Origin of the sequence: Salipiger marinus (assembly GCF_035481585.1) — a bacterium.
In the GTDB taxonomy this organism is placed as follows: Bacteria; Pseudomonadota; Alphaproteobacteria; order Rhodobacterales; family Rhodobacteraceae; genus Salipiger; species Salipiger marinus.
Genome location: NZ_JAYKSL010000003.1, coordinates 165129 through 221158, shown reverse-complemented (window position 1 = coordinate 221158; position 56030 = coordinate 165129). Strand labels below are relative to the sequence as shown.

The following is a 56030-nucleotide window of genomic DNA, read 5'->3' as shown; positions in this document are numbered from 1 at the left end:
GGCTTCCATCAGGCCACCGGCGCCGATTGCGTGGCGGTGGATGACAGCGTGACGCCGGACTGGGCCGCCGAGCATGTGCAGGTGTCGGGCTGCGTGCAGGGCAATCTTGCCTCCTCGCACATGGTCACCGGGGGCGAGGCGCTGGTGCGCGAGACCCGCCGCGTGGTCGAGGCCTTCCGCAACGGGCCGCATATCTTCAACCTTGGTCATGGCATCACCCCGGATGCCGATCCGGAGAACGTGCAGCTGATGATCGACACGGTGCGCGGCGGCTGACCCCTCCCGGCAGGGCGCCCTGTGCAGGGGCGCACATTGCATCCGGCGCGGGGAGGTCTAGGTTGGCGGCAAGCCACGAAGGAGGGACATCCCATGGCAATGGTCGAGGTCGAAGGGCTCCGCAAGGTCTATGACGGCGGGTTCGAGGCTCTGAAAGGGGTGGACCTGTCCATCGAGAAGGGCGAGATCCTCGCCCTGCTCGGGCCGAACGGCGCGGGCAAGACGACGCTGATTTCCACCATCTGCGGGCTGGTGCAGCCCACATCGGGCGCGGTCCGGGTCGGCGGGCATGACGTGGTGCGCGACTATCGCGCCGCGCGCAGCCTGATCGGGCTGGTCCCGCAGGAGATCAACCTTGAACCCTTTTCCAAGGTGCTGCCCGCGGTGCGCTTCACCCGCGGCCTCTTCGGCAAGCCCCGCAACGAGGCGCTGCTGGAGGATATCCTGCGCCGCCTGTCGCTGTGGGACAAGCGCGACACCCAGACCCGCGCGCTGTCGGGGGGCATGAAACGCCGGGTGCTGATCGCCAAGGCGCTGTCGCATGAACCGGAGGTGCTGTTTCTGGACGAACCCACCGCCGGGGTCGATGTGGAACTGCGCCGCGACATGTGGGCCATCGTCGAGGAACTGCGCGGGCGCGGCACCACCATCATCCTGACCACGCATTACATCGAAGAGGCGGAGGCCATCGCCGACCGCGTCGGCGTCATCAATGGCGGCCGCATCCTGCTGCTGGAGGACAAGAAGCGCCTGCTGTCCCGGCTGGGGCGCAAGGAGCTTCGGGTGGAACTGGACACCTCTCTGGCCACGCTGCCGCCCGCGCTGCAGAATCGCGGGCTGGCGCTGGAAGACGGCGGGCGGGTGCTGGTGCACACCTATGACACCGCCGCCGACCGCAGCGGCATCGCGCATCTGATGGCGGATCTGCGCAGCGAGGGCATCGCGGTGCGCGACGTGTCGACCCGGCAGAGCACGCTGGAGGACATCTTCGTCAGCATGGTGGCGAAACAGGAGGAACCGGCATGAACCTGCGCGGCATCTGGGCCATCTATCACTACGAGATGACCCGCTTTTTCCGGACGTTGCTGCAAAGCTTCATCTCTCCGGTCATCTCCACCTCGCTTTACTTCGTGGTGTTCGGCGCCGCCATCGGCTCCCGCATCCAGGAGGTGGAGGGGGTCAGCTACGGCGCCTTCATCGTGCCGGGGCTGGTCATGCTGTCGGTGATCAGCCAGTCGATCTCCAACGCCAGCTTCGCCATCTATTTTCCGAAATTCACCGGCACGATCTATGAACCGCTGTCGGCCCCGGTCAGCTTTCTGGAAATCGTCATCGGCTTTGTCGGCGCGGCGGCGACCAAATCGCTGTTCATCGGTGCGGTCATCCTTGCCACGGCGGCGCTGTTCATCGACATGCAGGTGATGCACCCCGCAGCCATGCTGGCCTTTCTGGTGCTGACCTGCATCAGCTTCTCGCTGCTGGGGTTCATCCTCGGGCTCTGGGCCGGGAATTTCGAACAGCTGCAGCTGGTGCCGCTGCTGATCGTCACGCCGCTGATCTTTCTGGGCGGATCGTTCTATTCGATCTCGATGCTGCCGCCGCTCTGGCAGACCATCACGCTGTTCAACCCGGTGGTCTATCTGATCTCCGGCTTCCGCTGGGCATTTTTCGGCATGGCCGACGTGCCGGTGGGGCTGAGCCTGCTGGCCATCGCGGGCTTTACCGGCATCTGCCTTGCGGTGATCTGGATCATCTTCCGCACCGGCTGGCGCATCCGCGCCTGAGGACGGGGGGCGCCCTGCCCCCCTGCCGCTTTTACAGCCAGTCCTGCCGCGCGGTGCCCACGGCCTCCGCCACCGAGCCGAAGCCGTCGCGCGCCAGAAGCGCATCCAGCCCCTCGACGATGCGGGGCACCAGCGCCAGCCCGCCATAGACCAGCGCGGTGTAAAGCTGCACCGCCGAGGCGCCCGCGCGGATCTTGGCATAGGCCTGCTCTGCCGAGCCCACGCCGCCCACGCCGATCAGCGGCAGCCGCCCCTCGGTCAGCTGCGACAGATGCGCCAGCACCCGGGTGGAGCGGTCAAACAGCGGCTGGCCCGACACCCCGCCCGCCTCGCCCGCATGGGCCGAGCGCAGCCCGTCGCGCGCAAGCGTGGTGTTGGTGGCGATCACCCCCGCCACGCCCGAGGCCAGCGCCACCTCCGCCACGTCGCGCAGCCCCTCCTCGTCCAGATCGGGGGAAATCTTCAGGAAGACCGGGATCGGGCCTGACAGCCCGTCCCGCGCGGCCATCACCCCGGCCAGAAGCGCCGCAAGCGCCTCCTTGCCCTGCAGGTCGCGCAGCCTTTCGGTGTTGGGCGAGCTGACATTGACCGTGGCAAAATCCAGATCGCCGCCGCAGCGCGCCAGAACCTGCGCAAAATCCGCCGCCCGGTCGGCGCTGTCCTTGTTCGCCCCCAGATTGAGCCCCAGCACCATGCCGCGCGGGCGCGACGCGAGCCGCGCGGCCATCGCCTCCATGCCCTCGTTGTTGAAGCCGAAGCGGTTGATGGCGGCGCGGTCCTCGGTCAGGCGGAACAGCCGGGGCTGCGGGTTGCCCGGCTGCGGGCGCGGCGTGGTGGCCCCCACCTCGACAAAACCGAAACCCGCCCGCGCGAGCCCCGCCAGCGCCGTGGCGTTCTTGTCGAACCCCGCTGCAAGCCCCAGCGGATTCGGCAGATCAAGCCCCGCCACGCGGCAGCGCAGCCGGTCCGAGGTTAGCCGCCCCGGCGCCGCCCCCAGCCCTGCGCGCAGCGCTGCCAGCGCCAGACCATGCGCGCGTTCGGGATCAACCCGGCGCAGCAGCGCCAGCCCTGCCCGTTCCAGCGCGCTCATGCCAGATCCCCGGGGAACACATGCGTGCCCGCCCCGTCCAGCGGCAGCGGCGCCGACCAGACCAGCCCGGCCAGCGGCAGCGGGGCATAAAGATGCGGGAACAGCGCGCCGCCGCGCGCCTCCTCCCAGCGCAGGGCGGGGCCCAGATCCTCCGCCTCGTAGCAGAGCAGCATCAGCCCCGCCTCGCCCGCAAAATGTTTGGCCGCCGTCCCGCGCAGCTGCGCGGCGGTGGAAAAATGGATGTAGCCATCGGCCACATCCACCGGCGCGCCAGCACTGCTGCCCGCCGCCTGCAATTCGGCCCATTCCCCGGCCCGGAGGATCTTGTAAATCAGCATGCCGTCCAGATGCCGCCGAAAGCCGCGCCGGTCAATCCCCGCCGCCTTCACGGCGCTTTGACAGCGCGCGCCGCACAGGGCACCATCGCCGCAGTCAGCCCCCCAGAGAGAGGATTTCCGATGCCCCTTCGCCTTTTGACCAGCGCGGCGCTGCTGGCGCTTTGCGCCGGTGCCGCCCATGCCGACTTCACGCTGACCCTGCTGCACACCAATGACGTGCACGACCGTTTCGAGCCGATCAGCAAATACGATTCGGGCTGCAGCGCCGAGGACAATGCCGCAGGCGACTGTTTCGGCGGGGCGGCGCGCATGGCCACCGCCATCGCCGAGGCGCGGGCGCGGCATGACACCAGCCTGCTGCTGGATGCGGGCGACCAGTTTCAGGGCGCGCTGTTCTACACCTATTACCGCGGGGCGCTGGCCGCCGAGATGATGAATGCCATGGGCTACGAGGCCATGGCGGTGGGCAACCACGAATTCGACAACGGCCCGCAGGTGCTGGCGGATTTTGCCGATGCGCTGGACGCGCCGCTGCTGATGGCCAATGCCGACCTCTCCTCCGAGCCGCTGCTGAAGGACCGTGTCCTGAAATCCACGGTGATCGACAAGGGCGGCGACCGGATCGGCCTGATCGGCCTCACCCCGGTGGACAATCCCGAACTGGCCTCGCCCGGGCCCAACATCACCTTCACCGATCCGGTGGATGCGGTGCAGGCCGAGGTGGACCGCCTGACCGCCGAAGGCATCACCAAGATCGTGCTGCTCAGCCATTCCGGCTACGCGACCGACCAGCGCATCGCCGAGGCAACAAGCGGCGTGGACGTAATCGTGGGCGGCCACAGCCACACCCTGCTCGGCGACATGGACGGCGCCAGCGGCCCCTATCCGACCATGGTGGGCGACACCGCCATCGTCTCCGCCTATGCCTATGGCAAATATATGGGCGAACTGACCGTGACCTTTGACGACGCGGGCACCCTGACCGGGGCCAGCGGCGCGCCGCTGCTGCTTGACGCTTCCGTGGCCGAGGATGAGACGGTCAAGGCCCGCATCACCGAAGCCGCAGAGCCGCTGGAGGAGATCCGCAGCACCGTCGTCGCCGAAACCGCGGCAGAGATCGACGGCAGCCGCGAAACCTGCCGGATCGGCGAATGCGCCATGGGCAATCTGGTGGCCGGGGCCATGCTCGAGCGGGTGCGCGATCAGGGCATCGAGATCGCGCTGACCAATGGCGGCGGGCTGCGCGCCTCCATCGACGCGGGGCCGGTGACCATGGGCGAGGTGCTGACCGTGCTGCCCTTCCAGAACACGCTTTCGACCTTTCAGGTGACCGGCGCTACCCTCGTCGACGCCCTCGAAAGCGGCACCAGCCAGATCGAAGAGGGCGCAGGCCGCTTCCCGCAGGTGGCCGGGCTCAGCTTCACCGTCGATCCCGCCGCCGAACCGGGCAGCCGCATCTCCGACGTCATGGTGGGCGACACGCCGATCGAGCCGGAAAAGCTCTATGGCGTGGTCTCCAACAACTACGTCCGTAATGGCGGCGACGGCTACGCGATGTTCCGCGACGCGCAGAACGCCTATGATTTCGGCCCCGATCTGGCTGATGTCATGGCGGAATACCTCGCCGCGAACACCCCCTACCAGCCCGCCACCGATGGCCGCATCACGGTCAAGAACTGACTCCTCCCTGCGGGCGCGTGCCCCTGCGCCGCGCCCGCCCCTTCATCTTGCCCGATAAACTCCGGGGGAGTCCGCCCTTGGCGGACGGGGGCAGAGCCCCCTCTTCCACGACTGTCCGCCCTTGGCGGACGGGGGCAGAGCCCCTCTTCGCAAACTGTCCGCCTGTGGCGGACGGGGTGCATCGCCCCCTTTCTCTCCCTCCCACCCGGCAGGCGCCATGGACCATCCGCTCATCGACCTCATCAATGCCCGCATCGCCGCCGCCGAAGCGCGGGGTGAATTCGACAACCTGCCCGGCGCGGGCAGGCCGCTGCCGCCCTGCGATGATCCGGAGAACGCCGTGCTGCACCGGCTGCTGCGCGACAATGGCGCGGTGCCCGAGGCGGTGGCGCTGACCCGCGATCTGGCCCGCCTGCGCGAGACGCTGCGCGACACCTCCTGCCGCAGCCGCCGGGCCGAGATCCTGCGCGAGATTGCCCTGCTCGACACGAAGCTCGATCTGGCGCGGCGGCGCCCCTGAGCTTCCCCTCCGCCCGCGCCCATGGCACAAGACTCCGGTCAGAGAGGTGCGCATGGTCACGGTTCGCGAACATTACGAGGTTTTCCCCTATCCCGCCCGCGACCCGGCGGAGGAACGGCACCGCCTGATCACCGGCTCGCCCTCGCATCCGCTGGAGATGGACCATATCCTCTGGGGCGGGCAGCGCGACTGGAACAGGCCGCTGCGCATCCTTGTGGCGGGGGGCGGCACCGGCGACGGGCTGATCCAGCTGGCGCAGACCCTGACCGATGCGGGCCGCGCCTATGACATCACCTATCTCGATCTGTCCACCGCCTCGCGCGCGTTGGCCGAGGCGCGGGCGCAGATGCGCGGGCTGGGCAACATCACCTTCCACACCGCCAGCCTGCTGGAGGCCGCCGAGTTTGGCCGCTTCGACTATATCGACTGCTGCGGCGTGCTGCATCACCTGCCCGACCCGCCTGCGGGCTTTCGCGCCCTGCGCGCGGCGCTGGCACCGGGGGGTGGTCTGGGCTTCATGGTCTATGCGCCTTATGGCCGCTCGGGGGTCTATCCGCTGCAGGAGGCCTTTGCCGCGCTGTTTCAGGGCCTGCCGCCGGGAGAGCGGCTGATCCGCGCCCGGCAGATCGTGGCCGACCTGCCCGAAGGCCACCCGTTCCGCGCCAACCGCAATCTCAACGATCACCTGACCTCGGAGGCCGGGTTCTATGACCTGCTGCTGCATGCGCAGGACCGCGCCTATGACGTGCCGCAGCTGCTGGACGTGCTGGCCGAAACCGGCTGGCAGCTGGCGGGCTTCGCCACGCCCGCGCTTTACGACCTGTCCCGCCTGACCGAAGTCCCCGAGGGCATGGATCCGGTCACGCGCATGACGCTGGCGGAAAAGCTGCGCGGCACGATCCGGGTCCATACCGGCTATGCCGTGGCGCAGGGCAGCCCCGCCGCCAAGGCCAGCCCCGCCACCCGCGCGCTGATCCCGCATCTGCGCGGCGCCCCCGCCGCCCGTCTGGCGCAGCTTGTGGCGCAGGGCCATGCCATCCCGGTGACGCTGGGCGGGCGCCCCGAACCCGTCACCCTGCCCCGGGCCGCCGCGCCGCTGCTGGCCGCCATCGACGGGCGCCGCAGCCTTGGCCAGATCGCGCAGGCCAGCGGGCGCGATCCCATCGCCTTCGGCACGCTCTGGGCCTCGGTCCATGCCGCGCTGGAACCCTGCGGGCTGCTGGTCTATTCGGCGCTGCTGACCGCCGCTGCCGTATCGTAACGGCGCTGATCCTCGATCACCTGCCCGTCGCGCGGCAGCCCGCCGGGGGCGACCCGTTCCAGCCGCCCGCGCAGCTTCAGCAGATCCGCCACGCTGTCGGCAAAGCCCTGCACATCCTCGTGCGCGGTTTCCAGCCGCACGGTCATCACATCCATGTCGTCCTCGCGGCTGACCACGACGCGGGCGCGGGCGATTTCGGGGTGGCGCGCCACCAGCGCCGCCACCTGTTCGGGGCGCACGAACATGCCCTTGATCTTGGTGGTCTGGTCGGCGCGGCCCATCCAGCCCCGGATGCGCAGGTTGCTGCGCCCGCAGGGGGAGCCGCCCGGCAGCACCGCCGACAGATCGCCGGTGGCGAACCGGATCAGCGGATAATCGGGGTTGAGCGTGGTCACCACCACCTCGCCCACCTCGCCCTCGGGCACCGGATCGCCGGTGCCGGGGGTGACGATCTCCACCAGCACCTGTTCGTCGACCACCATGCCCTCCTGCGCGGGGGTCTCGTAGGCGATCAGCCCCAGATCGGCGGTGGCGTAACATTGCAGGCAGGTGATGCCCCGGTCGGCATACCAGCCGCGCAGCGACGGAAACAGCGCGCCCCCCGACACCACGGCGCGGGACAGCGCCAGCGTCACGCCCAAGCTCTCGGCCTTCTCAAGGATCACCTTCAGGTAATCCGGCGTGCCCGCATAGGCGGTGACCCCCAGATCCGCCGCCGCGCGCACCTGCAGTTCGGTCTGCCCGGTGCCTGCGGGCAGCACCGCCGCCCCCACCGCCCGCGCGCCGCTTTCAAAGATCATGCCCGCAGGCGTCAGGTGATAGCCAAAGCAGTTCTGCACGATGTCGCCCGGCCCGATCCCCGCCGCATGCAGGAAGCGCCCCAGCCGCCACCAGTCCCCCGTGACCTCGCCCGGCTCATAGATCGGCCCCGGCGACTGGAACACATGCGCAAACCCCGAGGCGGGCCGGGTGGTGAAGCCGCCAAAGGGCGGCTGCGCGCGCTGCGCTGCCACCAGCCCCGCCTTGCGCAGCACCGGCAGCGCGGCCAGCGCCGCAGGCCCGGTCACGGCGGCGGCATCCACCCCCGCCAGCGTCTGCGCATAGCCGGGCAGCGCCTGCGCGCGGGCGATCTGCGCGGGCAGCGCCTTGGCCCAGAACGCGGCCCTGTCCTGCGCGCTGCGCGTTTCCAGCGCGTCGTAATAGCTGCTCATGGCATTTTCCTTCCCCAGATCCCCGCGCGTCCGCCCGTTCAGGCCAGCCAGCGCTTGCGCCGCCGGTAGCTGCGCACGTCGCGGAAGCTGCGCCGCCCCTCGTCGGACATGCCCAGATAAAACTCCTTCACATCCGGGTTCTCCCGCAGCGCCGCCGCGGGCCCGTCCATCACCACACGTCCGTTTTCAAGGATGTAGCCCTCATGCGCATAGCGCAGCGCCACATTGGTGTTCTGTTCGGCCAAGAGGAACGACACGCCCTCGCCCTCGTTCACCGCCCGCACGATCTCGAAGATCTGCTCTACCAGCTGCGGCGCCAGCCCCATGCTGGGCTCGTCGAGCAGGATCATGCGCGGGCGGCTCATCAGCGCGCGGCCAATGGCGCACATCTGCTGCTCGCCGCCCGAGGTATAGCCCGCCTGACTTTTCCGCCGCTCCTTCAGGCGCGGGAAATAGGCATAGACCATCTCCAGATCGGACTGGATCGCCGCCTTGCCGTCGCGCCGGGTATAGGCGCCGGTCAGCAGGTTTTCCTCGACCGTCAGATGCTCGAAACAGTGCCGCCCCTCCATCACCTGAATGACGCCGCGGCGCACCAGCGCCGCCGGCTCCAGATCCTGAATGCGCTCGCCCGCATAGCGGATCGTGCCCTTGGTCACCTCGCCGCGCTCGGAACGCAGCAGGTTCGATATGGCCTTGAGCGTGGTGGTCTTGCCCGCGCCATTGCCGCCCAGAAGCGCGGTGATGCCGCCCTTGGGCACGCTCAGCGACACGCCTTTCAGCACAAGGATGACGTGGTTGTAGATCACCTCCACGTTGTTGACCTCCAGCAGCGCATCACGCGCGGGGGCGGGGGCAGCGTCCAGCATGGCATCTCTCCGAAAGGGGGATCCGGCGGCGGCACGACACCGCCGCCGGACGGGGCGTCACATCTGGCAGGCGTCGTTTGCGGGCCAGGGCGCGTTGGCCTCGGCATAGTCCTTGGCCGCCTGCGCCTCCAGCGGGGCGATCGCCTCGGCATCGGGCATGATGAGATCGGTCGCCTTCACGAATTTTGCGCCGTCCCATTCAAGGATCCAGCCGCCGGAATGGCCGGTATGGTTGGCGCAGCTGGTCTTGAACGGCGGCACCATGCCGGTCATGCCAAGCTCTTCCAGACGCGCCTCGGTGATGTCGAGGTTTTCCAGCCCCCAGCGCAGATCGGCGGGGGTGATTTCGGGCGTGCCCGCATGTTCCTGCGCGACGCGGATGCCCTCGCCAAGGATCATCGAGATCACCAGCCCGCGGCTGTAGAACACGCCCGACATTTCCTCGGCGTCGGACTGGGTCTTGCCGGGATTGACCACATGCGTTTTCAGGTCGGCCATGATCGGCGCATCGGGGTTCGGAAAGGACCAGCTGACGGATTTGTAGCCGCGCCCGTCCTCGCCCACCAGCTTAAGGTCGGCATCATGCCCGGCCCACCAGACGCCCAGCATGTTTTCCATCGGGAACTTGGTCTTGACCGCCTCGGTGATGGCGCCTGCATTCATCGCGCCCCAGCCCCACATGATGACGTAATCGGGCCGCTCGCGCCGGATCTGCAGCCATTGCGCCGACTGGTTCTGCATCTCCTTGAGCCCGACCGGAATCGGCAGCAGCTCGAAGCCCTTCTTTTCGGCCTCCTGCTCCATGAAGGGCAGCGGCTCCTTGCCGAAGGGGTGGTCCAGATGCAGGAAGGCGATCTTCTTGCCCGACAGATCCCCCTGCTCTTCCAGATATTTCAGCAGGATCGACGCGCCGTCCCAGTAGCTGAGCGGGATGTTGAACGCCCACTGGAACACCTTGCCATCCGCCATAGGCGAAAACCCGTAACCGGGGGCAAGGATCGGGATCTGGTCCACATTGGTCTTGGGCAGCACCTGCAGCGTGATGCCGGTGGACCATGGCTGCGTGACGATCGCCTGCCCCTTGGTCTTTTCGTAACATTCCACGCCCTTCTCGGTGGAATAGCCCGTCTCGCATTCGTCGAAGTCGATGAGGATCCCGCCGATGCCGCCATCTCGGGCGTTGAGCAGTTCCATGTAGTCCTTCTGCCCGTTCATCAGCGGAATGCCGGTCGCGGCAAAGGGACCGGTGCGATAGGCAAGGTTGGGGGCATAAAGCCCCTCGGCCAGCGCGCCGGTGGCCAGCAGCGCCGTCATCGCCACCGCCGTGCCCAGTCGTTTCAGCGTGATCATCCGTGTCTCCTCCCTGAGATCGTGTGATGATGTCCGTCCCCCCCGCGCCTCCTCAATGCGGGAAGGGCCAGATGATAAGCTTTTCGCGGATCAGCGCCCAAAGCCGGGCCAGCCCGTGCGGTTCGATGATCAGGAAGAACACGATCAGCGCGCCCACGATCATCACGTTCAGATGTTCCACCGTGGCGGAACTGATCGGCAGCCCCAGCGCCTGCGGCAGCGTGTTCAGCACCACCGGCAGCCCCACGATCAGGATCGCCCCCAGATAATTGCCAAGGATCGATCCCAGCCCGCCGATGATGGCGATGAACAGCACCCGGAAGCTGAGCGGGATGTCGAACAGGTTCGGCTCCGCCGCCCCCCGCCACATGAAGACGAAGAGCGCCCCCGCCACCCCGACCACATAGGAGGACACCGCAAAGGCCATCAGCTTGGACCGCAGCAGGTTGATGCCGATCAGTTCGGCGGCGATGTCCATGTCGCGCGTGGCCTTCCACGTCCGCCCCAGATTGCCCCGCGTCAGGTTGATGCAGAGCAGGGTCATCAGCGTGACCACCGCCAGCACCACGTAATACTGCACCAGCGACGAGGCCTGGGGCCCCGCGACATAGATCCCGAACATGTCCAGATTGGGCACCTGAATCGCCCCGGAGGCGTTGTCATTGTAAAGCCAGCCCCATTTCTCGAAGAGCCAGACCAGAAAGAACTGCGCGGCCAGCGTGGCGATGGCGAGGTAGAAGCCCTTGATCCGCAGCGACGGGATGCCGAACATCACCCCCACCCCGGCGCTGAACAGCCCCGACAGCAGGATCGCCACCACCGGGTTCATCCACGGAAACAGCGTGACCATCTTGTAGCAGGCATAGGCGCCGACCCCCATGAAGGCGCCGGTGCCCAGCGACAGCTGCCCGGCATAGCCCGTCAGGATGTTCAGCCCCAGCGCCGCCAGCGCATAGATCAGGATGGGGATCAGCAGCGTCTGGAAGGCGAATTCGCTGGCCAGCAGCGGAAACACCCCCCAGACCAGCGCAAGGATCACCGCCAGCAGCACCGCGTCCTGCCGCACCGGGAACAGCGCCATATCCGCCTTGTAACTCGTCTTGAACTGCCCCGCCGTGCGATAGAACATGCCGCCCTCCCTTGTGCCCAGTGCCCTGCCCGATGCCGTCAGACCCGTTCGATGATGCGCTCGCCGAACAGCCCCTGCGGGCGGAACAGCAGCACCACCAGCGCCAGCACGAAGGCGAACCATGTCTCGGTATTGCCGCCCAGCAGCGGCTGGCCCCAGTAGATTTCAAACAGCTTTTCCAGCATCCCGATCATCAGCCCGCCGATGATCGCCCCGGTGATGGATTCAAGCCCGCCCAGCATCAGCACCGGCAGCGCCTTGTAGGCGATCACCTCCAGCGCAAAGCTGACCCCCGCCCGCGCGCCCCATGCGATGCCGGTGACCAGCGCGATGATCCCCGCGATGAACCAGACCAGCACCCAGACCGTCTGCAGCGAAATCCCCACCGACAGCGCCGCCTGATGATCGTCGCCCAGCGCCCGGATCGCCCGGCCCATCCGCGTCCTGTTCAGGAACACCAGCAGCGCCACCACCAGCGCCGCCGCCACCAGCACGGCGGTGATGTCCTTCTGTTCAAGGATCAGCAGCCCGCCCCATGGCTCCAGCAGCACCGACCCGGTGGGAATGCCCAGTTCTTCGGTGATCATCACCTTGTTCTCGCCGCCAAAGATGATCTCGCCGCCGCCGATCAGGAACAGCGTGATGCCGATGGTGGCCATGAACAGGATGATGTCGGGCTGGCCCACCAGCGGGCGCAGCACCACCCGTTCGATGGTCACCGCCAGCGCGAACATCACCGCCAGCGTCAGCGCCACGCTGATCCATGCCGGGATCCCCAGCGCGTGCAGCCCCACCAGCGTCAGCGCCGCAAACACCACCATGATGCCCTGCGCGAAGTTGAAGATGCGGCTGGAGCGGTAGATCAGCACGAAGCCCAGCGCGATCAGCGCGTAAAGGATGCCGGACACCAGCCCCTCCCACAGCACCTGCAGCAGGAAATCCGGCGCGGCGGCCATGTCGGCGAAGGGCTTGATGAAGATGTCGTTCAGCATGTCGTCCGCTCCTTGCTGCTGCGGGCCTTGCCAAGGGATGTGCAGGGGCCATGCACCGGAGGCGCCCCCCGGACCCGGGTCAATGCGCCACCCCCAGATAGGCGTCGATCACATCCTGATTGCGCCGCACCTCGTCGGGCGTGCCATCCCCGATCTTGCGCCCGTAATCCATCACCACCACCCGGTCGGACAGATCCATCACCACCCCCATGTCATGCTCGATCAGACAGATGGTGGTGCCGAATTCGTCGTTCACGTCGAGGATGAAGCGGCTCATGTCCTCCTTCTCCTCGACATTCATGCCCGCCATCGGCTCGTCGAGCAGCAGCAGCGACGGCTCGGCGGCCAGCGCGCGGGCCAGTTCCACCCGCTTTTTCAGCCCGTAAGGCAGCCGCCCCACCGGGGTCTTGCGGATCGCCTGAATCTCGAGGAAATCGATGACCTTTTCCACCACCTCGCGGTTGGCGATCTCCTCGTCGCGCGCCCGGCCCCACCACAGCGCCTGCGCCACAAGCCCCGCCTTCATATGGGTCAGCCGCCCGGTCATCACGTTGTCGAGCACGGTCATGCCCTCGAACAGGGCGATGTTCTGAAAGGTGCGCGCCACCCCCAGCCGCGCCACCTCATAGGGGCGCATCGGCGGTCGGGTCTCGCCCCTGTAAAGCAGCGCGCCCTCCGAGGGCGTGTAGAACCCCGAGATGATGTTGAGCATGGAGGATTTGCCCGCCCCGTTCGGCCCGATGATGGCGCGGATCTCGCCCTCGCGGATGTCAAAGGAGATGTCCTTGATCGCCACCACCCCGCCAAAGCGCAGGGTGATGTTGCGCAGCTCCATCAGCACCGGGCCGATCCTGCGGCCCTCCGCCGCGACATGTCCCTCATCCCTCACGGTTTCCTGCCCTTCCGTGCTGTCGCCTGTCCTGCCGCCATCCATCACGCCACCCCCGCCACCAGATCCGCCCTGACGGGACGGTGGGCGGGGCGATCTGCGCAGCAGGAGCGCCCGCCCGCCGTCACCGCACTCATGCCGCCACCTCCCGCATCCCGACCGGCCCCACCGCCGCGTCGCGGATGGTCAGATGCGCGCGGATGCGGCCCTTGCGCCCGTCCTCATAGGTCACCTCGGTTTCGGTGCGGATCTCCTCCGACCCGTCGTAAAGCGCCGCCAGCAGATCGGCATATTTCTCGGCGATCACCGCGCGGCGCACCTTGCGGGTGCGGGTCAGTTCGCCGTCATCGGCATCCAGCTCCTTGTGCAGCACCAGAAACCGGTGGATCTGGCAGCCCGACAGCATCGCATCCCCGGCCACGCTGCGATTGACCTCCTCCACATGGCTCTGGATCATGTCCAGCACCCGCGGATGCCCCGCCAGCTCCTGATAGGACGCATAGGCGATGGCGTTGCGCTCCGCCCAGTTGCCCACGGCGGTCAGGTCGATGTTGAGAAAGGCGGCGCAGCGGTCGCGGCCCGCGCCGAACACCACCGCCTCGAGGATGTTGGGATAGAATTTCAGCTTGTTCTCGACATATTTCGGCGCAAACAGCGCGCCATCCGCCATGCGGCCCACATCCTTGGCCCGGTCGATGATGCGCAGATGCCCCGTCGCCTCCTCGATGAAGCCCGCATCCCCGGTGGCCACCCAGCCTTCGGCATCCTTGGTCCCTGCCGTGCTGTCGGGATTCCGGTAATATTCCACAAACACCCCCGGCGAGCGGTAGAACACCTCGCCCGACTCGGCGATGCGGATCTCCACCCCGGGCGAGGGCACGCCCACCGTGTCGGGCCGCACCTCGTGATCGGGCTGCTGGGTGATGAAGACCGACGCCTCGGTCTGGCCGTAAAGCTGCTTCAGGTTGATGTCCAGCGCGCGGTAGAAATCGAAAATCTCCGGGCCGATCGCCTCGCCGGCGGTATAGCCGACGCGGACGCGGGAAAAGCCCAGCGCGTTTTTCAGCGGGCCATAGACGCAGGCCTCGCCCAGCGCGTAATGCAGCCGGTCCAGCAGCCCCACCGGCTTGCCGTCCAGCACGCGCGGCCCGACCCGGCGCGCCAGATCCATGAAATGCCGGAACATCCGCCGCTTCAGCGCGCCCGCATCCTCCATCCGGATCATGATCTGGGTCAGCTGGGTTTCGAACACCCTTGGCGGCGCAAAGTAATAGCTGGGCGCGATCTCGCGCAGGTCGGTCATCATCGTCTCGGGCGATTCCGGGCAGTTGACGCAGAACCCCGTCCAGTAGGCCTGCCCGATGGAAAAGATGAAATCCCCCACCCAGGCCATGGGCAGATAGGCCAGCACCTCCTCGCCCGCGTCCAGCCGGTCGAAGCTGGCGGAGTTTTTCGCCGTCTCGAGGATGTTGCGGTTGGACAGCACCACACCCTTGGGCTTCCCGGTGGTGCCGGAGGTATAAAGCATCACGCAGGTGTCGTCATAGCCCAGCGCCGCGCGCCGCGCCTGCAGTTCCGGCAGCCATGTCGCGCGTGCGGCGCGGCCCTGCGCCTGAACCTGCGCATAGGCGTGCAGGCGGCTGTGGTCATAGCTGCGCAGCCCGCGCGGATCGACATAGATCATATGCTCGAACTGGTGCAGGCCCTGCTGGATCTCGATGACCTTGTCGACCTGTTCCTGATCGGCGGCGATGACGAAGCGCGCGCCGCAATGGCCCAGCACATAGGCCATCTCCTCCGCCACCGCGTCCTGATAAAGCGGCACCGGCACCGCCCCCACCATCTGCGCCGCCACCATCGACCAGTAAAGCGCGGGCCGGTTGCGCCCGATCACCGCCACATGATCGCCCCGCGCCACACCCAGATCCAGCAGCCCCAGCGCGAAAGCCTCGACCTCCGCCTGCGTTTCGGCCCATGTCCAGCTCTGCCAGATGCCGTATTCCTTTTCCCGATAGGCGGGACGGTCTGCATGCCGCGTGGCGTTGCGCGCCAGCATGGCGGGAACGGAGCGCGGATCTTCCGCACCCCCGGACTGATGGGCCAAGTGGTCTCCTCCCTGTGCTCCCGGCTTGGGCCGGACGCCGCGGACCCTCCTCCTCAGGGCCCGTGGCGCGCCTCTTGCGAGTCATCCCTCATCAGGATCGAAATCAGCCTGCCGGTCAATCTTTTCGGCATGTTTGCCCAAACCTTGCGAATTGTAACAAGGACGCCGTCCGCCGGAGGTTCGGAAGAAGGGGGGCTCTGCCCCCGTCCGCCTGCGGCGGACTCCCCCGGAGTTTGCTGGGCAAGATGAAGCACGGGCCGTAAGGGCAGGCTTTGCGGGTGCGGTCTGCGGTGCTAGCCCTTGTGCAGGGGGAGGCGGGATGGACAAGGACGCGCTGACACAGGCCGGGCTGAACCTGATCCAGCAGGCGCTGTCGATCTATGACCGGGATCTGCGGCTGGCGGTCAGCAACCGCCGCTTCGCCGAGATGTTCGACCTGCCGCTGCGGCTGCGCCAGCCCGGCGCGCGGTTCGACGAGACGATCCGGCATCTGGTCGAGGCGGGAGAATATGGCGTGGTGGAGGATCCGGCGGCTTTCGTGCAGGCGCGGGTCGATCAGGCCCGCGCCTTTGCCCCGCATTACATGGAGCGCACCCGCGCCAATGGCCGGACCATCTCGGTGGAGGGCGCGCCGCTGCCGCAGGGCGGCTGGGTCACCGTCTATACCGACATCACCGCAGTGAAGGCGCAGGAGCTGCTGCTGCGCACCCGGTCCGAGCTGCTGTCGGGCGAGGTGCTGCGGCGGTCGGAGGCGCTGGCCGCCACCAACCGCGAACTCGCCGCCACCAATGCAGCGCTTGAGGAGGCGCGGCGCGAGCTGACCGAGATGGAGGCGCGCACCCGGCTCACCGCCGAGATGATGCCCGCCCATATCGCCCGGGTCGATGCGGCGGGACGCTACACCTATTCCAACCGGCGGCTGTCGCAGGTGATGCCGGGGCGGCCTTCGGACATCGTAGGGCTGCATATTTCGGAGGCGCTGGGGCCCGCCTATGCCCGCGTGCTGCCGCATCTGGAGCGGGCGCTGGCCGGAGAGCAGAACCTGTTCGAATTCACCGACGAAGGTTCCTCGCGCCGCATCCGTGCGGTGTTCACCCCCGATCCGCTGGAGCGCGGCGTCTATATCCTGTCGCTGGACGTGACCGAGGAGACGCAGGCGCGGGCGGCGCTGCAGCACGGGCGGCGGCGCGAGATGGCGGCGCAGCTGACCTCGGGGCTGGCACATGATTTCGCCAACCTGCTGACCATCATTCTGGGCATGATGTCGAAGCTGCAGCGGCTGGCGCCGGATCCCGAGGCGCAGCGGCTGGTGGCGGGCACGATACAGGCGGCGCGGCGCGGCGGCGTGCTGCTGGACCGGATCGCCAACATCACCTCGCCGCGGGCATGGCGGCCCGAGCCGGTGGACCTGCGCGCCTTCCTGCGCGATCTGGCGACGCTGGCCCGCCCCTCCCTGCCCGAGGGCATCACGCTGGAGGTGAGTGCCCCCAGATCTGGCGCCTATCTGCTGGATGCGGGGCTGGTGCAGGATGCGGCGCTGAACCTGATCCTGAACGCGCGCGATGCCTGCGGCGCGGCGGGCGGGCGCATCACCCTGACCCTGCGCGAGCTGCGCGACACATGGCTGGAACTGGTGGTGCGCGACACCGGCCCCGGCTTCACCCCGGAGGCGCTGGCGCGCGGGCTTGATCCGTTTTTCACCACCAAGGGCGGCGCCGGATCCGGGCTGGGTCTGGCCATGGTCTATGACATGGTGAAGCTGGCGGGCGGCACCATCAAGCTGGCCAATGACAGCCCCGGCGCGCGGGTCACGCTGCGCCTGCCGCTGCGCCGCGCCGTGCTGCCACCCCGCCCGCATCTGGTGCTGCTGGTGGAGGATGACGCCGATCTGCGCGCCGGGATCCGCGACATGCTGACCGGCATGGGTCAAGTGGTGGTGGAGGCAGCCTCGGTCGCCGAGGCGCTGGCGCTGGCCGAAGGGCTGGAGATCGATCTTGTGCTGTCGGACGTGCTGGTGGAGGGGGCGCAGCCCGGCAGCGACCTGCCCGGCCTGCTGCCGCATCTGCCGGTGCGGCTGATGACCTCGCTGCCTGACGGGGATCCGCGCCACATCCGCGCCGCCGCCTGCGCGCCGGTGCTGGCCAAGCCGTTCAGTCAGGGCCAGCTTGCCGGGTTCCTGTGGCCCGAAACGCAGCCCGCCCCGGAGACCCCGCCATGACCGCGCCGCTGGTGTTCATTCTGGATGACGAGGCGGCGATCCGCGCCATCCTGACCGAGGCGCTGACCGAGGCGGGCTTCCGCTGTCAGGGCTTCGCCCGCGCCACGGATTTCGAGGCGGCGCTGAAACGCGCGGGCCCCGATGTCTGTCTGGTGGATCTGGGCCTGCCGGACCGCGACGGGCTGAGCCTTGTGCACCGGCTGGCGCTGGAACAGGGGGCGGCGGTCATCATCATCTCGGGCCGGGCGCAGGTGCAGGACCGGGTGACCGGGCTGGAACTGGGCGCGGATGACTACATCATCAAGCCGTTTGATCCCGCCGAGGTGGTGGCCCGCATCCGCGCCCGGCTGCGCAGCCCCCGCACGCGGGACAGCCGGGGCAGCACCGCGCGCTTTGCCGGATGGACCGCGCATTTCGACCGTTACGTGCTGGAGGATGCAGGCGGCGCCGAGGTGCCGTTTTCCCATGCCGAAGGCGAGGTGCTGCGGCTGTTCCTCGAGGCGCCGAAACGGCTGCTGAGCCGGGCGCATATGCAGGAAAGCCTTGGCGGCGGGGCGGGCGAAAGTTTCGACCGGGCCATGGACGTGCGCATTTCGCGGCTGCGCACCAAGCTGCGCGAGGATCCCAAAAACCCGCGCCTGATCAAGACGATCTATGGCGCGGGCTACATCTTTCTGGGGGATGTGGACTGGTCCTGAGCGGTCAGTCGCGCGGACGGGCCGCCTCGGCCTCCACCTCGGCCAGCAGGCGGGTCAGTTCGCCCTGCATCTGCACCAGTTCGTCGCGGTAGCGCGACGGCTCCATCTGCGGGATGACGGCGGCGAATTCGTCCAGCAGCGCGGATTCCGACTCGCGGATGGCCGAAATCATGTCGGTGTCGATCTCGCCGAAGATGGCCCGCATGGACACGGCGGCGCGGCTGACCGCGCCCCGCACGCTGCCCGAAGGGTCGGGCTCGCCGCCCACGGCGGTCAGCAGCGCGGTCAGCCGGTCCACCTGCTCCACATGCAGGCCACGGAACTTTACCGCGACGGGGCGGAATTCGGGCTCTGCCCTGTCCTCCATTTCCTCGAACCACGCGCGGGCATCGGCGCTGCGCGACAGCAGGTGCTGCAGCCGCTCCAGCTGGTCGGGCGTGGCGGTGATGGCACGGGGGTCGGTCATGGCAGGCTCCTGCTTGTGCTACCCCAGAGCAACGCCGGGGAGGCGCGGGGGTTCCCGCCACAAGCGCTGGCTCAGCCCAGAGCGGCGACCGCCCGCGCCAGCGCGCGCAGCCCGCAGACCAGATCGGCCTCGGCGGTGTCTTCGGCAAAATCATGGCTGATCCCGCCGATGGAGGGCACGAACAGCATCGCCACCGGCATCAGCGCCGCCACATTGGTGGCGTCATGCAGCGCCCCCGAGGGCAGGTTCCGCCAGCGGCCCGGCGCCTCGGCCTCTGCCCCGGTTTCCAGCGCGGCGCGCAGGCGCGGATCCATGGGCACGGGCGGCAGATCGAGCAGCGGCGCCGTCTCCAGATCCAGCCCCAGTTCGGCGGCGACTTCGGTGGCGGTCTCGCGGGCGATGGCCTCCATCCGGTCCAGCCGGAACGACTCGCCGTCGCGCCACTGCAGGGTGAAGGTCACGCGGCCCGGCACCACCGCATGGGCATTGGGATGCAGGCTGACATGGCCGATGGTCCAGACCGTGGCCGGGGTGACGACGTTGCGGAACCGCTCGTTGATGCGGGAGGTGAACAGCGCCAGCCCCTGAAACGCGTCGCGGCGCAGGCGCATCGGCGTGGTGCCTGCATGGTTCTGCAGGCCGTGAAAGGTCAGCGTCAGATTGCGCAGGCCCACGATGGCCTCGACCACCGCCAGCTGCCCGCCCTCGCTGTCCAGCACCGGGCCCTGTTCGATATGCATTTCCAGAAAGCCGCTGAACCGCGCCGGATCGACAAAGCCGCCCACCCGGTCGCCCAGCCCCGCGCGCGCCTCTGCCATGGTCTGCCCGTCCGCGTCGCGCAGGGTGTCGGCCCGCTCCAGCGGCATGTGGCCCGACCAGACCGCGCTGCCGGTGGTGACGCCAAAGCGGCCCTCCTCGTCCTGAAACGACACGCAGGATACCGGCGGCCCGCCCGCCTCGCGCGCAGCGCGGGCGATCTCCAGCCCGGCCACCACCCCCAGCGCGCCATCCAGCCAGCCGCCTTCCAGCTGGCTGTCGGAATGCGAGCCCACCAGCAGCGACCGCCCCTCCGCCAACCCGAAGACCGAGCCCACCGGATCGACCTGCACCGCCAGCCCCGCCTCGGCCATGCGCCCGGCCAGCCAGTCGCGCGCGGCCAGATCCGCCGTGGAATAGGCGGGGCGGCAGACGCCCTTGCCGGTGCCGGTGGCGCCAAAGCCGCGCAGCGCGTGCAGATCGGCCAGAAAGCGGTCGGCATTAACGGGAAGGGGCAGGTCGGTCATCTCAGGATCCTTTTGCGGAAAGCTGCAGGCGGGCCAGCGCCGCCCGCGCGCTGTCGGGAATGGGAACGGGGCGGCCCGCCTCGTTCACCAGCACATGCACCAGAAACCCCTCGGACGAAGCCAGCGGCGCGTCGCCCCGGAAAAACCCCACCTCGAACCGGACAGAGCTGCGCCCCAGATGCCCCAGCCGCAGCCCCGCCTCCAGCCGGTCGGGGAAATGCGCCTCGGCATGGAAGGTGCAGCCATTCTCGGCCACCAGAAACCGCTGCCCGGAGGGATCGAGCGGGCCCATGCCATGCTCTAGCTGCCAGAGCGACACCACCGTATCGACATAGGACAGATACGTGACGTTGTTGATATGGCCATAGGCGTCCATGTCCTTCCACCGGGTCTGCAGCGGAAAGAACACGGCATAGTCCGCGCGCGGCGAGGGCGGGCGGCGGGTCATCCCGATCTCATGGCGCGGAAGGCCGCCGAAGCGCCCCAGCCCGCAAAGGCCGCGATGGCCAGCGACAGCAGCCCGTAAACCAGTGGCATGTTGCGTGACAGGTTGAACAGCCAGCGTTCCAGCCCGACCTTGCTGACCATCAGTTCCGAGGAATGTTCCGACACCACGACACCCCCCCGCGTCAGCAGCACCCGCGTCACATAGCGGCCTTCGGAAATATTGGCGGGCATGGTGATCGCCGCATCAAACAGCGTGCTGTCGCGCAGCTCCACCGAATTTTCCTCGACCCGGTACAGCCCCTCCGCCTCGCGGATGCGGATCAGCGCCTCGGTAAAGCTCTGGCTGTCCATGATCTCCATGGGGGCGCCCACCGACCGGATGGCGCGGGGGATCGACACCTCGTGGCGCAGATCCTCCACCGCCGAGATCACGTCGGACCATGGCGCCGAGGTGGCCACGGCGTAAAAGCCGGGGGCGCTGTCCACCTCCACCGCTTCGGAATTGACCCAGATGCCCATGCGTCGCGCCTTGCGCCAGACCGTCACCGGCTCCAGCGGGCCCTCGACGGTGACGATCACCTGCAGCGGCGGCTCGGGCAGGATCGGCACCTCGCGCTTGACCGCGCCAAAGATCAGCACCTCGGATCCGTCGAAATCGGCGGTGATGGCGACGGTGTTGCGGCTCAGCCCCATCACCACCTCCTCGGCCCGCAGCGGCAACGCGGCCAGCAGCAGCGCAAGGATCAGCGCCAGCCCCCTCATGGCGTCACCAGATCGTAGATTTCGGAGGGGGTCAGGAACAGATCCAGCGCCAGCTTGCCGCAGACCAGCAGCACGAGGCTTGCCAGCGCGATGCGCAGCTGTTCCGCCTTCAGCCGCATGCCCAGCACCGTGCCCAGCTGCGCGCCGATCACGCCCCCCACGATCAGCACCAGCGCCAGCAGGATGTCCACGGTGTAATTGGTGGTGGCATGCAGCAGCGTGGTGAAGGCGGTGACAAAGATGATCTGGAACAGCGAGGTGCCGATCACCACCTTGGTGGGCATGCCCAGCAGATAGATCATCGCGGGCACCATGATGAAGCCGCCGCCCACGCCCATGATCGCGGCCAGCACCCCCACCATCAGCCCCACCAGCACCGGCGGAATGGCCGAGATGTAAAGCCCCGAGGTGCGGAACCGCATCTTGAACGGCAGGCCCTGCCCCCAGCCATGATTGCGCCGCTTGGACGGCGCGCCCTTGCGCGCCCGGAACAGCGCGTTCAGGCTTTCGACGAACATCAGCGCGCCGATGATGCCCAGAAACACCACGTAACAGAGCTGCACCAGCAGATCGACCTGCCCCAGTTCCTTGAGCAGGTTGAAAATCCACACCCCCAGCGCCGAGCCGACCAGCCCCCCCGCCAGCAGCACCGACCCCATGCGCAGATCCACCGTGCGGCGTTTCAGATGCGCCAGCACCCCGGAAATCGAACTCGCGACGATCTGGTTGGCACCGGTGGCCACCGCCACCGCAGGCGGGATGCCCATGAAGAACAGCAGCGGCGTGATCAGAAACCCGCCGCCCACGCCGAACATGCCCGACAGCACGCCGACCAGACCGCCCAGCCCGAACAGCAGGAAGACATTGACCGAGACTTCAGCGATGGGAAGGTATATCTGCATGGCCCGACTTTGCGCATGCCCGCCGGATTTGGCAACCACAGCCGCCCATCGGGATGACCGATCGCCTTGGCTGATGCAACCCTGCCGCAGCGCCGCATCCGCCCCTTCTTCTTGGCGGAAATATCCCGGGGAGCGCGAGGGGCAGCGCCCCTCGCCGGCCGCGTGCCGCCGTTGCGGCGGAGGGGCAGCGCGGCCCCCGCCGCCTCAGCGTTCCTTCACATAGGGCTGGCCGCCCGCGCGCGGCGGGATGGCCTTGCCCACGAACCCCGCAAGGATCACCACGGTCAGGATATAGGGCAGCGCGTCCATAAGCTGCACCGGCAGCGGAATCCCCGCGATCTCGAGGTTCTGGTAGCGCAGCGCCACCGCCTGCAGCAGGCCGAACAGCAGACAGGCCCAGAGCGCGTGCCATGGCCGCCACTTGGCAAAGATCAGCGCCGCCAGCGCGATATAGCCGCGCCCCGCCGTCATCTCGCGCACGAAGCCCGCCTGCAGCCCGGTGGCAAGATAGGCCCCCGCCAGCCCGCAGAGCACGCCGCAGATCGCCACGGCGGCAAAGCGTATCCCCACCACCGACACGCCTGCGGTGTCCACCGCCTCGGGCGCCTCGCCCACGGCACGCAGCCGCAGGCCGAACCGGGTGCGGAACAGCACCCACCATGTCAGCGGCACCATCAGGAACCCGACATAGACAAGGATCGAATGCCCGGAAATCAGCTCGGAATAGATGGGGCCCAGCACCGGCACCGTGCTCAGGGTTTCGGCAAAGGGCAGCGTCAGGCTTTCGAACCGGCCCGCGCCCATCAGCGACGGCGTGCGCCCGCCTTCGGCAAACCAGTCCTGCGCCAGCAGCACCGTCAGCCCCGAGGCCAGAAAGTTGATCGCCACCCCGGAAATCAGCTGGTTGCCGCGAAAGGTGATCGAGGCCAGCCCATGGATCGCCGACAAAAGCAGCGAAGCGCCGATTCCCGCCAGCAGCCCCAGCCACACCGACCCGGTGACCGCCGCCACCGCCGCCGACAGGAAGGCGGCGGCGAGCATCTTGCCCTCCAGCCCGATGTCGAAAATGCCCGCACGTTCGGAAAACAGCCCGGCCAGACAGGCCAGCAGCAGCGGCATGGCCAGCCGCACGGTGGAATCCAGCACCTGAAGCAGGGTCACGAAGTCCATCACGAGGCCCTCCGCCGCAGCGCGATGAACATCCGTTCCAGCGGCACGCGCACCATGTTGTCAAGCGCCCCGGTGAACAGGATCACCAGCGCCTGAATGACGGTGATCAGCTCGCGCGGGATATTGGTCCACAGCGCCAGCTCTGCCCCGCCCTGATACAGGAACCCGAACAGCAGCGCCGCCAGCAGCACGCCCAAGGGATGCGACCGCCCCATCAGCGCCACGGCGATGCCGATGAAGCCTGCGCCTTCGGTGGCGTTCATCACCAGCCGCTCCGCCTCGCCCATGGTGGTGTTGAGCGCCATCATCCCCGCCAGCCCGCCGGAGATCAGCATGGTGATGACGGTGATGCGCACCGGAGAGATGCCCGCATAGCGCGCGGCACTTTCGGAAAAGCCCATGGCGCGGATTTCATAGCCGAGCCGGGTGCGCCAGATCAGCAGCCAGACCCCCAGACAGGCCAGCACCGCCAGAAAGAAGCTGACATTGGCGGGCGATCCGCGGAACAGCGGATTGTCCGCCGTGGCGAACATGTCGTGAAAGCTGGGCAGATGGGTGGCGGCGGGAAAGGGCGCCGTGGCCGGATCCATGGCGCCTGCGGGGCGCAGCAGGTTCACCAGCACATAGTTCAGCACCGCCGCCGCAATGAAGTTGAACATGATCGTCGTGATCACGATATGGCTGCCGCGCCGCGCCTGCAGCCATGCCGGGATCAGCGCCCAGCCCGCGCCGAAGAGCGCGGCGGCCCCGGTGGCCACCAGCAGGGCGATGGACCAGTGCGGAAACGGAATGAACAGGCAGACCAGCGCCACCCCCAGCCCGCCGATCATCGCCTGCCCCTCGCCGCCGATGTTGAACAGGCTGGCATGAAAGGCGATGGCGACACAGAGGCCGGTAAAGATGAAATTCGTCGCGTAATAGAGCGTATAGCCCCAGCCGGTGGAGCGCATCAGCGCGCCATCGACCATCAGCAGCAGCGCCTCGACCGGGCTTTCGCCGATGGCAAGGATCACCAGTGCCGACAGCAGCGCGGCCAGCAGGATCGAGATCAGCGGCACCAGCACCGCATCGGCCCATGCGGGCATCCTATCCATGATGTTCGGCCTCCCGCGCCGCTTTTGCCGCCATCTGCGCGTCCACCGCCTCGACCAGCGGCCCGTCCGGCATTTCGGTCATGCCCGCCATCAGCAGGCCCAGTTCGGTCTGGTTGGTGCGGGCGGGGTCGCGTTCGCCCATGATCTGCCCGTCGAAGATCACCGCGATGCGGTCCGACAGCGCAAAGATCTCGTCCAGTTCCACCGACACGAGCAGGATCGCCTTGCCCCGGTCGCGCAGGCGCACGATTTCCTTGTGAATGAATTCGATGGCGCCGATATCGACACCGCGCGTCGGCTGGCCGATCAGCAGCACCTCGGGGTCGCGTTCGATCTCGCGCGCCAGCACGATCTTCTGCTGGTTGCCGCCCGAGAAATTGCGCGCGGCCAGATCGGGATCGGGCGGGCGCACGTCATACCGCGCCATCTTGTCCGCCGCCTCTGCCCGGATCGCGGCATTGTCCATCAGCAGGCCGCGCTGGTAGCGCGGATCGCGGTGATAGCCGAAGACGGTGTTTTCCCACGCGGTATAGGGCATGATCAGCCCTTCGGTCTGGCGGTCCTCCGGCACATGGCCCAGCCCCGCCGCCCGCCGCGCCCCGGCATCCGATCCCGGCCCCGCCAGCGGCAGCGCCTGCCCGTTCAGCCGCACGGCACCCCTGGCCGCCGCATAGCCGCCCAGCACCTCCAGCAGTTCGGACTGGCCATTGCCCGCCACCCCGGCCAGCCCGAGGATCTCGCCCGCGCGCAGCTGCAGCGACACGCCTTTCAGCCGTTCGACCCCATGGGAATCGACATGGCGCAGGTTTTCCACCTCCAGCAGCACCGGACCCGGCGTGGCGGGGGCCTTGTCGACCCGCAGCAGCACCTTGCGCCCCACCATCAGCTCCGCCAGCTCTTCGGGGGAGGTGTCGGCGGTGCGCACCGTGGCGGTCATCTGGCCGCGCCGCATCACGCTGACGGTGTCGGTGATCTCCATGATCTCGCGCAGCTTGTGGGTGATGAGCAGGATCGTCTTGCCCTCGCGCCGCAGGTTGTCGAGGATGCGGAACAGATGGTCGGCCTCGGCGGGGGTCAGCACGCCGGTGGGTTCGTCAAGGATCAGGATATCCGCCTGCCGGTAAAGCGCCTTGAGGATCTCCACCCGCTGCTGATGCCCGACAGACAGGTTTTCCACCAGCTCGTCGGGATCGACCGACAGTTCGTATTCCTCGGCAAGGGATTTCAGCACCCCGCGCGCGCGGGCCAGCGAGGGGCGCAGCAGCGGCCCGTCCTCGGCGCCGAGGATGATGTTTTCCAGCACGGTGAAATTCTGCACCAGCTTGAAATGCTGGAACACCATGCCGATGCCCGCCGCGATCGCCGCCTGACTGTCGGTGATGTCGCGCCGGGTGCCGTTGACATGAATCTCGCCGGCATCGGCCTTGTAGAAGCCATAAAGGATCGACATCAGCGTGGATTTGCCCGCGCCATTCTCGCCGATGATGCCATGGATCGTGCCCGGCATCACCCGGATGGAAATGTCGCGGTTGGCCTGCACCGGGCCGAAAGCCTTGGAGATGCCTTTCAGCTCGATGGCGGGAATGTCACTCATGCGCGGCCTCGTGTGGCGGGCCCGCCGCGCCGGGCGCAGGCGGCCCGGCGGACAGACAAGAAAAACGGGCCGCAGGCGTCTGGCCGCGGCCCGTCACAGAGCGGGATCAGAAATTGATGACGGGGCAGCTGTCATCCGAGGAATAGTCATGCACGGCGATCTCGCCCGCGATGATCTTTTCCCGCGCCGCATCGACGGCGGATTTCATCTCGGCGGAGACCAGATCGGCATTGTGTTCGTCCAGCGCGTAGCCCACGCCGTTTTCGGCCAGACCCAGCACCATCACGCCGGTTTCCAGCGCCTCGCCCTTGGTCATCGCCTCGGCCACGGCCACATCCACACGCTTGAGCATGGAGGTCAGCACCTTGCCCGGATGCAGGTAGTTCTGGTTGCTGTCCACGCCCACCGACAGGATGCCCTCGTCGGCGGCGGTCTGCAGCACGCCGATGCCGGTGCCACCGGCGGCGGCATAGACCACGTCGGCGCCCTGCGAAATCTGCGCCTTGGTCAGTTCCGACCCCTTCACCGGGTCGTTCCACGCGGCGGGGGTGGTGCCGGTCATGTTGGAAATCACCGTGGCCTCGGGCTTCACCGCCAGCACGCCCTGCGCATAGCCGCAGGCGAATTTGCGGATCAGCGGCGTGTCCATGCCGCCGATGAAGCCGACAGTGTCCGATTCAGATGCCATGGCGGCCATCATGCCGACCAGATACGAGCCTTCATGTTCCGAGAACAGGATCGACAGCACGTTGGGATGGGTTTCGGGATCGACGAAGCCGTCGATGGTCACGAATTTGGTATCGGGATAGTCGGGCGCCACTTCGGCGATGGGGGCGGACATTGAAAAGCCGGTGGTGATCACCGGGTTGAAGCCGCTTTCGGCAAAGCGCCGCAGCGCCTGTTCGCGCTGTGCTTCGGACTGCAGGTCGATGTCGCGGTAGCTGCCGCCGGTTTCCTTCACGAACATCTCGGCGCCGTTATAGGCGGCTTCGTTGAAGGATTTGTCGAATTTCCCGCCCAGATCGTAGATCAGCGCCGGATCGGCAAGCGCCGCGCCCGATGTCAGCGCCAGCGTGGCCGCGGTGCCGAGGATGGTTTTTGCGAAGGTCATGTCTTGCTCCCGGGTGTGGACTGGCGGTGGCGTTTTCCCGCCCCGCTCTGTTGGCCGATCCTTGCAGATCTGTCCCGATTAAGGCTGTGCCGCAAAGGCGGGTCAACTGGTTTTTCAGTGATCCGACGCAGGGTTGGCGGCGGGTGGCGCGTGACCCAAGGGCAGCGTGCGCACCATGAGCAGCGCATCGTCGCGCCCCCCCTCGGGGCGGGCATAATAGCCCCGGCGCCGCCCGGTGACGGCATAGCCGCAGGCGGCATAAAAGCCGCGCGCCGGGGCATTGGCCTCGGCCACCTCCAGAAACACCTGTGCTGCCCCGCGCGCCTGCGCCTGCGCCTCGAAGGCGGTCAGCACCGCGCGGCCCAGCCCGCGCCGCTGGCCCGCGGGATCGGTGGCAAGCGCAAGGATCTCTGCCTCGTCCGCCACCACCCGGCCCAGCACGAAGGCCCCCTGCCCCGCCACCAGCAGCGTTAGCGGATGCGCCAGCGCTTCGGCAAAATCCGCCTCGCCCCACGGATCCATGTGGCGATAGGCGCGGGCCGACAGCGCCGCAAGCTCGGCAGGGGTCATGACAGGATCAGCGGCGCCGCATCCCGCGCGGGCGCGGCATCGGCGGGCTTGATATAAAGCGGCGCAGGCCGCGCAAGCGAGCTGGACAGGGCGGCGATGCGGGCGATCCGGCAGGCCAGTTCTGCAGGGTCGGGCGGCAGCACGGGGGTGATGTCGGCGCTGTCGGTCACCAGCGCGGGCGCCCCGCCGGGCAGCTGCAGATAGATCTGGCCGCGCGGCGCGGGCACGGCGGCGGCGGCTTCGGGATCGGCAAGCTGGATCGCGTCAAAGGTGCTGACCCCGATGGCGGGGATCCCCAGACCCAGCGCCAGACCGCGCGCGGCGGCGACGGAAATGCGGATGCCGGTGAAATTGCCCGGCCCCACCCCCACGCCGATGCGGTGCAGATCGCGCCAGTTGAGGCCCGCTTCGGCCAGCAGCTCCTCCAGCAGGGGCATCAGCCGTTCGGCCTGCCCGCGCCCCATCTCCTCGACCCGGGTCGCCAGACAGCGCTCGCCGTCAAGCACAGCGACCGCGCAATGCGCGGCCGAGGTGTCGAAGCCAAGGACAAAAGGTCCGGCAGCCATGGCTCAGGCCATGACCGGCCGCACCTCGGTCACTTCCGGGATGTAATGGCGCAGCAGGTTCTCGATGCCCATTTTCAGCGTCAGGGTCGAAGACGGGCAGCCCGCGCAGGCGCCCTGCATGTGCAGGTAGACCACGCCGCGCTCGAAACCGTGGAAGGTGATGTCGCCGCCATCCTGCGCCACGGCAGGGCGCACCCGGCTGTCGAGCAGTTCCTTGATCTGGCTGACGATTTCGCCATCCTCGCCGGTATGGTCACGGTGGCCCGAGCTGGCCTTGGCGTCGCCCGCCATCACCGGATCGCCGGACTGGAAATGCTCCATGATCGCGCCCAGAACGGCGGGCTTCACATGATCCCAGTCGGCGGCATCCCCCTTGGTGACGGTGACAAAATCGCTGCCAAGGAACACGCCGGCCACGCCGGGGACGGAAAACAGCCGGCCCGCCAGCGGCGAGGCGGCAGCCCCGTCGGCATTGGGGAAATCGGCGGTGCCCATTTCCAGCACGGTCTGGCCCGGCAGGAATTTCAGCGTCGCGGGGTTCGGGGTGGATTCGGTCTGGATGAACATGAGGCGTCCTTTCTCCGGGCTGCTCCCTATATGCGCCCGCACCCGCCCCGCGTCAAGATTTGGAACCGTTCTAAAGTTGGCGGCTCAGGTGATCGCCTCCAGCCGCTCCTTGGACATGTCGCCGGGCACGATGGTCAGCGGGATCGGCAGGCTGCCCGAAGAGCGGGTCATCTGGCTGACCAGCGGGCCCGGGCCCTTCTTGTCCGCCGCTGCCCCCAGCACCAGCACGCCGATATCGGGATCGTCCTTCACCTGCGCCAGAATCTCGGTCACCGGGTCGCCTTCGCGGATCACCAGTTCCGGATCCACCCCCTGCCGGTCGCGCATCCATTTGGCGAAAACCTCGAAATGCGCCTCGATGCGCTCGCGGGCTTCGGAGCGCATGATGTCGCCCACACCGATCCAGTGGTTGAAATCGTCAGGCGGGATCACCGACAGGATCGCCACGCCTCCGCCGGTGCGGGCCGCGCGCATCGCGGCAAACCGCATCGCGTTGAGACATTCGCGGCTGTCATCGAGCACCACGAGGAACTTGCGCATGAGGTCTCTCCTTCGCGGCGATCATGGCGCAGGGCAGGCGCACAGGCAACGCCCAACTAAAGCCGCCCCGCCAGCCCCTGCGTGAGCGGCCGCATCAGCCGCCCGCCCAGCCACAGCCCGACCGAGGCGACAAGCTGCCCCAGCCCCAGCCAGATCAGCGCCACCGCCGCCAGCGCCTCGTCCGAGACGCGCAGCAGCGCGCGGAAGGTGCGGGATTTGCCCAGCACCTCGATCACGCCGCGCGTTTCGGGGCCCGCCACATCTGACAGCCGCGCCAGCCGGGCGGCATCCTCGGCGCTGTCCACATGGCGCAGCAGCAGGATGCCATCCGACATGGAGGTGTTGCCGACCACGCGAGTCACATCCCCCGCCAGCGCATTGGCCCGCGCGAGCCGCGCGCTGTCGGCGGCATCGCCGCTGCGGGCCAGCAGACGGCGCAGCATGGCGGCATCGGTCAGCCGCGCCAGATCCGCCGCAAAGCCCGAGGTCAGCGTGCCCATGCGCCGCCCCAGACGCAGCGCGGTGGCCCCGGCCTTCACCGTGGCGGAACTGCCGCCGGTGAGGACGATCGCGCCGGTGGCGGCCAGCCCGATGGCGGCCAGCGTCACCTCGACCTCGTCGACATCCTGTTCTTCCCAAAGCGCGATGCCCGCGCGGCGCAGCGCGTTCAGATCCCCCACCGGCGTCAGTTCCAGCGGGATGCCGCAGGCGCCCAGCATGCGCAGCGACGGGCAGTCGGCCACATCGGCGGCACAGCGCGCGCAATCCGCAGCCCCGGCCCAGAAGCCACTTTCCGCCTCGCGCAGCGCGGTGATCGCCTCGGCCTGCGCCGGATCCGGGGTCAGCCCCACCCGGTCGGCCAAGGGCAGCAGCATGTCGATGCGGTCCAGATCATTGGTCATCAGCGCCTCGTCCAGCTCCAGCACCAGCCGCTCGGGCGGCAGCCGTGCGGCGAGCGCCCGGTCAAGGCTGGCGCGGATCTGCTGGTCGGAGGCGGCAACCAGCGGGCGGGCCAGCGGGTTGTCCTGCAGCGCCCAGACCATCAGGCCCAGCGTGACCACCAGTGGCAGCAGCCGCAGCAGCAGCGCCAGACCCCGGCGGAAAAGCGAGCGGCGGCGGCGCGGAGGCCGGTCGCCCCGCAGCGCGCGCAGGCCCGGCGCTGCGGGCTCCGGCTTGGATCCGGACGCAGGCCCCGGCCCCCGCTCTGCCCGCAGCACGCGCCGCGCCTCGGGCTGGGCCGGGCGCCGGGGCGCGGTCAGGGGCGGCTCGCGCCGCATCTCAACCGTCAGACAGCGCCCAGTCCCAATAGAGCTGGCGCGCGCGGCGGGTGATGGGACCGATCTGATAGGAGGTGTCCTCGAACCCCGAAACCGGGGTGATCTTGTTCATGTTGCCGGTCAGGAACACCTCTTCGGCGGTCTCGAAATCGGCAAAGCTCAGCACCGTTTCCTGCACCTCCACGCCGTCGGCGCGCAGGTTGGCGATGTGCCGCGCCCGGGTGATGCCGGCAAGGAAGGTGCCGTTGGCGATGGGGGTGAAGACCACGCCATCGCGCACCATGAACACGTTGGCGGTGGCGGTTTCCGCGACATTCCCCAGCGCATCGGCCACCAGCGCGTTGCCGAAGCCCCGGCGGCGCACCTCGACCAGCATGCGGGCGTTGTTGGGATAAAGGCAGCCCGCCTTGGCATTGACCACCGCATCCTCCAGCACCGGGCGGCGGAAGCGGGTGCGGCCCAGCGTGGTGCTGGTGTCCGTGGGCGCCATGGGGATCTGTTCCAGCGAGATGGCAAAGCCCACATTCTCGGGCGAGGGCACGATGGCCGATCCGTCGCCATTGGTGGCCCAGTACATCGGGCGGATGTAGACGGCAGCCTCTTTGGGATAGGCCGACAGCCCGTCCCAGACGATCTGCACCATATCCTCGGCGCTGACGGTGGGGGTCAGCATCAGCGCCTCGGCAGAGCGGTTCACCCGCACGCAATGGGCGTAAAGGTCGGGGGCCACACCCTGCACATAACGCGCGCCGTCAAAGACCGAACTGCCGAGCCAAGTGCCGTGATCCGCGCCGCGCAGGATCGCCACGTCGCCTTCGTGCCATGCGCCTTGGAAATAGGTGCGGATGTTGGTGCCGACTGCCATATGTGCCTCCGTGGTTTTGCGCCACGGTAGGCGCGGCGCGGGCCAAGGTCCAGAGCACAGCGGCCCGCTCCGCAGAGCGTGATGGCCCGCCTAGCCCTTTTCGTGGAAAAAGGCGTAGATGCGTTCGGCCAACGCCTCGCTTACCCCGTCCACCGCGCGCAGATCGGCAAGGTTGGCGCGGCTGACCGCCTTGGCGGAGCCGAAATGCGCCAGCAGCGCGCGCTTGCGCGACGCCCCCACCCCCGGCACCTCGTCCAGCGGATTGGCCATCTGCGCCTTGGCGCGCTTGGCGCGATGGGTGCCGATGGCAAAGCGGTGCGCCTCGTCGCGCAGGCGCTGCACGAAATACAGCACGGGATCGTTGTGGCGCAGCGCAAAGGGCCGTTCGCCGATGCGGTGGAATTCTTCCTTGCCCGCGTCACGGTCGATGCCCTTGGCGACGCCGACCATGGGAATGTCCTCCACCCCCTGTTCGCGCATGATCTCGGCCACGGCGCTGACCTGCCCCGCCCCGCCGTCGATCAGCAGCAGATCCGGCCACAGGCCCTTTTCACGTTCGGGATCCTCTTTCAGCAGGCGGGTGAAGCGGCGGGTCAGCACCTCTTTCATCATGCCGAAATCGTCGCCGGGGGTCAGATCGTCGCCCCGGATGTTGAACTTGCGATACTGGCTTTTGAGGAAACCCTCGGGCCCGGCCACGATCATCGCCCCAACGGCATTGGTGCCCATGATGTGGCTGTTGTCATAAACCTCGATCCGCTGCGGCACGGTATCAAGGCCGAAGGCATCGGCCAGCCCGCGCAGAAGCTTGGCCTGCGTCGCGGTTTCCGACATGCGCCGGGCAAGGCTTTCGCGGGCATTGCGCGCTGCCCCCTCGACCAGTTCGGCCTTTTCGCCACGCAGCGGCACCGCGATCTCGACCTTGCGGCCCAGCTTGTCCGACAGCGCCTCTGTCATCAGGTCGGGATTTTCGATGTCGTGGCTCAGCAGCAGCAGGCGGGGCGGTTCCTTGCTGTCGTAGAACTGGCCCAGAAACGCCTCCATCACCTCCTCGGGGCCGACATCGTCGCCGACGCGGGGGTAAAAATCCTTGTTGCCCCAGTTCTGGTTGGCCCGGATGAAAAACACCTGCACGCAGGCCTGCCCGCCCTCCAGATGCAGCGCGATCACATCCGCCTCGGCCACGCCGCGCGGGTTGATGCCCTGCACCGACTGCACCTGCGTCAGCGCGCGGATCCGGTCGCGCAGCGCGGCGGCGCGTTCGAATTCCATCGCCTCCGAGGCTGCCATCATCTGCTCCGCCAGCACCTCCTGCATCTGGGTCGACTTGCCCGACAGGAAGCGCTGCGCATCCGCCACCGTGGCGCGGTAGTCTTCTTCGGAGATGCGCCCGACACAGGGCGCCGAACAGCGCCGGATCTGGTGCAGCAGGCAGGGCCGGGTCCGGCCTTCGAACATGGAATCCGAACAGTTGCGCAGCAGGAACACCCGCTGCAGCTGGTTCAGCGTGCGGTTCACCGCCCCCGCGCTGGCAAAGGGGCCGTAATAGGCGCCCTTTTCGGTGCGCGCGCCGCGATGCTTGCGGATCTGCGGAAAGGCGTGATCCGTGGTCAGCATGATGTTCGGAAACGACTTGTCGTCGCGCAGCAGCACGTTGAATTTCGGCTTGAGCTGCTTGATGAGGTTCTGCTCCAGCAGCAGCGCCTCGGTCTCGGTCCGGGTGGTCAGGAACATCATCGACGCGGTGTCGGCGATCATCCGCGCGATGCGCCGCGAATGCCCCGTCGGGCGCGCGTAATTCGACACCCGCGCCTTCAGGTTGCGCGCCTTGCCGACATACAGAACCCGGCTCTGGTCATCCAGCATCCGGTAGACGCCGGGGCTGCCGTCCAGCGTCTTCAGATAGGCCTGAATGACCTCTGCGCCCCGGGGCCGGGCGCTGTCCTGCGGAAGGTCGGAGTCTGTCGTCATGCCGCTGCGTCAGCCCTTTTCGGGGGGAACGATTCTCTGGCTTCGCTGCACCGCCGCAAGGCCAGCATCAAGCAGGAATACATCCACCGCTTCTGTGGATAACCCTGCGGGCAAATTCCGGGCAACTGCAAAATTCCCTTGGTTCTTGGCCCTTTCAATGGATTGCTTAATTTTTGAGCGGTTTTACAAACCGTTGATAATGAACGTTTCTTTTTCGCAGACCCCATCAAGCCCTTGAAAGGATAACAAATTCTTAACGCTTTCATGACAGCAAATCCGCCGGTGCAAAAGTCGGAACGGCCCTGCATCATTCCACGCCCAGCACGTCCGGGGTTTCCCATGCCAGATGCTGTCCGCCATCCACACACAGCAGTTGCCCGGTGATGGCCGGCGCCTCCAGAAAATAGCCCAGAGCCGCGCAGATATCCTCCGGGCTGGCGCCGCGTTCCAGCACGGTGGCGGCGCGCTGGCGGGCGAAATTCTCCTCGGTCTGGCGACCGCCGCGCAGGGTCGGACCGGGGCCGATGGCATTGACGCGCACCTTGGGCGCCAGCGCCATGGCGGCGGTGCGGGTCAGCGCCCAGAGCCCCATCTTGGCCAGCGTGTAGGTCATGAATTCCGGCGTCAGGCTGCGCACCCGCTGGTCGATCATGTTGACCACCAGCGCCTGCGCCACCGGCTCGTCCCGGGCATCCCGGCGCGGCGCGGGGGCCTGCGCGGCAAAGCCCTGCGTCAGCACGAAAGGCGCGCGCAGGTTCGATTCCATGTGCCGGTCCCAGCTGTCGCGCGTGGCGCTCTCCAGCGTGTCATGCTCGAAGATCGAGGCATTGTTGACCAGCACGGTCAGCGGCCCGCCCAAGGCTTCGGCGGCCCGCGCCACCAGCCCCTGCGTCGCGGCCTCGTCCAGCAGATCGGCCTGCAGCGCCACCGCCTGCCGGCCCAGACCGGCGATCTCGGCCACCACCGCCTCGGCGCCTGCGGCGGAACTGGCGTAATGCACCGCCACGTCATAGCCCCGTCCGGCCAGATACAGCGCCATGGCCCGGCCCAGCCGGTGCCCTGCCCCGGTCACCAGCGCCCGCTTTTGGTGTTCCATCCGACGTCTCCTCTTGCGTCACATCTCAGATCAGGACCAGCGCCATATAACCCGCATAAAGCGCCGTAAGGATCACGCCCCAGACCCGCCCGATATCCTGCTTCAGGAACACGAAGGGGATCAGCAGCAGCGAGGCGCCCAGCATCACCCACAGGTCGAAGCTCAGGAACTGCGGATCAACCGGCAGCGGCCTGATCAGCGCGGCGATGCCGATGATGGCCAGCAGGTTGAACAGGTTGGACCCGATGACATTGCCCAGCGCCACATCCGCCTGCCGCCGCAGCGCCGCCATCACCGTGGTGGCCAGCTCCGGCAGCGAGGTGCCGATGGCCACCAGCGTCAGGCCGATCACCGTATCGGGCACGCCGAACATGGCGGCAATTTCGGTGGCGCTGTCGATCAGCAGGTTGGCGCCGATGGGCAGCCCCACCAGACCCAGCGCCAGAAACAGCGCGATCTTCCACCACGGCATGTCCGGATCGGCGCCCTCGGGCGTCTCCACCGCCGGGCCTGCGGCGATGCCGGCGCGGCGGTGACGCAGCGCGTCGCGGGCGGAATCCAGAATGGCCAGCGTGATCCCCGCCAGCAGCACCAGCCCCGCGATCCAGTCGAACACGCCGCGGAAGGCCAGCGCGATGAACAGCACCGATCCGCCCAGCATGGTCAGATAGCTTTTGCGCGTGTCATGCCCCGAGGTGTGCATGACCGCGAGCAGCGCGGGAATCCCCAGCACCAGCAGCACGTTGGCGGTGTTCGATCCCACCACATTGCCCAGCGCGATGCCCGGCACCCCGTCCAGCGCCGCCTGAACAGACACCAGCAGTTCCGGCGCCGAGGTGCCAAAGGCCACCACCGTCAGGCTGACGATCAGCGCCGGGATCCCCATGCGCAGCGCAAGGTTGACGGCACCCTTGACCAGCGCGTCCCCCGCAAACAGCAGCAGGACGAGGCCAAGAACCGCATAGACAAAAACCATGTCAGACCTTTCCGTGACCGCAGGGACAGGGCCCGCGCCCGATGCGATGCCGCCCGCAGCGCGGACAGGGCTTGGAGAGGCGGCCCAGCTTGCCGACCCCCGGAAGGCGCAGCTTGCCGAAAATGCCCAGCACCGCGATCACCGCCAGAAACAGAAGGACGATCTTGGCCAGCATCAGAGCCCGAAGCGCGCAAAGGCCGCGCGCTCCTCGATCCCGGACAGAACCTCCTGCGCCATGGACAGGCCCAGCTTCGGCAGCAGGCGGCGGCGCGGACCATAACGGCGGAATTTCACCTTGTTGCCGAACCGCGCCTTCAGCACCGGCACCAGATGGCCCACGCCATCGGCCAGCCCCACCTCCACGGCAGAGCGGCCCAGCCAGATCTCGCCGGTGAAGAGTGCCGGATCCTCGGCCAGCTTGCTGCCGCGCCGCGCCTTGACCTGCGCGATGAAGGTCTGGTGCAGCTGCCCCAGCAGCCGCTCCAGCCGGGCCACATCCTCTTCGGATTCGGGGCGGAACGGGTCGAGCATGCTCTTGGACTGCCCCGCCGTATGCACCCGCCGCTCGATCCCCTGCCGCGTCAGAAACACATGCGCGCCGAAACTCGCCGAGATCACGCCGATGGATCCAAGGATGGAGCTGTCATCCACATGAATCTCGTCCGCCGCAGAGGCGATCCAGTAGCCGCCAGAGGCCGCAACATCCTCGACAAAGGCCAGCACCGGCACGCCGGTTTCTTCCGCCAGCCGACGGATGCGCGCGCCGATCAGCGAGCTCTGCACCGGCGAGCCGCCGGGCGAATTGATCTCCAGCGCCACCGCCGCCGGTTTGCCACGGCGAAAGGCGCGCTCCAGCAGGGGCGCCAGCGTGGTGTCGTTGAGCGCGCCGCGCCCCGCCATGCCGATGGCGCCCTGCAGGCGCACCACCGACACGACCGGCCCGGAGTTCAGAAAGGGGATCCAGTTTTTCATGCGCTTCATGTAGCCACGCCGCCCCAGCCCGGCAAGGCGCGGCAAAGGCAAACTCGGCGCCCCCGCCTCTTCTGACCCCAAATATCCCGGGGGGCCGCGCGGCACGCGCGGCGGGGGCAGCGCCCCCTGCGCCGCCCGTCAGGGGCCAGGCGCTCAGAAAAAGCTCTGCGGGTCGATGTCGATGGCCATGCGCAGCTCGCCCTTCAGCCGGAACTGCGCCGCCCATTCGGCCAGCGCGGGCTGCAGCGCCACGCCTTTGGGCGCCTTGACCAGCAGCCGCACCCGATGCCGCCCGCGCACCCGCGCGATTGGCGCGGGGGCGGGACCATAGACCTGCGCGCCCACCCGGCGCAGCGGGCCATCCTGCCGTGCCAGCGCATTGCCCAGATCAAAAGCCTCCTGCACATCAGTGGAGGACAGGATCACCCCCGCCAGCCGCCCATAGGGCGGCATGCCCGCCACCCGCCGCTCCTCGGCCTCCGCGGCCCAGAACGCCTCCTCATCCCCCGCCAGAATGGCGCGGATCACCGGATGCTCGGGCTGGAAGGTCTGGAGCAGGGCCACCCCCGCCCGCTCGGCCCGGCCCGCGCGCCCCGCCACCTGCCGCATCAGCTGAAACGTGCGCTCCGCCGCGCGCAGATCCGACCCCTGCAGGCCCAGATCGGCATCAATCACCCCCACCAGCGTCAGCAGCGGGAAATTATGGCCCTTCGCCACCAGCTGCGTGCCGATGATGATGTCCGCGCCGCCCTCGGCGATCTTGACGATCTCTTCCTTCAGCTGCCGCGCCGTGCCGAACAGATCCGAGGACAGCACCGCCAGCCGCGCCTGCGGAAACACCTCTGCCGCCTCTTCGGCCAGCCGCTCCACCCCCGGCCCGACCGCCGCCAGCTTGCCCGCCACCCCGCAGGAAGGGCAGGCCTCGGGCATGGGCGCGCTCTCGCCGCATTGATGGCAGACCAGCCGCTGCAGGAAGCGATGCTCCACCATGCGCGCATCGCAATGCGGGCAGCCGATCTGCTGACCACAGGCCCGGCACAGCGTCACCGGCGCATAGCCGCGCCGGTTGAGAAACAGGAGCGCCTGTTCGCCCTTGTCGATGCGGGTCCGCACCGCCCCCTGCAGCGCGGGCGAAATCCAGCGGTTGGCGGGCAAATCCTGCCCGCGCAGATCCAGCGCCCGCATCTCGGGCAGCACCGCAGCGCCAAACCGCGACGTCAGATCCAGCCGCTGATACTTGCCCGCCGCCGCATTGGCCCAGCTTTCCAGCGATGGCGTCGCCGAGGCCAGCACCACCCGCCCCTCGAAGATCGAGGCGCGCAGCACCGCCATGTCGCGGGCGTTGTAAAGCACGCCCTCCTCCTGCTTGTAGGAGGTGTCATGCTCCTCGTCGACGACGATCAGCCCGGGGTCGCGGAACGGCAGGAACAGCGCTGAACGGGCCCCCACCACCAGCTGCGCGCCGCCTTCGGCCACCTGCCGCCAGACCCGGCGCCGTTCGGTGACGGTGACGCCGGAATGCCATTCGGCGGGGCGCGCGCCGAACCGCGCCTCTACCCGGTTGAGGAATTCCGCGCTCAGCGCGATTTCGGGCAGAAGCACCAGCGCCTGCCGCCCGCGGCGCAGCGTCTCGGCCACGGCTTCCAGATAGACCTCGGTCTTGCCCGACCCGGTGACCCCCTTCAGCAGCACCGTGCCATAGCGCCCCGACCGGATGCCCTCGCACAGCGCCGCCGCCGCCGCCGCCTGATCGGGGGTCAGGTCCTTGCCGCCCAGATCAGGATCGAGCCGGGGAAAGGGCAGATCGCGCGGCGCCTCCTCCTCCCGCACGGCGCCCTGCGTGACCAGCCCCTTGATGACCGACGAGGTAACCCCCGCCGCCTCCGCCAGCTCGCCCAGCGTCAGCGACAGACCACCGCGTTCCTCCAGCACCTCCAGCACCCGCCGCCGCGCATCGGTCAGACGCTCCGGCGCGCCGGTGCCGGGGCGGTAGATCTTGCGCCGCGCCGGGGCCTCGCCCAGTCCCGGCGCGCGGGTGGCCAGCCGCAGCATGGCCGAAAGCGGCGTCAGCGTGTAACTCCCCGCCCGTTCCAGAAAGCTGCGCAGCTCCGCCCGCATCGGCACGGCATCCAGAACCCGGCCGATGCTGCGGACCTTCGCCGGATCCCAGCCGCCCTGCCCCGGTCCCCAGACCACGCCCAGCACCCGCCGGGGGCCCAGTGGCACCTCGACATAGGCGCCCTGCGCGCAGCCGCCTTCGGGCGCGCGATAATCCAGCAGCCGGTCCAGCGGCTGCGTGGTCAGCACCGCAACAAGCGTGCCCGCCTCGTAGAAGTCATCCATGGATCCGTCCGTTAGCGCCCGCAGCAAGGGGGTTCCGGTGCCCCGCCTCATGGGGTAAGACAGCCGCAACGGAATTCCAAGCAGAGCCGGGAGGGCTTTCTTCCATGAAATTCTTCGTAGACACCGCCGATATCGACGCCATCAAGGAACTGCACGCGCTTGGCATGGTGGATGGCGTCACCACCAACCCGTCGCTGATCGCCAAATCGGGCCGCAACATTCTCGAAGTGACCAAGGAGATCTGCGATCTGGTCTCCGGCCCCGTCTCCGCCGAAGTCGTGGCGCTGGACGCCGAAGCCATGATCGAGGAAGGCCGCAAGCTGGCGGAAATCGCCCCGAACATCGCGGTCAAGGTGCCGCTGACCTGGGACGGTCTGCGGGCTTGCAAGGTGCTCTCCGACGAGGGCCGCATGGTCAATGTGACGCTGTGCTTTACCGCCAATCAGGCGCTTCTGGCCGCAAAGGCTGGCGCGACCTTCATTTCGCCCTTCGTCGGCCGGCTGGACGACCTGAACCTCGACGGGCTGGAGCTGATCGCGGATATCCGCCAGATCTATGACAATTACGGCTACGAAACGCAGATTCTCGCGGCTTCGATCCGGACCGCCAACCACATGTCCGAATGCGCGAAGATCGGCGCGGATGTCTGCACCGCCCCGCCCGCGGTGATCAAGGCCATGGCCAATCACGTCCTCACCGAGAAGGGTCTTGCGACCTTTGTCGCGGATGCCGAAAAGGCCGGCATCAAGATCGTCTGAGCGACGCAAGGCGAGATTTTTCGTCCGAAAAATCTCGCCACCCCCGTCTCCTCCAAGAAAAAATCTTCGTACGAAGATTTTTGGCGCCCCTGCCGCAGGGCTGCGCCGGTATCAGAGGTTGGGTTCGCCCTGCAGGCCCAGAAGCTTGCGGAACCCTGTCCAGTATCCCGGCAGCCGCGGCGGCTGCGCCAGACCGGCCAGCACCTCCTCCGACCAGCGCGGCATGGCGCGTGGCGCAAAGTCCCGCCCCCAGTCCAGATAGGCCACTGCGTGTTCCGGACGCAGGCGGCAGGCGGATCCCACCAGCCCCACAAGGGTTTCGGGGGCGGAATACCATTCGTCCTGAATGCCCGTGACCTTGCGCTGCAGCAGCGGCCCCACCACGCGCATCAGGCGCTTTTCCGAAAACTGCAGCAGCATCCGCCCCATCTCCTCGCGCGAGTAGTGGATGAGGGGAGGGAAAGTGTCGAAGAACACCGCCTGCCCGCCCATCACCGCAAAATTCCGGATGGACGGGTGAAAGCCGATGCGGGTCTCGAACTGGTCGGCAGCAGTCCAGAACCGGGCGATGACCTGCCCCGCCGCCTCCATCAGGGCAAGCGTGCCGGGCAGATCCTCCTGCTGCATGCGGGGCCGCATCAGGGCGGTTTCGGGCAGGGCTTCCTGCACGATCACCGGCACCCGTGCCGTGCCCGTGTCCAGCAGCAGGAAGTCCGTGTCCGGCAGCGGCACCCCCGCGCGGTGCAGGGCCTGCACGTAATCCTCATGCGCCGCGGCCAGCCGGTCCAGCGCCGCCGGATCGGGCAGGCTGCGATAGACCTTGATGACCCTGTCGGCAAAAGGCCCGGAAGCGGGCCGGAACGGGGCGCAGAAATAGCCAAGCCGGGACACGGGCTGGCCCTGCGACTCGTGATGGCGGCGGATCGTGTCGGCAAGGGCTGCGAGGTCGGTCATGTCGGGTCTCCTGTCGCGCCCCGTTTAGCCGTTTGCCAGCACCTGCGCCACCTCTGCGGTCAGGGCTGCGATCTCGTCCCGGGCCGGGCTCTTGCGGCCTTCGGCGGCGCTGCGCCCCTGACCGAAGGCTTCGGCATAGCCCACGCGGTTGGCCAGATGCGCCTGCGCGATGCGCGCCTCCATGCCCTTGACCGCCTCCGCCACCTCGGCGGCAAGCCGCGTGCCGGGCCGGGTGCGGTTGAGCACCACCAGCACCTCCTTGTTTTCGCGCCGCGCCAGATCCAGCACGCCTTCTGTCGCCCAGATGTCCAGATGGCTCATGGAAACCGGCACAACCACCAGATCGGCAGCGCGCAGCGCGGGCCTCAGGTCGCTGTCGGCCTTGGGCGGCGTGTCGACGATGACAAAATCGTGGGTTTCGGCAAGCTTGCGGCATTCATAGGTCACACCCCAGGCGGAGGAGGTGGCGAAGTCGAGGCCCGACACCGCGTCCGGATCCCGCTCCAGCCGGGTCATGAACCAGCGGCCCAGACTGCCCTGCGGGTCGATATCCACCAGCGCCACCGATTTGCCTGCCAGCCGGAGGCCGATGGCCAGATTGGCCGAGACCGTGGTCTTGCCCGATCCGCCCTTCTGCTGTGCGACGGTGATCACGGATCCGGTCATGGCGCCTCCTTTTGCCCGTGCCATACAGGCGCGTGCAGGTGCAGCATAGCCGATCCCCTCTGCAAATCCAGTGCACTTAACGTGGCATTAACCACGGGCGTGCAGGCTGGGGAGATGACCGGAGATCGGGAATGTCCCTGCCGCGCCTTCTCAGCCTCGGACTGGCGCTCTGCCTGCTGGCACCGGGCGCGCTGGCCGGGGCATGGCCTCAGGCCAAGGGGGCGGGTTTTGCCAGCGCCACGGTGCGGCTGTCCTGGCCGCAGGATCTTGCCACATGGACCTCGCTGGAGCCGACGGGGCAGTATCGCACGCTTTATCTCGAATACGGCCTGACCGGGCGGCTGACGCTGGGGCTCGATCTGGGGAGGTCGGTCAGCGGCGATGCCAAGACGGTGGCCTTCCTGCGCTGGCCGCTGCGCCAGTCCGAAACCGGGCTGCGCATGGCGGCGGAGGTCGGGCTGGGCCAGATCGACGGGGCCGCCGTGCTGCGGCCGGGCCTGTCGCTGGGGCTCGGGCGCGACTGGGGCTGGATGGCCGCCGATGCGCTGGTCGAACTGCCCGGCGGCGGGGGCGCGGCGGCGAAGCTCGATCTGACGCTGGGGCTCCATCTGCCGTCAGACCGCATGCTGCTGCTGCAGGTACAAAGCGGCGCGCCCGCAGACGGGCCCGATTTCGTGCGCCTTGCCCCCTCGCTGGTGACGCCGCTGTTCCGCAAGGTGCAGACAGAGCTGGGCGGCAGCTGGAGCCTGACCGGAGACCGGACAATGGGCGTGACCATGGGGCTCTGGACCCGGTTCTGACCGGCCCCGCGGGGGGACCGGTCCGGCAGGCGCCATCCCCCGCTACAGATCCATGCGCACCCGCAGCGTCAGATCGCCCCGCATCGGTTCGGGCCAGATCACATGGACCTGATCCTGACCGGGCCCTTCGCCGGGCTGCGCATAGGGCATGTGATGCGCGCTGACATTGGCGCCGTTGCGCGGGCGCGACCGCAGGACAAGGCTCTCCACCTCCTGCGCCACGCCGTCAAAGGGCAGCTTGCCTCCGGTGCCGACCACCCAGGTCGCCGCATGGCTGTTCTGGGCATGGCTGACGGTGACCGGGTTTTCCGCCCCGGTCTGGATGTTGTGATAGGTGTTGGAATGGACAAACACCCGCCGCATCGCACTCAGGTTCAGCCCGGCAAAGGAGGTGTCGACCCGCTCCACCCGGTCGATCTGCCCGCCCACGCTGCGGAACAGGTTGCCCGAGACATTGAGCCCGTTGACCATATGCCCCGTGCCGTAAGGTTTGACCACGAGGAAGGAAAACCATGCCGCAACGTTGGAGCACAGGAAAACGTTGTTGGTGACCGACAGGCCCGCAAAGCCGAAGCCGCCGGAAAAATCCGGATCCGGTTCGCGTTCGTTCGTCCATTCGATGAAGCAGTTGTCGACATAGTTGCCAGAGATCGTGGCATTGCAGGCCCGCAGGCACAGCACCACCCCGGCGCTGCGGATGCCGGAGGCGGTGTCGTCGCCCTGAAAGAAATGGTTGCCCGATATGACCGAATGCGCCCCCGAGACCACGGCGAAATGCCGGAACTGCGACGCGCGGTTGTTGCGGATCTTCACGTCATTGGCGTTGGTGTTCAGCGCGACCGACTGGCGCGCCTGCGTGGCCAGATCCGGCTCGGCGCTGATGAACTGGTTGTGGTCCAGCAGCAGACCCTGACAGCCCTCCCCGATCGAAGTGATGCCGCGATGCCCGGGCCGGTTGAAGACGCAGTTGCGGATCACGTTGACCGTGCCCAGCGGCGGCAGCATCACGCCGCTGGCCAGCGCCGAACACTGGAACTCCACATCCTCGATCTCGAATTTTTCGAGCTTCTCGAACCCCGCAAAATCCAGCAGGTAGCGGAAGCGGCTGAAGGTATAGGTCTGCGTGCCCGCCGCATCCGACAGCGGCTGCGACAGCGCCACCTCGCGCGCGGCCACGTTGACGGATTTCACATAGATCTCGCGCCCCACCCCCGCCGCGGTGACAAGGCTGCCCACCTGCACATTCGCCACGTTGACCACATTGGTCAGCCGCCATGGATCCGCCGCCGCATAGCTGGCCTGCGAGGTGACGGTGCGCGGCGCCCATGTGCCGCTTTCCTCGGCCCGGATCTGGCCGTTGCGCAGCACCCGGCGCTGCGCATAGGTGCTGCGGTTGACCACCGCCGCCGCCACGTCGAGCGGCGCCATCAGCGACACCCGCCGACCGGCCAGATCAAGGCTCTCATGATCGGCATTGTTCAACAGCGACTGCAGCGCCTTGCTCAAAGCCAGTGTTTCGTCACCCCCGAAGGCGTCGATATAGGCGGGAAGGTGAAAGTCCTTGGTCAGCGACAGGATGGCGGCGGCGGGCATCGTCACCTGCCCCTCAAACCGCACATGGCTGTCGAAGGTCACAGAATTCGCCAGCCGGAACGTGCCCGCCGGCACCAGAACCGTGCGCCCCTGTGCCGCAGCATCCGCCGCCTCGAAGGCGGCGCTGTCATCGGTGCTGCCATTGCCAGTTGCGCCGTAATCGCGCACGTCCACCATGGCCAGCATGTCGCGCAGGAAAACCTGGCTCACATCCTCGATCTGCAGATCGTCGATCCGGACCACGCCCCCCACCGGCCCGGTCAGATCCAGCCCGAAATGGCCCAGCGTCGGCTCCATGCCCCAAGGCATGTCCACCCCCTGCCGCGTGCCGGTGCCGACGATGGCCGACACCTCCACCACCGCGCCATAGCTGGTCAGCGCCCGTGCCGGGCCCTGCAGCGGCAGCCCGGTCACCGCCTGCGCCCCCCGCCCCGCCCAAGCGGCGATCCGCACGGCGGGCAGCGGCCCCGACAGCGCCTTCACCCGCGCCGTGACGCGCAGATAAACGCCCGGCAGGATCGGCGTATTGCCCATGTAGCGCAGCTTCTGCGTGGCTTCGGTTTTCTGCAGCTCCAGCGCGCCGCCAAAATCCTGATCCGCCGGAACGAAAGCCGCCGTGGGCAGGCTGTCATAACTGTCGGATCCGGGCGTGCCGTCTCCCCGTGACCAGTGGTTCAGCCCTTGGGAAAACGGCGTGGGGGAAAGCTCCACACCTTGGGTCACCGCAATGTTCATGCCGTCGATCCTCTGCTGCTGCGCGTGCAACAGGGCCACCCGGCCCCGCGCGACAGGGAGGTATCAGGCAGGGGTTAACGGAAATCGCGCCCGGCGTGACGCTGCTCCCGGCGCTGCGGCAACGGATCCGGCGTCAGCAGCTCAGACCGAGGCTTCGGGCGCCTGCAGCAGACGCACGCCCGCGATGCGCCAGCGCCCGTCGATCTGTTCCATCCGGTATTCCAGCAGATGCGCCCGCCCGTCGGCATCGGTGACATAGACCGACTGCAGCTGCGCGCCCTCGACCTGCCGCAGCGGGCCAAAGCGCACGTCATCGGGCCGCCAGACCATCGGATAGCCGTCGCGCACCATGCGGGCGAAATTGTCGGGCGTGCCGAACAGGCCCTGAATGCCGGGGCTGGCATAGGTGAAGGCTCGCGCCGGATCCTCGGCCAGAAACGCGTCCATCTGCCCGCGGATCGTCGCGGCAATGTCGCCCTCCTGCGCCACGGCCTGCCCGGCAAGACCTGCGGCCATCACAGCCGCCAGAACCAGAGCCCTCATCACCACACCTCCACCTTGACCATGCGTCAAGCTAGAGCGGGGTGCCCGCCCGTCAATCCGGGCGGGCGCACGTCATCAGGCCAGCTTGCCTGCCAGCGCGTCGCGGATCAGCGCGGCGGTTTCGGCCACGCCATAAAGGGCGATGAACCCGCCAAAGCGCGGCCCCTGGCTTTGCCCCAGCAGCACCTCGTAAAGCGCCTTGAACCAGTCGCGCAGGTTCTCGAACCCGTGCTCCTTGCCCACGGCAAAGACCAGCGTCTGCAGCGCCTCGTCCTCCACCGCGCCGTCATAGGCTTCCAGCCGGCTCGCCAGATCCTCCAGCGCGGCGGCCTCCTGCGCGCCGGGGGCGCGGAACTGCTTGGTGGGCTTCACGAAATCGTTGAAGTAACGCACCGCATAGCCCGCCGCCGCATCCAGATCGGGATGCGTGCCGGGATTGGCCTCCGGCGCGTAACGGCGGATAAAGGCCCACATCGTGTCCTTGTCCTCGGCCCCGGCGGCAGAGGCGAGGTTCAGCAGCATGGAAAACGGCACCACCATCTTCGATTCGGGCACGTCGCCGCCATGGATGTGCCAGACCGGGTTGTTGACCTGCTGCTCCGGCGTCTGGTCGGGATAGGCGCGCAGCTGCTGGTGGTATTCGTCCACCGCCTTGGGAATCACGTCCCACCACAGCCGCTTGGCCGTCTTGGGCTTCTGAAACATGAAATAGCTCAGCGATTCCGACGCGGCATAGGTCAGCCATTCGTCGATCGACAGGCCATTGCCCTTGGATTTGCTGATCTTCTGCCCCTGATCGTCAAGGAACAGCTCATAGGTGAAATGCTCCGGCGGGCGCACGCCCAAGGCGCGGCAGATGCCGTCATAGATCGGGGTATTGGTGGAATGGTCCTTGCCATACATCTCGAAATCGACGCCAAGGGCTGCCCAGCGGGCGCCAAAATCGGGCTTCCACTGCAGCTTCACATTGCCGCCGGTGACCGGCAGCGTCCATTCCCGCCCGTCCTCGTCGTCAAAGGTCACGGTGCCTGCGGCGGCATCCACATGCTTGATCGGCACATACAGCACGCGGCCCGTTTCGGGGTGGATCGGCAGGAAGATCGAATAGGTCTGCTGACGCTCTTCCCGCAGCGATTTCAGCATGATGGCCATCAGGTCATCATATTTCTCGGCGCAGCGCAGCAGGATCTCGTCGAACTGCCCCGAGGCATAGAACTCGGTCGCCGAATAGAATTCGTATTCGAAGCCGAACGTGTCCAGAAACCGCCGCAGCATGGCGTTGTTGTGATCGCCAAAGCTGTCGAACTGCTCGAACGGGTCGGGCACGCGGGTCAGCGGGCGCTGCAGGTTCTCGTGCAGCAGCGCCTGATTGGGCACGTTTTCGGGAACCTTGCGCATCCCGTCCATGTCATCCGAAAAGCAGATCAGCCGGGTCGGAATGTCGGAAATCAGCTGAAAGGCGCGGCGGATCATCGTGGTGCGCGCCACCTCGCCGAACGTGCCGATATGCGGCAGGCCAGAGGGGCCATAGCCCGTCTCGAACAGCACATAGCCCTTTTCGGGCGGCGCCTTTTCGTAGCGTTTGAGGACCCGGCGCGCCTCTTCAAAGGGCCAGGCCTTCGAGGTCAGGGCGGCTTCGCGCAGTTGGGACATCTCAAACTCTCCAGAAAATGCGTTCCCTCCGGGGGAACAGGTGCGCCCGCGTCCTATTGCAGGCGGGGCGCGGGGTCAATAAATTGCCCGGTGAATGACCATAGGAGTCCTGTCCGTGCCCGAAGCCTCCCCCCAACCGCTCTCGCCGCAGGACTGCCTTGTGGCGCTGATGATCGCCGTATCGGCCTCGGACCAGAACATCCGCACCGCGGAACTGGTCAAGATCGAATCGGCGGTGAACCTGCTGCCGATCTTTGGCGCCTATGACATCGACCGCATGCGGGTCATCGCGGATATGGTCTTCGACCTGTTCGAACAGGAAGACGGGCTTGATGCCCTGTTCGGCCTGATCCGCAACCACCTGCCGGAACGGCTGAACGAGACCGCCTATGCGCTGGCCTGCGACGTGGCCGCCGCCGACGGCTCGCTGCGCGAGGCCGAACTGCGCCTTCTGGAAGAGATCCGTTACGAGCTGGATCTGGACCGGCTGCATGCTGCGGCCATCGAACGCGGCGCCCGCGCCCGGCATCTGCGCGGCTGACCCGGCTGCGGCGCGGGTCCGGTATTCCGGACCTGCGCGCCGCGCAGCTCTGCCGTAGTCAGGCCTGACGGGGGTTCAGCGATCCCAGTGCCAGACCGGAGAGTTTACGATGCGCCAGATGTTCACGATCACCGCGACCGCCCTGCTCTGCCTGCTGCCCCTGCTGGGGGCGGCGGCGGGCAACAGCCCCGCCCCCGCCGTCATGGCTCAGCTGCCGTAAAGCACGGCCCAGCGTTCGATCAGATCCTGCTGCAGCCCCTTGGCGCGGCGGTTCCACGCAGCCCCCCCCTCCGGACGCTCCATCTCGGCGCGCGACAGCGCGTCCCGCCGGGGCAGATCGGCGCAGAAGATGGCGAACACCATCTGCCGCCCGTCCCGCGTATCCACAAATCCCGCAAGACCGCTGACAAAGTTCAGCGTGCCGGTCTTGGCCTGCACCGTCAGCGGAGAATTGGGGATCGGCCGCCCCCGGCTGTCCAGCAGCGGGAAAGGCTTCATCATCGGCTTCAGCGGCAGGCGCTGGTTGACCTGCAGCAGGGCCTGCGCCATGTCCTGTGCCGAAATCCGGCTCTGCGGCCCCAGCCCGGAATGATCCACCAGCGCCACATCGGCCAGCCCCAGCCGCGCCTTGGCCCAGCCGTTCATCTGCCCCGCCGACTCGCGCAGGCCCACCGCCCGGCCCAGACGGGCGCGCGTGGTCCACATGCCCACGACCTCGGCGGTCAGGTTGGTGGAAAACTTCAGCATGTCGCGCAGCACGACCGACAGCGGCGCGCTGCTGTGCCGCGCCAGCGCGGTCCCGGCCGGAGGGGTGGCGATGACCTGCGGCGCGGGCAGGCGCAGCCCCTGCTCGGCGGCCAGCGCCTGCAGCACCTCGCCCGCATAAAGCTCGGGCTTGCGCACCGGCAGCCAGCGGGCGCCGCCACTGCCCAGCGCGCCCCGCGCCACGGTCCAGTCATCGAACCCGCCGCCATCGGCATAGGTGTAAAGCGGGGCATCCCGCGCCACCAGCCCCATGCGGGCCATCCGCACCGCAGGCCGCCGCGTGGCCGAAGGCGCATCCATGCTCACCTGATAGCCGTCGCCGCCGCGGCGCCATTCGAAATGCACCCGGTTGTAATTCAGGTTCAGCGCCGACACGGCGGGGTTGTAGCCCACATGTTCCGGCTGGTCCGGATCGATGGCGCGCGCATAGGGCAGCGCACCGCCGCAGACCAGAAACCGGCCCGTGACCCCGCGCAGGCCCGCGGCCTTCAGCTGTGCCGCAAGCGCCGCCAGCCCGTCCGTGTCCAGCGTCGGATCGCCGCCACCATTCAGCACCAGATCGCCCGCCACCATGCCATCGGTCACCGGCCCCGTGGCCAGCACCTCCGTGGCAAAGCGGAAGTCGGGCCCCAGCGTGTCCAGCGCATAGGCAGAGGTCAGCGCTTTGGCGACGCTGGCCGGGGGCTGGCCCCGCTGGCCCTGATGATCCTCCAGCAGCCGCCCCGAAGCGGCATCAAGCACCGCAAAGCCGACGCTGCCGCCCAGCCCCGCGCCATCGATCAGCTCGTCCACCGAGGTGAGCCCGCGCAGGCGGATATCCTCCCCCCGCGCCACCGGGCGTAGCGAGGCCTGAGGCGCGCCAGCACAGGCGGCAGTGGACACAAGCCCCGCCGCAAGGGCGGAGCCAAGAAAGGCACGGCGGGAAACTACGGATGTCATGGCGCGATCTAACCTCAGCCCCGGCGCGGCGACAAGCGGTGCCCGTCCCTGCCGCGATCACATTTCATTCGGCCCGCGCCGCGCGCAGCTGGGTAGAGCTGAGCGCGATCATGGGCATGTTGACAAAGCACCATGCGGGCGCGTCCGCCAGCGCCAGCCGCGGGGCCGCGCGTTCCGGCAGGCGCGCGCCGCGATAGACGCTGGCGGCCACGGAGTCGCGCGCGGCCATGCGGCTGCCGGGGCGGGCCAGCACCCCGACCGGCACGCCGGTCATGATGCTGTGCCAGTCCTCCCAGCGGTGCAGCTGGGCCAGATTGTCCGCCCCCATCAGCCAGACGAACCGCACCCCCGGAAAGCCGTGGCGCAGCAGGACCAGCGTGCGCGCGGTGTGGCGCGTGCCCGCCAGCGCCTCTATGCCGCTGACGATGACCCGGGGGTCGCTCATCAGCCGCCGCGCCGCCGCGATCCGCTCGGCCATGGGCGCCGGGCCCTGCGGTTTGAGCGGATTGCCGGGGCTGACCAGCCAGATCACCCGGTCAAGCTGAAAGCGCTTGAGCGCTTCGCGCGTGATATGCACATGACCGGCATGGGGAGGGTCGAAAGACCCGCCCAGCAATCCCACCCGCTGCCCCGCGCGCAGGAAAAACCCCGTCTCATATGCGTTCCAGCGCATCGCGCCTTCCTTTCCGTCTGGCCCTTCAGGGCGAGATGCAGAAAGAGACCGGAACACGGGATCATTCAACCCGAAACTGATCCCGACCAGCAGGGACCGCCCGCCTCTGGACGGCGCAGCAGAGGCCGCCCGGTGGCCAACCGGGCCAGTTCCACCACGCCGTCCCTGCAAAAAACGCCCCTTGCCAGACTGGCAGACGAGCGCCGCAGGATGCCGCCACGGAGCCAGCCTCCCGGGGCCGCGAACCGGGAGGCCGGGGCCGGTGGCGCAAGGGCCATGGCAGGAAGGACGCCAGGACGCGCCCCTGACGGCGGCAACCTCGCCGAAAAGCGCGCCCGAAGGTCACGCCAGCTCCGCGGTGCACGGATGCAAAGGGCACCAGCCGCGCGGCAGCCCCGCAGAGGCGATGCGGTGGCAGGATGGTCAGCGCCACGGTCCATGCAGGGCCCGCAGCGCAGCACCGGCTCTGCGGCGCAGCGCGCGTGACCAAACCCGCAGAGCGACCGCAGCCGCAAGCCCCTCGGGTTGCCCTTGCCAACAAACTCGGCTGCGCGCTCAGGACGCGCCCGCCCCCGCAGCCACAAGAGCGGCAGGGAGCACCCGACACGTCCCGGCAGAATTCCCGTAGGCCTCGTCGCGGCAGAGCATCGCCTTTTCTGCCGCAGAGCTTGCCATGATGATCGACGAAGCGCGCGCACTGGACGGGCCGGTCAAGCATCACAACGAACACCTGTCGCATCAGGCCGGCACCGCGAGGCGCGAGGCGCGAGGCGCGAGGCGCGAGGCGCGAGGCGCGAGGCGCGAGGCGCGAGGCGCGAGAGATCTTCCAGCGTTGCAGAACGGGATCAAGCCCCAGCAGGCCCGCCCCGACAGTCTCTGCCTTTCTCCGCTTCTGCGCCCTCACTCGGCCTGATCCTGCATATATGCCGAAGCCTTGTCTGTCCTCATCTGCCCGACTGCTGCCTACCCAATCCCTATGCAGGAGCCCCCTGCCGGCCCCCCTCCGTCCGTCGGGATCTTGTCTGACCGAGCCCCGCCGGAGCGACAGCGTCTGGCAATCTTTCCCTCTTGATCGCACCCGGTGCCTGCCACGGCTCGCTCCGGTTGCGCTGCCAGACCCTCGCGCCGGTTGCCCTGCCAGGATCCCGCCCCCCGCGCCCGTGACACCCGCCCCATGGACCCCTTGCCAACAGGCCTTGCGCCCGGCGGATAAAGCCAGCGCGGGAGGGTGTCAGAACTCCTGCCACACTGCACTGCCCGCGGCCTGCCGCATCGGCAGGGCCATCGGCACGGGCGGCGGCAGCGACCGGTCCTGCGCCGCATCCACCTGCCACGCGGCAGCGGCAGTCGACAGCCCCGCCTCATTGCCGCTGTCAAAGCGCGCCACCAGATCTCCCAGCCGTCGCGCATGCCCCAGCAGTTCCAGCGTTGCGGCGGCGCTTTGCTCCGCCATGGCGGCATTCTGCTGGGTGACCTCGTCCAGCATGGCAATGCCGCTGTTGATCTCGGTGGTGGCGGTCGCCTGCTCGCCAGCGCTCATGGCGATGTCGCGGACCTTTTCCGCTGCGGCGGTGATCTGCGCCAGAATGGTCTCGATGGACTGGCCCATTTCCGACACCAGCTTCACCCCGGCGCTGACCGTCGCACCGGAGGAGGCGACAAGGCTGCGGATCTCGGCCGCGCTTTCGGAGGAGCGCTGCGCCAGCGCCCGCACCTCCGAGGCGACCACGGCAAAGCCCCGCCCCACCTCTCCGGCCCGCGCGGCCTCGACCCCCGCATTCAGCGCCAGAAGGTTGGTCTGGAAGGCGATATCCTCCATGACGCGGATGATCTGCCCGATCTGCTGCGACGAGGTCTCGATCCCGGCCATGGCAGCGAAGGTGCGCCCCCGCACCTCTTCGCCGCGCTCCGCCTCGCGCCGGGCGGCGTCGATGGCGGCGACGATGGCACCCGCGCCTTCTGCCGTCGATCTGGAGGTCGAGGCCATTTCCTCCATCGCGGCTGCCGTCTGCTCCAGCGTGGCGGCCTGGGTTTCGGTCCGCCGCGACAGCTGGTCGGTTCCCGAACTCAGGCCGCTGGCGCTTTCTCCGATCGCCGCCGCGCCGGAATGCAGATCCGCCACGATGTCGCGCAGGGCATCCACGGTGGCGTTGAAATCGCGGCGCAGCGGCTCGTAAGCCTCGCCCATCGGCGTCTCCAGCCGACAGGTCAGCTTGCCCCCCGCCAGTTCGGAAAGCGCGGCGCTGAGCCGGTCGGTGACCTCGCGCTGCTGGGCAAGATGGTGGTCCTGCGCCGCAGCCGCTGCCTGTCCGCTGACCAGTTCCGCCCTGAACCCGTCAAGCGCGCGAGCGATGTCCCCCAGTTCATCGGGGGCCAGAACCTCCTGCCGAAGCCCGTCAAAATCGCCGCCGGACATGTTCTGGACCCCCCGCGCCATCAGCGCGATCCGCCGCGTCACCATGCGCGCCACCAGAAAGGCCAGAATCAGCACCACCGCCGAGGCCAGCGCCAGCCCGATGACGGTCAGCCGCCAGAGCGTGGCCGGCCCCGCCTCCGCCTCGGAAAGATCCTGTTCCAGCACGAATCCCCATTGCGTGCCGGCAAGGTTCAGCGTGCTGGTCAGGCTGACCACCGGCTGCCCGGACAGTCCGACACTGCCGCGCAGCGTGACCGTCCGGCCCTCCGCGGCGGCAAGGATCTGCGGCGTGGCGGGCAGCGGCGCCAGCGTCTGGTAGCTTTGCGCCGCGCCGATCGCGTTCAGCGCCTGCCCGTCCTCGCTGACCGCATAGACCCGCCCGGTCAGCCCCAGCAAGCTGGAGGAATCCAGCACCTGCGCCATGTGGTCAAGCGGCACCTGCAGCGCCACCACTCCCAGCGGGCGCCCTGCGCGGCCAAAGATCGGCGTCGCGGCGAATTTGGCCGCCGCACCGGCACTGGGCTCATAGGCGGCGACGTCGGAATGATACACCTCGCCCTCCATCCCGGCGGCAGCGGCCCGGAACACATCGCCCAGCCCGCTTTGCGCATGTGGCCCGGTCAGGACATTGGTGGCGAAATCCCGTTCCTTGAACACGGAATAGACAAGGTTGCCGTGCTCATCAAAAAGGAACAGGTCGTAATAGCCGCCCTGCCTCTGGAAACTGCGCAGGCCGGGGTGATAGTCCTTGTGGCTGCGGCTCCAGGCGGAACCGTCGGAGGCCACGTCCAGCTCGTCCTTCTTGCCCACGGGATGCGGATTCTCGTCGATATAGGCGGCGGTCAGCAGCGCGCCCGGATCCTCCCCCATCCGCTCCCACGCGGCGGAGAACCGCTGCAGCGCCTCGCGCACCGAGGGCGTGGTGCCCAGCACCGTCAGATCCGAGCCGATGGACTCCAGCCAGCCCTGCAGCGCCTTTTCGCGTTCGCCAAGCAGCTGGCGGAAGCCGTTTTCCTGCTGCCGCCGCAGCTGTTCCGCCGCCAGATGATAGACCATCCCGCCGACCAGCATCGTGCACAGCAGGCAGGGAAGGCCGATCATCATGGGCATTTTGTGGATCAGTCTGAGCCGTCTCCAGAACCGGAGCGGCTTTTGCACCTTTGCAGACAAGATGGTCCCTCCGCGACTGGCGGGCCTCCCCGCAATGCCGCAGCTTATGCAGACCGGCCGCTACGATTCCCTTAACAGTCGCGGGGTTTTCAGCCGATCTGCGCCGCAAAGCCATTTGCATTCGCCCTGTCCGGTGCGATACAGGCGCCGTCGCATGAACCGGAGGATCCGATGGCCAGCTATCAGTATGTCTACCACATGGAAGGCGTTTCCAAGACCTATCCGGGCGGCAAGAAATGTTTCGAAAACGTCCGTCTCAGCTTCCTGCCCGGCGTCAAGATCGGTGTCGTGGGCGTCAACGGCTCGGGGAAATCCACGCTGCTGCGCATCATGGCCGGCATGGACAAGGATTTCAGCGGCGAGGCATGGGCCGCCGAGGGCGCGAAGGTCGGCTACCTGCCGCAGGAGCCCGAACTTGACCCCAATCTTGACGTGCGCGGCAACGTCATGCTGGGCGTGGCGGCGAAACAGGCCAAGCTCGACAAGTACAACGAACTTGCGATGAATTACTCGGACGAGACCGCCGACGAGATGGCGGCGCTGCAGGACGAGATCGACGCGCAGAACCTGTGGGATCTGGACAGCCAGATCGACATCGCCATGGAGGCGCTGCGCTGCCCGGCGGACGATGCCGATGTCACCACCCTGTCGGGCGGCGAAAAGCGCCGCGTCGCGCTGTGCCAGCTGCTGCTGGAAGCGCCCGACATGCTGCTGCTCGACGAACCGACCAACCACCTTGATGCCGAAACCATCGCATGGCTGCAGAACCATCTGGTGGAGTACAAGGGCACGATCCTGATCGTGACCCACGACCGTTACTTCCTTGATGCCATCACCGGCTGGATCCTCGAACTCGACCGGGGCCGCGGCATCCCCTACGAGGGCAACTATTCCAGCTGGCTGGACCAGAAGGCCAAGCGCCTGCTGCAGGAAGCCCGCGAGGACAAGGCCAAGCAGAAGACGCTGGAACGCGAACTGGAATGGATGCGGCAGGGCGCCAAGGCGCGTCAGGCCAAGTCCAAGGCGCGGATCCAGTCCTATGAGAAGCTGGCCGACCAGTCGGTGCGCGAACGCGTCGGCAAGGCGCAGATCGTCATTCCGAACGGCGAGCGGCTGGGGGCCAAGGTTCTGGAGCTTGAGAACGTCAAGAAGGCGATGGGCGACAAGCTGCTGATCGAGAACCTGTCCTTTGCCCTGCCGCCCGGCGGCATCGTCGGCGTGATCGGTCCGAACGGCGCGGGCAAGTCGACCCTGTTCAAGATGATCACCGGTCAGGAACAGCCTGACGAGGGCACCATCACGCTCGGCAACACCGTGCAGCTGTCCTATGTCGACCAGTCGCGCGACGATCTGGACCCCGATGCCAACGTCTGGGAAGCGATCTCGGGCGGGGCGGAACTCATCAAGCTGGGCGATGCGGAAATCAACTCCCGCGCCTATTGCGGTGCCTTCAACTTCAAGGGCACCGACCAGCAGAAAAAGGTGGGCCTGCTGTCGGGCGGCGAACGCAACCGCGTGCACATGGCGCGGCTGCTGAAAGAGGGCGGCAACGTGCTGCTGCTCGACGAACCGACCAACGACCTGGACGTGGAAACCCTGCGGGCGCTGGAAGACGCGCTGGTGGATTTTGCGGGCTGCGCCGTGGTCATCTCGCACGACCGGTTCTTCCTTGACCGGATCTGCACGCATATCCTCGCCTTCGAAGGCGACGCCCATGTGGAATGGTTCGAAGGCAACTTCGAGGATTACGAAGAAGACAAGAAGCGGCGGCTTGGCACCGACGCGCTGGAACCGAAACGGGTGAAGTTCAAGAAATTCACCCGCTGATCCGCGACAATCCGCCGGTTTCCCGAAGACGAGACCTTTCCCCGTGCACGTTGTCGTGCGCGGGGATTTTCGTGACGGTGGCGGAGGAATACCTGACCTGACAGGCGGATGGCGTGGTGCCATCCTGCCGTAACCCTGACCCTTATCCCTGACCGGAGCCCGACATGACCCCGCATCCCGCCCCTTCGCAGCCGCAACAGCCGGAGCCGGAATTCCGCTTCACCGACTGGGCCATGCTCTAGGTCAGGCGAAAAGCCACGCTGCCGCCCACATGCCAAGCGCAAAGACGGTATGCGCCACCAGCCCCATCGCCCGCCCCTTCCAAGGGGTGGGCGTGCGCGACAGGGCCCAGCCCAGCCCCATGCCGGGATGCAGCAGGAACCAGCCCGCCGCGATGGTCACCAGCGAAAAAATCCAGAGCGGCAGGAACACCGGATCGGCGAGCCAGCCCCGCCCCGCCAGCAGCAGGAACGCGACGCCGTAGATGGCGCCGACCGCGTAGTGAAAGACCCAGCCGATCGCCACCTCGCCGGGCACCGGCTCTGCCGTGGCGATGCTGTCGTGAAACACCCGGCCCCGTGGCAGATGCGCCACCCAGCGCCCCGGATTGCGCCATGCGGGTTTGGGCATGCCTGCGGCCAGATGCAGCAGCAGCCCCCACAGGTCCATGGCGACCGTGCCGCCAAGCCCCATCACGATCCCCAGCCAAAACAGGTCCAGCATGTCCCTCTCCCTTTTCCCGGGGTCGACATGACCTCAGGGCAGGCGCCGATGCAAGCGTGCAAAGGCGCCAGACAGGGCTGGACAGACCGGCGGAGCCCGCCGGATTCCCGCGAATCCTCTTGAGATTTTGCCGATTTCATGCGAGTCTCTTGCCCGCTAGAACTCTATTCGACGACCAAGTTCCCTATCCGGCACGCAGTCATTCGAACCAGACGTGACTAAGCCGCGCTGTCGCACTCCCGCGGGCAGCACCGACAGGAACTTGAAAGGGTCAAACCCATGGCAACTGGCAC

At 67.8% G+C, this 56030-nt stretch carries 53 protein-coding genes (2 of these 53 cut by a window edge); 14 read left to right on the top strand and 39 right to left on the bottom strand.

What is annotated here, in order from left to right:
• From hemE to VK682_RS05865, 3 genes are all read left to right on the top strand, one after another.
• Positions 1-276 carry the end of a uroporphyrinogen decarboxylase gene (gene hemE, locus VK682_RS05875; RefSeq protein WP_230795916.1) on the top strand. The gene continues 753 nt to the left of window position 1, outside the view, so 276 of the gene's 1029 nt are visible here — the last part of the coding sequence; its start codon lies off the left edge, out of view; it ends in the stop codon at positions 274-276.
• A gap of 93 nt (positions 277-369) precedes the next feature.
• Entirely contained in the window at positions 370-1302 is a 933-nt protein-coding gene (locus VK682_RS05870; RefSeq protein ID WP_089843359.1) for an ABC transporter ATP-binding protein, read from the top strand.
• Positions 1299-2060, top strand: a complete 762-nt coding sequence (locus tag VK682_RS05865; RefSeq protein WP_230795918.1) for an ABC transporter permease — start codon at positions 1299-1301, stop codon at positions 2058-2060. The genes VK682_RS05870 and VK682_RS05865 overlap by 4 nt, the downstream gene beginning before the upstream one ends.
• Before the next feature lie 31 nt (positions 2061-2091).
• Here VK682_RS05865 and VK682_RS05860 read toward each other — a convergent pair whose 3' ends face one another.
• Positions 2092-3150: a quinone-dependent dihydroorotate dehydrogenase gene (locus VK682_RS05860; RefSeq protein ID WP_230795920.1), complete on the bottom strand. Its 1059-nt coding sequence runs from the start codon at positions 3148-3150 to the stop codon at positions 2092-2094.
• A complete protein-coding gene (locus VK682_RS05855; RefSeq protein WP_230795921.1) occupies positions 3147-3488 on the bottom strand; it encodes a DUF952 domain-containing protein in 342 nt (113 codons plus the stop codon). Before VK682_RS05855 ends, VK682_RS05860 begins: the two co-directional genes overlap by 4 nt.
• A gap of 120 nt (positions 3489-3608) precedes the next feature.
• Between VK682_RS05855 and VK682_RS05850 the strand changes: the two genes are divergently transcribed.
• From VK682_RS05850 to VK682_RS05840, 3 genes are all read left to right on the top strand, one after another.
• Positions 3609-5168 carry a bifunctional metallophosphatase/5'-nucleotidase gene (locus VK682_RS05850; protein WP_230795922.1) on the top strand — a complete coding sequence of 520 codons (1560 nt, stop codon included), beginning with the start codon at positions 3609-3611 and terminating at the stop codon, positions 5166-5168.
• 217 nt (positions 5169-5385) lie between these two features.
• Positions 5386-5688, top strand: a complete 303-nt coding sequence (locus VK682_RS05845; RefSeq protein WP_089843373.1) for a DnaJ family domain-containing protein — start codon at positions 5386-5388, stop codon at positions 5686-5688.
• Between the two features lie 52 nt (positions 5689-5740).
• Positions 5741-6949 carry a class I SAM-dependent methyltransferase gene (locus VK682_RS05840; protein WP_230795923.1) on the top strand — a complete coding sequence of 403 codons (1209 nt, stop codon included), beginning with the start codon at positions 5741-5743 and terminating at the stop codon, positions 6947-6949.
• Here the strand turns inward: VK682_RS05840 and VK682_RS05835 are convergent.
• The 7 genes from VK682_RS05835 to VK682_RS05805 all read right to left on the bottom strand — a co-directional run bounded on the left by VK682_RS05835 (position 6913) and on the right by VK682_RS05805 (position 15493).
• Positions 6913-8160 (bottom strand): phenylacetate--CoA ligase family protein, encoded by a 1248-nt coding sequence (locus tag VK682_RS05835; RefSeq protein WP_230795925.1) that lies wholly within the window; start codon positions 8158-8160, stop codon positions 6913-6915. The two genes, VK682_RS05840 and VK682_RS05835, sit on opposite strands and share 37 nt — an antisense overlap.
• A gap of 38 nt (positions 8161-8198) precedes the next feature.
• Positions 8199-9029 carry an ABC transporter ATP-binding protein gene (locus VK682_RS05830; protein WP_230795926.1) on the bottom strand — a complete coding sequence of 277 codons (831 nt, stop codon included), beginning with the start codon at positions 9027-9029 and terminating at the stop codon, positions 8199-8201.
• Positions 9030-9086: 57 nt separating this feature from the next.
• Positions 9087-10379 (bottom strand): ABC transporter substrate-binding protein, encoded by a 1293-nt coding sequence (locus tag VK682_RS05825; RefSeq protein ID WP_230795928.1) that lies wholly within the window; start codon positions 10377-10379, stop codon positions 9087-9089.
• A 52-nt stretch (positions 10380-10431) separates the two neighbouring features.
• Positions 10432-11508, bottom strand: coding sequence for a branched-chain amino acid ABC transporter permease (locus tag VK682_RS05820; RefSeq protein WP_230795929.1), 1077 nt, complete (start codon positions 11506-11508; stop codon positions 10432-10434).
• A gap of 38 nt (positions 11509-11546) precedes the next feature.
• Positions 11547-12500, bottom strand: coding sequence for a branched-chain amino acid ABC transporter permease (locus VK682_RS05815; protein WP_089843392.1), 954 nt, complete (start codon positions 12498-12500; stop codon positions 11547-11549).
• Positions 12501-12579: 79 nt separating this feature from the next.
• Positions 12580-13434 (bottom strand): ABC transporter ATP-binding protein, encoded by an 855-nt coding sequence (locus VK682_RS05810; protein WP_324781555.1) that lies wholly within the window; start codon positions 13432-13434, stop codon positions 12580-12582.
• Between the two features lie 88 nt (positions 13435-13522).
• Entirely contained in the window at positions 13523-15493 is a 1971-nt protein-coding gene (locus VK682_RS05805) for an AMP-binding protein (protein WP_380714983.1), read from the bottom strand.
• Between the two features lie 319 nt (positions 15494-15812).
• Here VK682_RS05805 and VK682_RS05800 point away from each other — a divergent pair, with 319 nt between their 5' ends.
• Complete coding sequence (locus VK682_RS05800; protein WP_230795931.1) at positions 15813-17711, top strand: hybrid sensor histidine kinase/response regulator; 1899 nt, start codon at positions 15813-15815, stop codon at positions 17709-17711.
• Positions 17708-18409: a response regulator transcription factor gene (locus tag VK682_RS05795; protein WP_089843402.1), complete on the top strand. Its 702-nt coding sequence runs from the start codon at positions 17708-17710 to the stop codon at positions 18407-18409. The genes VK682_RS05800 and VK682_RS05795 overlap by 4 nt, the downstream gene beginning before the upstream one ends.
• Positions 18410-18413: 4 nt before the next feature.
• Here VK682_RS05795 and VK682_RS05790 read toward each other — a convergent pair whose 3' ends face one another.
• The 21 genes from VK682_RS05790 to VK682_RS05690 form a co-directional block, all read right to left on the bottom strand.
• Positions 18414-18875, bottom strand: a complete 462-nt coding sequence (locus VK682_RS05790; protein WP_230795933.1) for a DUF2383 domain-containing protein — start codon at positions 18873-18875, stop codon at positions 18414-18416.
• A 71-nt stretch (positions 18876-18946) separates the two neighbouring features.
• Positions 18947-20158 carry a hydantoinase/carbamoylase family amidase gene (locus tag VK682_RS05785; protein ID WP_230795935.1) on the bottom strand — a complete coding sequence of 404 codons (1212 nt, stop codon included), beginning with the start codon at positions 20156-20158 and terminating at the stop codon, positions 18947-18949.
• A gap of 1 nt (position 20159) precedes the next feature.
• A complete protein-coding gene (locus tag VK682_RS05780; protein WP_230795936.1) occupies positions 20160-20606 on the bottom strand; it encodes an acyl-CoA thioesterase in 447 nt (148 codons plus the stop codon).
• Positions 20603-21367, bottom strand: coding sequence for a TIGR02186 family protein (locus VK682_RS05775; protein ID WP_089843414.1), 765 nt, complete (start codon positions 21365-21367; stop codon positions 20603-20605). Before VK682_RS05775 ends, VK682_RS05780 begins: the two co-directional genes overlap by 4 nt.
• Complete coding sequence (locus tag VK682_RS05770) at positions 21364-22269, bottom strand: sulfite exporter TauE/SafE family protein (protein ID WP_230795937.1); 906 nt, start codon at positions 22267-22269, stop codon at positions 21364-21366. The genes VK682_RS05775 and VK682_RS05770 overlap by 4 nt, the downstream gene beginning before the upstream one ends.
• 204 nt (positions 22270-22473) lie before the next feature.
• A complete protein-coding gene (locus tag VK682_RS05765) occupies positions 22474-23439 on the bottom strand; it encodes an ABC transporter permease (protein ID WP_230795938.1) in 966 nt (321 codons plus the stop codon).
• Positions 23439-24533 carry an ABC transporter permease gene (locus tag VK682_RS05760; protein WP_230795939.1) on the bottom strand — a complete coding sequence of 365 codons (1095 nt, stop codon included), beginning with the start codon at positions 24531-24533 and terminating at the stop codon, positions 23439-23441. The genes VK682_RS05765 and VK682_RS05760 overlap by 1 nt, the downstream gene beginning before the upstream one ends.
• The gene (locus VK682_RS05755; protein ID WP_230795940.1) at positions 24526-26127 is read right to left on the bottom strand and encodes an ABC transporter ATP-binding protein; all 1602 of its coding nucleotides are present in this window, start codon (positions 26125-26127) and stop codon (positions 24526-24528) included. Before VK682_RS05755 ends, VK682_RS05760 begins: the two co-directional genes overlap by 8 nt.
• A gap of 106 nt (positions 26128-26233) precedes the next feature.
• Positions 26234-27238 (bottom strand): BMP family lipoprotein, encoded by a 1005-nt coding sequence (locus VK682_RS05750; RefSeq protein ID WP_089843427.1) that lies wholly within the window; start codon positions 27236-27238, stop codon positions 26234-26236.
• Between the two features lie 114 nt (positions 27239-27352).
• Complete coding sequence (locus tag VK682_RS05745) at positions 27353-27808, bottom strand: GNAT family N-acetyltransferase (protein ID WP_324781554.1); 456 nt, start codon at positions 27806-27808, stop codon at positions 27353-27355.
• The gene (tsaB, locus tag VK682_RS05740; protein WP_324781553.1) at positions 27805-28374 is read right to left on the bottom strand and encodes a tRNA (adenosine(37)-N6)-threonylcarbamoyltransferase complex dimerization subunit type 1 TsaB; all 570 of its coding nucleotides are present in this window, start codon (positions 28372-28374) and stop codon (positions 27805-27807) included. The genes VK682_RS05745 and tsaB overlap by 4 nt, the downstream gene beginning before the upstream one ends.
• Positions 28375-28377: 3 nt before the next feature.
• The gene (locus tag VK682_RS05735) at positions 28378-28941 is read right to left on the bottom strand and encodes a NifU family protein (protein ID WP_324781552.1); all 564 of its coding nucleotides are present in this window, start codon (positions 28939-28941) and stop codon (positions 28378-28380) included.
• An 84-nt stretch (positions 28942-29025) separates the two neighbouring features.
• Positions 29026-29481 carry a universal stress protein gene (locus VK682_RS05730; RefSeq protein WP_089843436.1) on the bottom strand — a complete coding sequence of 152 codons (456 nt, stop codon included), beginning with the start codon at positions 29479-29481 and terminating at the stop codon, positions 29026-29028.
• 56 nt (positions 29482-29537) lie between these two features.
• Positions 29538-30758 (bottom strand): hypothetical protein, encoded by a 1221-nt coding sequence (locus VK682_RS05725; protein WP_089843439.1) that lies wholly within the window; start codon positions 30756-30758, stop codon positions 29538-29540.
• Between the two features lies 1 nt (position 30759).
• On the bottom strand, positions 30760-31623 hold the full coding sequence (locus tag VK682_RS05720) for a branched-chain amino acid aminotransferase (protein ID WP_230795946.1): 864 nt from the start codon (positions 31621-31623) through the stop codon (positions 30760-30762).
• Positions 31624-31713: 90 nt separating this feature from the next.
• Positions 31714-33594, bottom strand: a complete 1881-nt coding sequence (gene uvrC / locus VK682_RS05715) for an excinuclease ABC subunit UvrC (protein ID WP_230795948.1) — start codon at positions 33592-33594, stop codon at positions 31714-31716.
• A 307-nt stretch (positions 33595-33901) separates the two neighbouring features.
• Positions 33902-34690 (bottom strand): SDR family oxidoreductase, encoded by a 789-nt coding sequence (locus VK682_RS05710; RefSeq protein ID WP_230795949.1) that lies wholly within the window; start codon positions 34688-34690, stop codon positions 33902-33904.
• Between the two features lie 25 nt (positions 34691-34715).
• Positions 34716-35666: a calcium/sodium antiporter gene (locus tag VK682_RS05705; protein WP_089843450.1), complete on the bottom strand. Its 951-nt coding sequence runs from the start codon at positions 35664-35666 to the stop codon at positions 34716-34718.
• Position 35667: 1 nt separating this feature from the next.
• Positions 35668-35841 (bottom strand): hypothetical protein, encoded by a 174-nt coding sequence (locus tag VK682_RS05700; RefSeq protein WP_230795950.1) that lies wholly within the window; start codon positions 35839-35841, stop codon positions 35668-35670.
• Positions 35841-36638, bottom strand: coding sequence for a S49 family peptidase (locus VK682_RS05695; protein WP_230796072.1), 798 nt, complete (start codon positions 36636-36638; stop codon positions 35841-35843). Before VK682_RS05695 ends, VK682_RS05700 begins: the two co-directional genes overlap by 1 nt.
• Before the next feature lie 153 nt (positions 36639-36791).
• Positions 36792-38981, bottom strand: a complete 2190-nt coding sequence (locus VK682_RS05690) for a primosomal protein N' (protein ID WP_230795951.1) — start codon at positions 38979-38981, stop codon at positions 36792-36794.
• A gap of 104 nt (positions 38982-39085) precedes the next feature.
• Here VK682_RS05690 and fsa point away from each other — a divergent pair, with 104 nt between their 5' ends.
• A complete protein-coding gene (fsa, locus tag VK682_RS05685; protein WP_089843457.1) occupies positions 39086-39739 on the top strand; it encodes a fructose-6-phosphate aldolase in 654 nt (217 codons plus the stop codon).
• 111 nt (positions 39740-39850) lie between these two features.
• On the opposite strand, the gene VK682_RS05680 is transcribed toward fsa, so the two are convergent.
• On the bottom strand, positions 39851-40693 hold the full coding sequence (locus VK682_RS05680; protein ID WP_230795952.1) for a DUF6206 family protein: 843 nt from the start codon (positions 40691-40693) through the stop codon (positions 39851-39853).
• 24 nt (positions 40694-40717) lie between these two features.
• Positions 40718-41359, bottom strand: a complete 642-nt coding sequence (parA, locus tag VK682_RS05675; protein WP_230795953.1) for a ParA family partition ATPase — start codon at positions 41357-41359, stop codon at positions 40718-40720.
• A gap of 131 nt (positions 41360-41490) precedes the next feature.
• Here parA and VK682_RS05670 point away from each other — a divergent pair, with 131 nt between their 5' ends.
• On the top strand, positions 41491-42159 hold the full coding sequence (locus VK682_RS05670; RefSeq protein ID WP_324781551.1) for a hypothetical protein: 669 nt from the start codon (positions 41491-41493) through the stop codon (positions 42157-42159).
• 42 nt (positions 42160-42201) lie between these two features.
• Here the strand turns inward: VK682_RS05670 and VK682_RS05665 are convergent, their stop codons facing one another.
• The 3 genes from VK682_RS05665 to VK682_RS05655 all read right to left on the bottom strand — a co-directional run bounded on the left by VK682_RS05665 (position 42202) and on the right by VK682_RS05655 (position 46683).
• Complete coding sequence (locus VK682_RS05665) at positions 42202-44487, bottom strand: right-handed parallel beta-helix repeat-containing protein (RefSeq protein WP_324781550.1); 2286 nt, start codon at positions 44485-44487, stop codon at positions 42202-42204.
• A 141-nt stretch (positions 44488-44628) separates the two neighbouring features.
• Positions 44629-45030, bottom strand: coding sequence for a DUF4864 domain-containing protein (locus VK682_RS05660; protein WP_230795956.1), 402 nt, complete (start codon positions 45028-45030; stop codon positions 44629-44631).
• Between the two features lie 75 nt (positions 45031-45105).
• Complete coding sequence (locus tag VK682_RS05655; RefSeq protein ID WP_230795958.1) at positions 45106-46683, bottom strand: lysine--tRNA ligase; 1578 nt, start codon at positions 46681-46683, stop codon at positions 45106-45108.
• A gap of 94 nt (positions 46684-46777) precedes the next feature.
• Here VK682_RS05655 and VK682_RS05650 point away from each other — a divergent pair, with 94 nt between their 5' ends.
• Positions 46778-47224, top strand: a complete 447-nt coding sequence (locus VK682_RS05650) for a tellurite resistance TerB family protein (protein WP_269061976.1) — start codon at positions 46778-46780, stop codon at positions 47222-47224.
• 207 nt (positions 47225-47431) lie between these two features.
• Here VK682_RS05650 and dacB read toward each other — a convergent pair whose 3' ends face one another.
• Together dacB and VK682_RS05640 are read right to left on the bottom strand one after the other, a co-directional pair.
• Complete coding sequence (gene dacB, locus VK682_RS05645) at positions 47432-48928, bottom strand: D-alanyl-D-alanine carboxypeptidase/D-alanyl-D-alanine endopeptidase (protein ID WP_230795959.1); 1497 nt, start codon at positions 48926-48928, stop codon at positions 47432-47434.
• A gap of 64 nt (positions 48929-48992) precedes the next feature.
• Positions 48993-49601: a nicotinate-nucleotide adenylyltransferase gene (locus VK682_RS05640; protein WP_230795961.1), complete on the bottom strand. Its 609-nt coding sequence runs from the start codon at positions 49599-49601 to the stop codon at positions 48993-48995.
• Between the two features lie 673 nt (positions 49602-50274).
• Between VK682_RS05640 and VK682_RS05635 the strand changes: the two genes are divergently transcribed.
• Positions 50275-50514, top strand: a complete 240-nt coding sequence (locus VK682_RS05635; RefSeq protein WP_324781549.1) for a hypothetical protein — start codon at positions 50275-50277, stop codon at positions 50512-50514.
• 318 nt (positions 50515-50832) lie between these two features.
• On the opposite strand, the gene VK682_RS05630 is transcribed toward VK682_RS05635, so the two are convergent.
• Positions 50833-53127 carry a methyl-accepting chemotaxis protein gene (locus VK682_RS05630; protein WP_324781548.1) on the bottom strand — a complete coding sequence of 765 codons (2295 nt, stop codon included), beginning with the start codon at positions 53125-53127 and terminating at the stop codon, positions 50833-50835.
• 231 nt (positions 53128-53358) lie between these two features.
• Between VK682_RS05630 and ettA the strand changes: the two genes are divergently transcribed.
• On the top strand, positions 53359-55014 hold the full coding sequence (ettA, locus tag VK682_RS05625; protein ID WP_089843494.1) for an energy-dependent translational throttle protein EttA: 1656 nt from the start codon (positions 53359-53361) through the stop codon (positions 55012-55014).
• Positions 55015-55257: 243 nt separating this feature from the next.
• Here the strand turns inward: ettA and VK682_RS05620 are convergent, their stop codons facing one another.
• Positions 55258-55737, bottom strand: coding sequence for a DUF2938 domain-containing protein (locus tag VK682_RS05620; protein ID WP_230795965.1), 480 nt, complete (start codon positions 55735-55737; stop codon positions 55258-55260).
• Between the two features lie 279 nt (positions 55738-56016).
• Here VK682_RS05620 and VK682_RS05615 point away from each other — a divergent pair, with 279 nt between their 5' ends.
• Positions 56017-56030, top strand: the start of a protein-coding gene (locus VK682_RS05615; RefSeq protein ID WP_089843501.1) for a cold-shock protein. 193 nt of this gene lie beyond the right edge of the window; only the first 14 of its 207 coding nucleotides appear in the window; the start codon lies at positions 56017-56019; the stop codon falls past the right edge of the window.

What these genes read in the sequence shown, in the direction of transcription:
- VK682_RS05870 (WP_089843359.1), top strand. Translation starts at nt 370, where the DNA reads ATGGCAATGGTCGAGGTCGAAGGGCTCCGCAAGGTCTATGACGGCGGG.
- VK682_RS05865 (WP_230795918.1), top strand. Translation starts at nt 1,299, where the DNA reads ATGAACCTGCGCGGCATCTGGGCCATCTATCACTACGAGATGACCCGC.
- VK682_RS05860 (WP_230795920.1), bottom strand. Translation starts at nt 3,150, where the DNA reads ATGAGCGCGCTGGAACGGGCAGGGCTGGCGCTGCTGCGCCGGGTTGAT.
- VK682_RS05855 (WP_230795921.1), bottom strand. Translation starts at nt 3,488, where the DNA reads ATGCTGATTTACAAGATCCTCCGGGCCGGGGAATGGGCCGAATTGCAG.
- VK682_RS05850 (WP_230795922.1), top strand. Translation starts at nt 3,609, where the DNA reads ATGCCCCTTCGCCTTTTGACCAGCGCGGCGCTGCTGGCGCTTTGCGCC.
- VK682_RS05845 (WP_089843373.1), top strand. Translation starts at nt 5,386, where the DNA reads ATGGACCATCCGCTCATCGACCTCATCAATGCCCGCATCGCCGCCGCC.
- VK682_RS05840 (WP_230795923.1), top strand. Translation starts at nt 5,741, where the DNA reads ATGGTCACGGTTCGCGAACATTACGAGGTTTTCCCCTATCCCGCCCGC.
- VK682_RS05835 (WP_230795925.1), bottom strand. Translation starts at nt 8,160, where the DNA reads ATGAGCAGCTATTACGACGCGCTGGAAACGCGCAGCGCGCAGGACAGG.
- VK682_RS05830 (WP_230795926.1), bottom strand. Translation starts at nt 9,029, where the DNA reads ATGCTGGACGCTGCCCCCGCCCCCGCGCGTGATGCGCTGCTGGAGGTC.
- VK682_RS05825 (WP_230795928.1), bottom strand. Translation starts at nt 10,379, where the DNA reads ATGATCACGCTGAAACGACTGGGCACGGCGGTGGCGATGACGGCGCTG.
- VK682_RS05820 (WP_230795929.1), bottom strand. Translation starts at nt 11,508, where the DNA reads ATGTTCTATCGCACGGCGGGGCAGTTCAAGACGAGTTACAAGGCGGAT.
- VK682_RS05815 (WP_089843392.1), bottom strand. Translation starts at nt 12,500, where the DNA reads ATGCTGAACGACATCTTCATCAAGCCCTTCGCCGACATGGCCGCCGCG.
- VK682_RS05810 (WP_324781555.1), bottom strand. Translation starts at nt 13,434, where the DNA reads ATGGATGGCGGCAGGACAGGCGACAGCACGGAAGGGCAGGAAACCGTG.
- VK682_RS05800 (WP_230795931.1), top strand. Translation starts at nt 15,813, where the DNA reads ATGGACAAGGACGCGCTGACACAGGCCGGGCTGAACCTGATCCAGCAG.
- VK682_RS05795 (WP_089843402.1), top strand. Translation starts at nt 17,708, where the DNA reads ATGACCGCGCCGCTGGTGTTCATTCTGGATGACGAGGCGGCGATCCGC.
- VK682_RS05790 (WP_230795933.1), bottom strand. Translation starts at nt 18,875, where the DNA reads ATGACCGACCCCCGTGCCATCACCGCCACGCCCGACCAGCTGGAGCGG.
- VK682_RS05785 (WP_230795935.1), bottom strand. Translation starts at nt 20,158, where the DNA reads ATGACCGACCTGCCCCTTCCCGTTAATGCCGACCGCTTTCTGGCCGAT.
- VK682_RS05780 (WP_230795936.1), bottom strand. Translation starts at nt 20,606, where the DNA reads ATGACCCGCCGCCCGCCCTCGCCGCGCGCGGACTATGCCGTGTTCTTT.
- VK682_RS05775 (WP_089843414.1), bottom strand. Translation starts at nt 21,367, where the DNA reads ATGAGGGGGCTGGCGCTGATCCTTGCGCTGCTGCTGGCCGCGTTGCCG.
- VK682_RS05770 (WP_230795937.1), bottom strand. Translation starts at nt 22,269, where the DNA reads ATGCAGATATACCTTCCCATCGCTGAAGTCTCGGTCAATGTCTTCCTG.
- VK682_RS05765 (WP_230795938.1), bottom strand. Translation starts at nt 23,439, where the DNA reads ATGGACTTCGTGACCCTGCTTCAGGTGCTGGATTCCACCGTGCGGCTG.
- VK682_RS05760 (WP_230795939.1), bottom strand. Translation starts at nt 24,533, where the DNA reads ATGGATAGGATGCCCGCATGGGCCGATGCGGTGCTGGTGCCGCTGATC.
- VK682_RS05755 (WP_230795940.1), bottom strand. Translation starts at nt 26,127, where the DNA reads ATGAGTGACATTCCCGCCATCGAGCTGAAAGGCATCTCCAAGGCTTTC.
- VK682_RS05750 (WP_089843427.1), bottom strand. Translation starts at nt 27,238, where the DNA reads ATGACCTTCGCAAAAACCATCCTCGGCACCGCGGCCACGCTGGCGCTG.
- VK682_RS05745 (WP_324781554.1), bottom strand. Translation starts at nt 27,808, where the DNA reads ATGACCCCTGCCGAGCTTGCGGCGCTGTCGGCCCGCGCCTATCGCCAC.
- tsaB (WP_324781553.1), bottom strand. Translation starts at nt 28,374, where the DNA reads ATGGCTGCCGGACCTTTTGTCCTTGGCTTCGACACCTCGGCCGCGCAT.
- VK682_RS05735 (WP_324781552.1), bottom strand. Translation starts at nt 28,941, where the DNA reads ATGTTCATCCAGACCGAATCCACCCCGAACCCCGCGACGCTGAAATTC.
- VK682_RS05730 (WP_089843436.1), bottom strand. Translation starts at nt 29,481, where the DNA reads ATGCGCAAGTTCCTCGTGGTGCTCGATGACAGCCGCGAATGTCTCAAC.
- VK682_RS05725 (WP_089843439.1), bottom strand. Translation starts at nt 30,758, where the DNA reads ATGCGGCGCGAGCCGCCCCTGACCGCGCCCCGGCGCCCGGCCCAGCCC.
- VK682_RS05720 (WP_230795946.1), bottom strand. Translation starts at nt 31,623, where the DNA reads ATGGCAGTCGGCACCAACATCCGCACCTATTTCCAAGGCGCATGGCAC.
- uvrC (WP_230795948.1), bottom strand. Translation starts at nt 33,594, where the DNA reads ATGACGACAGACTCCGACCTTCCGCAGGACAGCGCCCGGCCCCGGGGC.
- VK682_RS05710 (WP_230795949.1), bottom strand. Translation starts at nt 34,690, where the DNA reads ATGGAACACCAAAAGCGGGCGCTGGTGACCGGGGCAGGGCACCGGCTG.
- VK682_RS05705 (WP_089843450.1), bottom strand. Translation starts at nt 35,666, where the DNA reads ATGGTTTTTGTCTATGCGGTTCTTGGCCTCGTCCTGCTGCTGTTTGCG.
- VK682_RS05700 (WP_230795950.1), bottom strand. Translation starts at nt 35,841, where the DNA reads ATGCTGGCCAAGATCGTCCTTCTGTTTCTGGCGGTGATCGCGGTGCTG.
- VK682_RS05695 (WP_230796072.1), bottom strand. Translation starts at nt 36,638, where the DNA reads ATGAAAAACTGGATCCCCTTTCTGAACTCCGGGCCGGTCGTGTCGGTG.
- VK682_RS05690 (WP_230795951.1), bottom strand. Translation starts at nt 38,981, where the DNA reads ATGGATGACTTCTACGAGGCGGGCACGCTTGTTGCGGTGCTGACCACG.
- fsa (WP_089843457.1), top strand. Translation starts at nt 39,086, where the DNA reads ATGAAATTCTTCGTAGACACCGCCGATATCGACGCCATCAAGGAACTG.
- VK682_RS05680 (WP_230795952.1), bottom strand. Translation starts at nt 40,693, where the DNA reads ATGACCGACCTCGCAGCCCTTGCCGACACGATCCGCCGCCATCACGAG.
- parA (WP_230795953.1), bottom strand. Translation starts at nt 41,359, where the DNA reads ATGACCGGATCCGTGATCACCGTCGCACAGCAGAAGGGCGGATCGGGC.
- VK682_RS05670 (WP_324781551.1), top strand. Translation starts at nt 41,491, where the DNA reads ATGTCCCTGCCGCGCCTTCTCAGCCTCGGACTGGCGCTCTGCCTGCTG.
- VK682_RS05665 (WP_324781550.1), bottom strand. Translation starts at nt 44,487, where the DNA reads ATGAACATTGCGGTGACCCAAGGTGTGGAGCTTTCCCCCACGCCGTTT.
- VK682_RS05660 (WP_230795956.1), bottom strand. Translation starts at nt 45,030, where the DNA reads ATGAGGGCTCTGGTTCTGGCGGCTGTGATGGCCGCAGGTCTTGCCGGG.
- VK682_RS05655 (WP_230795958.1), bottom strand. Translation starts at nt 46,683, where the DNA reads ATGTCCCAACTGCGCGAAGCCGCCCTGACCTCGAAGGCCTGGCCCTTT.
- VK682_RS05650 (WP_269061976.1), top strand. Translation starts at nt 46,778, where the DNA reads ATGACCATAGGAGTCCTGTCCGTGCCCGAAGCCTCCCCCCAACCGCTC.
- dacB (WP_230795959.1), bottom strand. Translation starts at nt 48,928, where the DNA reads ATGACATCCGTAGTTTCCCGCCGTGCCTTTCTTGGCTCCGCCCTTGCG.
- VK682_RS05640 (WP_230795961.1), bottom strand. Translation starts at nt 49,601, where the DNA reads ATGCGCTGGAACGCATATGAGACGGGGTTTTTCCTGCGCGCGGGGCAG.
- VK682_RS05635 (WP_324781549.1), top strand. Translation starts at nt 50,275, where the DNA reads ATGATGATCGACGAAGCGCGCGCACTGGACGGGCCGGTCAAGCATCAC.
- VK682_RS05630 (WP_324781548.1), bottom strand. Translation starts at nt 53,127, where the DNA reads ATGCCCATGATGATCGGCCTTCCCTGCCTGCTGTGCACGATGCTGGTC.
- ettA (WP_089843494.1), top strand. Translation starts at nt 53,359, where the DNA reads ATGGCCAGCTATCAGTATGTCTACCACATGGAAGGCGTTTCCAAGACC.
- VK682_RS05620 (WP_230795965.1), bottom strand. Translation starts at nt 55,737, where the DNA reads ATGCTGGACCTGTTTTGGCTGGGGATCGTGATGGGGCTTGGCGGCACG.